The organism is Ruegeria sp. SAZD013 (genome assembly GCF_059612525.1).
Window position 1 is genome coordinate 1 of the sequence record NZ_JBXWQT010000038.1, and the last position, 57,671, is coordinate 57,671.

Here is a 57,671-nt window from a genome sequence, read left to right on the forward strand (position 1 = left end):
CCGTAAAGCCCGCCCTGCGCATAAAAGCTCTCACCGACAAGCCGGCCCATATAGCCCGATCGCCACTTGTTCCAGGCGCGCTTCATCATTGCGTTCTCCAAATCCGTGAAACGGTGCGCACGCCCAGATACCCCATATCCCGCCGCGCCTAAAGGACAGATGCAACCCTGCGGCAGACCAACCCATCCCAACATCCAAACACGCTAAATAAGACCTAACCACCAAACCCGCAACCAATACCAAATACTCAAGCAATCCATAACCGCAATCGAACGGCTTATGTGCTTTGGAACACCATGCCTTTGGTCGAAACCAATACAACTGCCGCAAATGGCCAGTATCCAACACCCAGTTGGTTGCAGAAACAGGCGCTGCAACAATTACAGACGCAAACGTGACTGCTTGGAGCAGGAGTTTCGTTTCATTTCACTGCTAAATATGGCAATTCTGCCCTTGCGGGTCCGATCCGCGATTGAGAAACACAAGCAGGTCGCGATCATTCGATGAGAGCTGAGATGACTTCTGAACAAGCCGTCCGCGATGCGGTTCAGACGCATTCGAAGCGTGTCTGGCGGTTTGCGCTGGCATTATCGGGTGCCTCGGATGTAGCGGACGATTTGTTGCAGGCCACATGTTTGCGCGCGCTTGAACGACATCATCAGGTGACGTCGCATAACCGTCTGGACAGCTGGTTGATGACAATCTGCCGGTCGATCTGGCTGAATGAGCTGCGTTCGCGGTCGGTTCGGAACGCGCAGGCGCTGTCGGTGACCCCCGAAGCGGATCTGGTTGCAACGGGACCAGACACAGAAACGAATATTTTCGCGGCTGAAGTGTTTAATCAAGTGATGCAGTTGCCTGAGGCACAGCGCGAAGCGGTAATGCTCGTCTTCGTTGAGGGGTACAGTTATCGCGAAGCAGCTGCCTTGTTGGAGGTTCCAATTGGCACGATCATGAGCCGGCTTTCGAATGCCCGGCAGAAACTTAAAACCGTGATGCAGATTGATGCAGCGGACACCGCGCGACGGAGTGGCAAATGACGTTTTCCGACGAGACGCTTCTAGCGTATCTGGAAGGCAGCCTGGACGAGGCTCAGACCCGCGCTATTGAGGCTGCGGTTGAAGATGACGCTACGTTGGAACATCGTCTGATGGCGCTGGATCCGTTTGCGCTAGTTGTTCGGGGCGTTTTTGAGAACCTGCCCGCTGAAGCGCCGAAGGTGGACCTGCCGGAAAAAACGACGCGGCCCGGCATTAACGGGTTTCTGCGTCTTGTTGCGGTGGCTGCCAGCGCGGCGTTTGCAGCCGTCGCCGTAACATTCTGGGCCACCCGGCCAGCAGGTTTAAGCTGGGCCCAGCAGGCCGCGATCTATCAATCACTTTACGTGCCGGAAACGATTGCATCGCTGGACAGTTCGGACGCGTCGCTGGCCAAGCAATTTGCAATGGCCGAAGCTGAGTTAGGACGATCGCTGAATCAGGACATACTGGAAGCACTGCCAGGGTTGGAGCTGAAGCGTGCGCAGGTTCTTTCATTCAAAGGCAAGCCCTTGATCCAAGTGGTTTTTGCTGATGATCAGGGTCGACCACTTGCCTTCTGTGTTATTCGCCAAGGACCGAATGCCCCAAGTACCGACGTCCAACTATCGGTCTTGAGCGGTTTGGCAACTGCAAAGTGGGAGCAAGGCGGTTATGGATATATGCTGTTGGGCAGTTCCCCGCATACGGATTTAAGCGCTGAACTGGAAGTGTTGACCCGTACATTCTCGGGCTGATGGAAAACCCTTGTGAACAGTTGCAAATGCCCGAAGAATGCCGGGTATGACGTCGAAGAAAACCATGCTCCTTCCAGAAGACGAGGTCGATGATCTTGGCCCAGCCAGTATCTATGACGGCGATCCGGCAGAAGAGGACGACCCTTGGTTTTTGCCCCCGGACCAGGACGTGGAGGAAGATTTCTTTCTGCCTGGTCCCCGATCAGATCAGCGCCCGTTGTTCGATCCGCGCGATTGGCATTCGGCACAATCAGAATTGTCGGCAGAGCTTGCTGATCTTGCCCTGACCTTTGGCGCTCTGGATGAGCGGCTGCGTTCGGGGCCTGAGGGGTGGACGCACCGTTTGGCACTTATGGAAACGTCCGATCTGGGGTGGTGGACAGGGGATCGGGTCAGCGTAGACCGCCTGGCTTTGTGGACGGGTCTGAGGATCGGCGCGACCCACGATGACGTGCAGGCGCTGTTTCGGGCAGGTTGGGCCGTGCGCCGTCTGAGCTCAGGCGCAGGCCCGGCTACAGGCGGGTGGGAAAGCGGGTTGACAGCGTTTCTCGACCGTCTGGCTCAGGGCTCTGGTGCGACGCCCGAAGCGATCGTTGATCTGGCCGAAGTCATGCAGAATGCTGAAAGGTTGCACCCAGTAACACAATCGGCGATCGCGTTTCATGCTTGGCGAGCTATATCGCAGGGCGTCGGACACGACACCGAGGCGGCAATCATCGCAGCGCGGCACGCGGCTTCGATGGGGCGCGGCGGCGCAACGTTCATGCCACTGGCGCTGTCTGGTCCGGGTGCGTTGCGCGGAACGGGTGGGCCGACGGAAAAGTTAGGGTCTTGGATACAGGGCGCCGGGCAAGCCGTTCTTGCGGCCTTGCTGCACCTCGACCGGATCAGTGCCTGGGAGGGCAAGGCGCGCGATGCAACGCATGATTTGAGCGGTCGCACCCCCCCGCGTCTGATTGATGCTCTGGCGGCGTGGCCCATGGTCTCGGCCCCGCTTGCGGAAGAACTTACCATTTCTTCGCGCGCGGCGGTTCAGCGGAATTTTGACCTGTTCACCCGGAGAGGTCTGGTGCGTGAAGTCACCGGCCAAGGCCGTTACCGGGTCTGGACTGCCGCACTATGATCCGTCAACCACTTGAAGATGCGTGCGGCGGGAAGCACGCTTTCAGCGCCCAACGCCGACATAGGTGTCAAATCCTGACTTCAGCGCCGTAGTTTTCGAGTAGATGTTGCGCAGGTCAACCATCCTGGCTGATTTCATTGACGCCGCAATTTCGGAAAGGTTCAGCGCGCGGAATTCATTCCATTCTGTCAGCAGCACAACAACATCCGCGCCCCGCGCGGCGATATACGGATCGTCGCACCATTCGACGCCCGGCAAGAGCGCCTCCCCTTCAGATTTTCCCTGTGGGTCAACAACACGCACCTTTGCGCCTCCGCCTATTAGGGCGGGGACGATGGACAGTGATGGTGCGTCGCGCATATCGTCTGTGTTGGGTTTGAACGTAACACCCAGAACTGCCACGGTCTTGCCGTTGAAATGATCGTCACATGCATCACGAATTTTCTCGATCATCCGCTTCTTGATTTCGTCATTAACGCGGATGACGGTCTCGGTGATCTGCATTGGATGCGCGTGGTCCTGCCCGATCCGCGCCAACGCGGCCGTGTCTTTTGGAAAACATGAACCACCGTAGCCGGGTCCTGCATGCAGAAATTTGTTGCCGATCCGCCCGTCAAGGCCGATGCCGCGCGCAACTTCTTTAACATCCGCGCCAACTTTTTCGCACAGTCCTGCGATTTCATTGATGAAGGTGATCTTGGTCGCCAAAAACGCGTTGGCGGCGTATTTAATCATCTCGGCACTTTCCAGATCGGTGGTCAGGATCGGGAAGTCGCGCAGATACAGAGGGCGATATATTTCTGCCATCACTTCGGCAGCGCGGTCGTTTTCCACGCCGACCACGACGCGGTCCGGGCGCATGAAATCGTCGATTGCCGCGCCTTCGCGAAGAAATTCAGGGTTCGAAGCCACGTCAAATTCGGCCTGGGGGTTGGCGGCCTTGACTGTTTCCTGCACTTTTCTGTTTGTTCCGACGGGCACAGTCGATTTTGTGACGATAACGGTATACCCGGTGACAGCCTGAGCGATTTCTTCCGCCGCTGCCATCACATAGGTCAGATCCGCATGGCCGTCTCCACGCCGGGTCGGCGTTCCAACTGCAATAAAGATAGCATCCGCGCCGTCCACTGCGGCTGCAAGATCGGTTGTAAAGCTCAGACGGCCAGCCACGACGTTTCGTGCCATCAGCACGTCCAGACCCGGTTCATAAATAGGCACCTGTCCGGCTTTGAGCATATCGATCTTCTGCTCAGCCTTATCAACGCAAATCACATCATGTCCGAAGTCCGAGAAACACACACCGGACACAAGGCCCACATAACCTGTGCCGATCATTGCAATGCGCATCTGCCAAATCCTTTTTTACCAATTACTATCAACGGCGCGGGCACAATCGAAGAATCCAGGGCCGGTTTCAATGATTTACAGGTATGGCTGTTGAGTTCCCACGTTTTCTTGTTGTTTTTGAGGCAATAAGTGCTGGAAAGGAGTTTCTAAAGTCCGTCGTGCAGCGCAGAAACTGTTGAATCACGGCCATTGTCAGCTGAGAAGATACAATTCTGGGCATGGATCAATAATAAACAGCCACCAGGCGTGTGGTGTTGCGTCGCTCGCTTTTCGCCCGGAGCAAGGCGTCTGTGGCGGGTCCAATGAAATCGGTGATTGCTAAAGAAATGGGTCGACTACACAAAAAAACCGCCTGAACCACAGTTCAGGCGGCAGCTGTACTCAGAACCAGCGCCCTATGGCGATGACACTTGGTGAAAAAGCGACTGCATCCGAAGTTGAGGAGAGGGCTTTGCAGGTAACTTGAGTGTTTCCGGGCACATCAAACCCGATGAAGCGATTATTAGCTCCAGCGCTGCCACTAACGCTTGGCGCAGAGGAAAATGGCGCTGGGTAGTCCCACGTCATTGCAGCGCTTGCGAATAATGCGCCTTCAGCGGTCGTACATGCGACAGGAAGCAACACGGCGGTGCAAATCATGGTTCCATCAGCAAAACGCGTGAAATCGCCACTGGCATTACTTCCGCGCTCTATGACCGCACCGGTTGGTGTGCCGCCAACTTCTGATACCGCCCCCAGAAGGTTGCCCGGCCCATAGCCGTAGTCGGCACGCATCAGGCGACCCGGAGTGGTATCCGTCATATTACCCTGAATAGCTGCACCAGCCGCTGTTCCGGTCGTAGGGTCAAAAGTCAGAGCTTCCGTCCAGGTACCTCCGTCAGGGGACACTTTAATTGAGAACCCCGTACTTCCGGATAACCCCATTTCAGCGTGGCCGGTCCAGTTCGACTGAAACACCAGCGATGCCGTATCGCTGGCACCCGCCTTGTTGATCTTCAGCTGATGCCCGCCGCCCTCGTGGCTCAGAAGCGTGGCCGGGCTTCGGACAGACAAGCGATTCGTAACGTCCGAACTTGTCGCCACCCCGATACCATCCAGGTTCTGAGTATTGACGGGCAAGGGCAGCCAGTCAGACCCATTCCAGAACTTCAGTTCACCAGTGGCTTCGTCCCAGGCACGCCAGCCCGCATACGGGGTCAAGAAATGCCAGGCGTTGTCCAGCCATGCGGCAAGCTCTCTTGCATGTCCGGCCCAGTCCCCGGTGGGGGTGGCGCCCAGAGCATAGATATCGCCCTGCTCGGGGACTACGGGCGGGGTGCTGGCATTGGTCGTCTGTACTGAAAGTTGAACGACCAGATCAAGCTGTCGCAGTGCTTCATTGTGGATGACGTGTTTTTGGGCCTGCGAAGGTTGCAGAAAAGGCAGGTGCAGTCTGGGTGAGATCTGTGACACGGGGGGGCCTCCTGTGGCTGTCGGTCCGAAAATCGGTTGCGCGCCACCCTGCCGTAAGGCGCGTCAATCTCGTCTGACCTGGCCGACCGCACAGGAAATGATCTGTTAACCTGAGTATCTCCGGGGATAAGCCGACCCGAGTATGGCCTGTGGAGAACTATGTCGCCGCTTAATCCCGGGCATAAATGTCTTCATATCGAATGATGTCATCTTCGCCTAAATAGGTGCCGGTCTGCACTTCGATCAATACCATGGGCACCTTGCCAGGGTTCTCCATCCGGTGCACAGCACCCAGCGGGATATAGACTGACTGGTTTTCACTGACCAACCGTTCCTGATCATCGATTGTGACCTTGGCGGTGCCCTCTACCACAATCCAATGCTCGGACCGGTGGTGATGGGACTGCAGGCTGAGCGCTGCGCCCGGATGCACATGGATTCGCTTGACCTGAAATCTGTCACCGATCACGAGGCTCTCAAACCAGCCCCAGGGGCGGTGATCGACCGGAAGCGTATCTGCCTGTTTGGCCCCTTTTGCCTTTAAGGCAGCAACAGCCTGCTTGACGTCCTGGGCTTTATCCATGCTGGCAACCAGCACAGCATCTGGCATCGCAACTGCGATAACGTTCTCAAGCCCCATTGCCACCACTTCCTGCGCTGGCGATTCTGATCGTATCAGAACGTTGCGGCAGTCGATTGTGGTTACTTCCCCATGTGTCGCTATGTCATTTTCATCAGGATCTGACAATTCTTGAACAGCCGTCCAACTGCCAACATCAGACCAACCTGCGGAATAGGGAACCACGCTGAGGTTGGGAGCTTTTTCCATGACCGCATAGTCGATCGATATGTCATCGACGTCAGCCCAAGCTGAAGGATCCAATCTCAGGAACCCCAAATCTGTCTTTGCGCTGTCGACGGCCTTTTGGACAGGTGCAACAAGGGTGCTAGCGTACTTTTCATATGCGGCAACGATGTCACGTGCCGCAAACAGGAAGATGCCGGAGTTCCACAGGTAACTGCCATCTTTCACCATCGCCTGCGCCGCTTCCAGATCCGGTTTCTCCACGAACCGATCCAGGCGAACTGCACCCTCGGACGCGTCTGGGGCGTCGTTCAGCTTTAAGTAGCCATACCCGGTTTCGGGCCGAGTGGGCGTGATGCCAAATGTCACCAGATCGCCTCGTTCGGCAATTGCGCGCACGCCTATGTCGACTGCCTGATGAAAAGCCGCCTTGTTTGGAAGCACATGATCTGAAGGTGCAACCAGCATGATGGCATCCGGATCACGTAAGGCAAGGTACAACGCAGCCGCCAGTACGGCAGGGGCCGTGTTGCGCCCTTCAGGCTCAATCAGGATCGGGCCGGGGGCGATCCCCACAGCTGTCAACTGTTCAGGGACAATAAACCGAAAGGCATCGTTGGTTAGAACCAGTGGTTTGGCATAGGGCGCATGCGAGGGCCCAAGCATCCGGTCGGCACAATCTTGTAAAAGACTGGTTTTGCCGACAAGTGGGACGAATTGCTTGGGATAGCTTTTGCGCGACAGGGGCCACAAACGCGTTCCTGAACCACCACACAGGATGACTGGATAGACCGTTCTGTTCATACGCGTGCCCCTGAATTGCTGATGACCAACGATATTTTTCAGTTCTTTTTGTGGAATGAGTGATCCCTTGGCTACTGGGCCGCTTTTCCAGTTGCAACGATGTCATTCAGATACTGGCTCAGGTCATCACGCAGGTCGTCACGGGCAAGGGCAAAGGAAACGGTTGCTTGCAGAAAACCGGATTTTGAGCCGCAGTCGAAACGCTGCCCGTCGAACTTGTAGCCAAAAACGGGCACGCCGGATGCGATATCTTCGGCGATTGCATCAGTCAGTTGGATTTCACCGCCGCTTCCGGTTTTCATTGCGTTCAGGTTGTTCAACACGGAAGGTCGAAGAATATAGCGCCCGATAACGGCCAAATTGGATGGCGCTTTCGATGGTTCAGGCTTTTCAACCATGCTCTTGGCCGGAATGACCGGGCCGATACTGTCGACAACATCCAGCACGCCATACGAACTTGTCTTTTCTGGCGGAACCTCCATCGTTGCCACCATGTTGCCGCCCGTTTCCTCATAGGCTTCGACCATTTGTTGCAGACATGGTTTGTCTGCAGCAATCACATCGTCAGGCAACATAACGGCAAAAGGTTCATCGCCTATCAAGCGGCGCGCGCACCAAACGGCGTGGCCCAGACCCAAGGCTTTGTGTTGGCGGATATAGGCGATCGCGCCGCTTTCCATATTGGTCTTGTTCAGGATATCGAGAAGCTTGTTTTTCCCTTTGGCCATTAGTTCCTGTTCGAGGACGAGGTTATGGTCAAAGTAATCTTCAAGCGCGGATTTCCCGCGAGACGTCACAAAGATGAACTCTTTGATCCCAGCGGCGCGGGCTTCATCGATTGCATATTGCACCAGGGGGCGGTCCACCAACGTCATTATCTCTTTCGGAACGGACTTGGTTGCCGGCAAAAACCGGGTTCCCATTCCCGCCACTGGAAAAACTGCTTTGGTGACTTTGCGTGTCATGGTGCCTCTCAAATCAAAACTTGGCCGGTAAAACAGAAAACATCCGGAATGTCCTCTTAGTCTTAAAAACCGTGTCAATCAATCATGCCCAGTGTGCCGGCTGTTATTGACCAAATCGTGCCACCTTGGTCCAGACGAGTCAAAAGCCGACTCCGTTGTTTCCTGTATACAAGGCCCGAACGACAGTTCCCAGCGACCCTTCCCTTACAACTCTGTGCCAAAAATCTGGCGACGATTTGTCGATCACGGAAAGTTGATATTTTGGAGCAGCATTACTTGCCTTGAAAAGCCCCCGAACGGAGTTCCGCGTGCCTTTCTTTGGATGGGCATATCGCCTTGTTATGACAAGTAGTTTTGGACTGCGCGGTCAAAAAGAACTCAGATGGAAGGGATTACTTAACTGGAATTAACACGGCTCACTTAGTCGCAAGTTGCGTCAAGTAACGTGTCTTAAGGGCACAAGTAACCCGTCGGCAAACATCCGAGCTTCTTGGAAATACATGATCTGACGCATCAAGTCCGTTTTTGAAAGAGCAACAATATGGTCGAAATCATTAAGATTGATGATAAATGCGGTCTGTTGCGACCGGCGATAAGATGCTTCAGCAAGTCGAGAGCGACCGTTCAACGCATGCTTGGTGCCTTATCGGGCCAGTTTCGTTGTCATCGAGGCTTCAGGAAAGCAGGTAGGTGCAACACCCATCGTTTCCTGCCATCTGCCTATTGATCGGCGGGTTTTGAAACCTGGCAAGCCGTCAACGCCTCCGACATCGTACCCCAAGCTTTCCAGCGCGCCCTGCATCTTTGCGATGTCAGAACGGTACAAACCGCCGACCTTGCCCCACCGCCCTGCAAAATCGTCGCTTCCAAATTGGATTCTGTCACCGACATGGCCGACGAACAAAGCATACAGATCACTTTTGTTGTATTCCTTAAGAACGTAAAAATTCGGAGTGACAAGAAAAGCAGGACCAAATCGTCCTGCTGGCATCATCAGGTAACCTACCCCCTTCATCTCGTGGGCTGGAAAAGGTTTGCCAGAGACCCGGTTTATGCCCATCGCTTCCCACTGCTGAATTGACTGCCCCTGGTCGGGTCCTTCCAATGTACATGAAACGGTTGCCGGCACAGACACTTCGAAACCCCAGTCACGCCCGGCGATCCAGCCGTGCTTTTTCAGGTAGTTGCCAATCGAAGTGATTGTATCATCGGATGACCCCCAGATATCGACCTGTCCATCGCCGTTGCCATCTGCGGCGTAATCCAAATAGCTTGATGGCATGAACTGGGGTTGCCCTAACGCGCCTGCCCAACTGCTTTTCATTTGCCGGGCTGGCAGGGGCCCCGCTTCTGCGATTTGCAGAGCTGCGATAAGCTCGGCCGTGAAGTATTCCGCGCGTGTGCTCATGAATGCCTTGGTCGACAGAACCCTGAACGCATCATGGCGGATTGGCACCTGCCCATAGCCGCTTTCTCTGCCCCAGATTGCCAGAATGATACGAGCAGGAACGCCAGTATTGCTTTCGACTTTGGCAAGAATCGCAGAGTGTTGCTTTGCCATCCTGCGCCCGACAGACGTTGCACCCTGAATTGACCCCGTATTGAAATACCGGCTGGGCGAGCCAAATTCGGCTTGTTTTTGCGCCTTGGGCGTTTTGCGTTTATGTCCGGGCGGAACCAGATCCGGCAGGTCCCAGTTCAGAGTAACACCGGAAAACGCCTGTTGCAGTGTGTTGCGTGAAACACCTTTGGCCTGCGCCTTGGGCCAGATCGTCTCCAACAGCCACGACTGAAACTGGCGTTCAATTGCTGCACGATCCTGTGCCAGTGCGGTCTGGGACAGAAGGATCAATCCTAGAGTGACAAGCAAAGTACGCATTGACGATTTTTCTGTCCCGACTGGCCTTGCAAGTCAACGGGAAGATGCCGCGCGACCCGTCGCTGTTTATACCCAAAGTTGAAAGAAAGCTGAGGATGGCAATTTGTGGTTCGGAAAACTCTTGAGAAATTTCACCCACTTGCCGATAGTTGGATGGGATCGAGATGAGGAGAGGACAGTCAGCTGTGGCACAAGTCGTTTCGTCCAATCCATCCTTGCTCAGACTTGCCGCTGTGTTCCTGTTGATCGCTTCGGCGCAACCAGCTTTGGCCAGCGACAGCTTTATGGACCCGCAAGGCCCAATAGCGGCAGTTCAGAAGACGCATTTGCTTCGCGCGACCGTATTGATCCTGCTGGCCGTTATCCCGGTATTGGTGCTGGTCCCGATAATAGCGTTTCGGTATCGCCGCCGAAGCAACCGCATTGCGCCTTACGCACCGGATTGGGATTTCTCGGCCAAGCTGGAATTTGTCATGTGGGGCTTACCTGTAATAATCGTGGCCCTGCTGTCCTTTTATCTTTGGAAGGCGACGCATCGGCTTGACCCGTATTCGGCACCGTTTGGTGAGGATCCGGCGCTGCGGGTTCAGGTTGTCGGTCTGGATTGGAAATGGCTGTTTCTGTACCCAGATCTCGGGATCGCCACAGTGGGAGAGTTTGGAATTCCGACAAAGCGGCAAATTGCATTGACGCTGACGACCGATACCGTAATGCAGTCTTTTATGATACCCGCGCTGGCTGGGCAAATTTATGCGATGCCGGGCATGACCACCCAGTTGCATCTTGTCGCGGATGCGCCGGAAGTGATGCAAGGTGAAAACACTCAGTACAACGGACGGGGCTTTACCAAGCAGAAGTTCCGCACCATCGCAATGAGTGGTGAGGATTTCGCCACTTGGGTCGAAGAAGTGCGTAACAACAGCATTCAACTAGACAAGGAAACGTATCGGAAACTGGCCATGCGGACTGACAGGGATGAAGTACAGGCCGCTTTGGGAACATCTCGGATGCCGGATGATGCGCTCTACTTCTCAATAGAAGACGACCTGTTCCGGAGTATCCTGAGCCGCTACCACAGCGGTCAGCCTTTACCGATCGAGCTACAGCCTGGAACTGCATCATTTGGGCAGGAGGCGCAAAAATGACGCCGACCGAGACAGGTTTCTTCGGGCGTCTGAGTTGGGACGCTTTTCCGATTGCCGGGTTGATCCAGAACCCAAATACTAATGAGATCGTGGCCAATACAGCCGCAGCTGTTGTGATTATTGGCGTTGTTGTTGTCGTAGGATTGCTGAGCTGGTTTCGTCTGTGGACACCCCTGTGGCGCGATTGGCTGACCAGCGTCGATCACAAGAAGATCGGTGTCATGTATATCGTCTTTGCCATCGTGATGCTGGCACGCGGTGTGCTTGAAGGCGTTGTCATGCGCGCGCAGCAGGCTTCCGGGCCCGGCGACGGTTTCCTCGAAGCCGAACATTTTGCCGAGCTTTTCAGCACTCACGGCACAATCATGGTCTTCTTTGTTGCCGTTCCCTTTGTCTTTGGTGTTGCGAATTACATTGTCCCGCTGATGATCGGCGCGCGCGATGTGGCATTCCCGCGACTAAACCAGATTAGTCTGGGCCTTACGGTTTCGTCAGGCATGATGCTGATGGTGTCGCTGGTGATTGGAGAGTTTTCGACCGGCGGCTGGACAGCCTATCCACCGTATACCGGCGCGGCGTTCAATCCCGGTGTTGGACCGGATTACTGGATCTGGGCAATCGTTGTTTCGGGCATTGGCACCTCACTGACCGGTATCAATTTTGCTGTAACGATCTACAAGTTGCGCGCGCCGGGCATGACGTTCATGCGGCTGCCGATGTATTGCTGGACAATCATTTGCAGTTCGATCTTGATCGTCTTTGCTATGCCGCCTTTGAGTGTCGCCGCGCTGATGCTTGCCGCTGATCGCTATCTTGATTTCCACTTTTTCACAAACGACCTCGGTGGCAACATGATGAACTATGCCAATCTGTTTTGGCTGTTCGGCCACCCCGAGGTTTACCTGCTGGTTTTGCCTGCTTATGGCATCTATTCCGAGGTGTTTGCGACCTTCTCGGCCAAACGGCTTTATGGCTACAACTCGCTTGTCATCGCGACCATGTCGATCGCCGTGTTGTCGTTCACAGTCTGGCTGCACCACTTTTTCACCATGGGTCAAAGCGCGCTGATCAACGCGGTGTTTGGTATCGCGACCATGCTGATTGCCATCCCAACCGGCGTGAAAGTCTATGACTGGATGGCGACGTTGTGGCGGGGACGCATTCGGTTCTCGGTGCCGATGCTTTATGGGTTGTCATTTTTGATGCTGTTTGCCATCGGCGGGCTGAGCGGCGTGATCCTGGCAAATCCAACCGTAGACTACCAGGTTCACAATACGCTGTTTTTGGTAGCTCATTTCCACAACGCGTTATTGCCTGGCGTGTTGTTCGGATTGTTGGCGGCATACAATTACTGGTTCCCCAAGGCCTTTGGATTCCGACTGAACGAATTCTGGGGCCGGGTTTCTGTTTATTGCTGGACCGGGGGGTTTTTGCTGACATTCGTGCCTCTCTACTTCGTCGGGCTGTTGGGCATGCCGCGCCGATCTTTCAGCTATAGCGATCCGTCTTTCCACCCTTTCATGATCGTGGCCATCATCGGAGCGATTGTTATTACTTGTGGATTGTTCTCGATCCTGATCCAGCTATGGGTCAGCATTCGTGACCGCGACCAAACCCGTGTTCCGGTTGGGGATCCCTGGGATGGTCGCACATTGGAATGGTCTATCCCTTCACCGCCTCCCGCTTATAACTTTGCGATCATCCCCAAGGTTTCGGATCGGGATGAGTTCACGGCACAGAAGGCAAAAGGAACGGCCTATCCAACACCAGACGCTTATGAAGATATCGAACTGCCCCGAAACACGGGAATTGGCTTTGTTCTGTGCGTTCTCAGTGGCATATGGATGTTTGCGCTGGTCTGGTGGATCTGGTGGCTTGCGGCGTTAATGACGGTTTTGATGATCCTTGTGGTGATCATCTGGACATTCGATGACAGTACAGAACTCACCATCCCAGCGGAAGAGGTGCGAAGGGACCACGAAGCCTGGCTGGCATTGGTCCACAGCGAAGCGGCGGTTGATCGCGATTATGAAACTTCTCCGGAAAACCGCGGCCTTGCCCGCCCGGATCTGGAGGTGGCGACATGAAGCGCGCGCCCACTCACAGCTATCCCGGTATCAATCTAGGGGAACATCACGCCAGTGCCCACAAGGCAACCGAGGTTGTCACCTTTGGGTTCTGGGTCTTCTTGATGAGCGATCTGGTCTATTTTGGCCTGATGTTTGCGATTTACATAACGATGATCGATGCGCAGGCAGGTGGCCCCGGCCCGCACGAGTTGTTTGATCTGAAAAGTGTCTTTGCGCAGACCATGATACTGCTGACCAGCAGCCTGACAGTGGGTCTTGCCATGCTGGCGTTGAAGTACAATCTGCCGCGCGGTCGCATTGTCTTATGGTTTGGCGTCAGTCTTGCGCTTGGGCTTGGTTTTCTGGTGCTTGAAGTGCGTGACTTCATGGCTATGGCGGATAAAGGCGGCATTCCGCAGCGCAGCGGTTTTCTGTCGGCTTTTTTCGGGTTGGTCCCACTGCATGGTCTGCACGTTGCGACTGGATGCCTTTGGTTGATCGTTTTGGGTATCCAGCTGCGCGTCAAGGGTATGACGGATGTGGTTATCTCGCGCGTGGTGCGACTGGCGTTGTTCTGGCATTTTCTCGATCTGATCTGGATTGGGATCATTACCATCGTGTATTTCGGAGGTCTGACCTATGGATAAGCGCTCTGAAATGCATCATCGCGAGCGTCGGCGCTATGTGATCGGGTATGGTGGCTCGCTGTTGCTGACCTTGGCGATGTTTGGCGTGGCGCAGGTTTATGGGATTGAAACGGTTGGTGTTTACCTGACCATCGGGTTGCTTGGATTGGCACAGCTTGTGTTGCAGCTTGTCTACTTCCTACATATCGACCGTCGGCGCAGCAGCCGCGAAGATCTGCACCTGGTGCTGTTTTCGACATTGGTTCTGATGATCATGATCCTTGGCACCATCTGGGTTCTGGGCAGTCTGGCCACCCGAATGCACATGCACTTGATGTAGTGCGTACTTGAAACAAGCGGGGGTAGCGGATCGAGATTTTGGCATTCGGCGGGATCACCAATAACGAATACGGCCTCAGTACGTAGTCCGCATTTGATAACCCTGATGAAAGGTCATGCGCACAAAGGTGACCGGGGTTTTTCGAAACCACGTTGTCCGCTCCAACTGGAACAAAGGGGTGCCGGGCGGAACGGAAAGAAAATCCTGAAGCGGACCGGTTGCCGGAACAGCTGAGAATGCAATTTCCGCGTTCGAAAAAGGAACCTCGGCCAGCAACCATTCGTTAGGACCGGTGGTCAGAAAGTCTTCATCCATGACGTGCGGTACTGCGGCGGTATTGATCCATCGTTCCTCGTACTGGAAGGGGCGGTTGTCGGCATGGTGCATACAGCGCAAATGCAGAATTTGCGTACCCTCGGGCAGTCCGAGTTTGGCTTGCAGCCATGCCGGACAATCTATCAGCGTACGGTTGACCAACGCATATCGGTATTCGGCATTCATATCTTCAATGGTTTGCCGGACTACCGCAATAGGCAGTCGGGCTTGTTTGACCGGTGTTGTGACCACACGCGTGCCGCCTTTGCGTTTCCGTGTGACAATACCCTGATCAGCAAGTTCACGCAGAGCGCGATTGACAGTTGCACGAGCACAACCGAACTCGGCGGCAAGCTCCAGTTCGGTAGGCAGCAAGCTGCCTTGCGGCCAGATTCTGGTCTGGATGCGATTCAAAACTTCATCGCGGACATCCTGGAAGCCGACGTTTTTCTGCTCGTTCACATTGTGCTCACTATATTTTTTGAACTTATTAGTATTATGTCTAGGTTAACGGTGAGATGCAAAGAATTTGACCCAGAACCTTATCAGATTGCAGGATTGCGCGGTTACGCCATGGGCCAATGGTGGCGGTGTAACTACCGAACTTGCCGCGAAGCGGGTCGGCGAGCACGTCGCCTGGCGTATTAGTGTGGCCCGGATCGATCGGGATGGGCCATTTTCCCGATTTCCAGGGATGTCGCGCGTACACACGATCATCGAAGGGGCAGGGCTTGATTTGCTCGGCGATAGCGGCGTTTTAACGGCACGCCCTTTGCTGCCGCTTTCGTTCGACGGGGCGCTCGCGCTGAATGCGCGGCTGTTGGACGGGCCGTGTCGTGCGTTCAATGTGATCTACGATCCAAAGGACGTCGTTGTGGTAGTGAACGTTTTTGCAAATGATCAGGAATTCGAGGGGGCGGCGGGCGAGTTTATCTTTGTCGCCTCGGGAATGGCCCATATGTCAGACAAAACGCCTCTGGTGGCCGGAGACGCAATGACGCTGAACGCCGCCGTTACGGTCAGGCCCGCTGCTGGTGCCAAGATCCTTCGCGTGAGTTTCAATAAGGCCCCCAGCTAAAGCTCAGCCAGAAGCTCACCTATTGCCCGTTTGTAGTTACGCGCGACCTTGTCCCGCAGGAAGTGACGCCCGTTTTGAACCTGATGTCGGCCTGCGGACCAAAGATCAGTAACGACATTATCTTTGGCGGCAAAGACAAGACCATCCAGCAACTGCTGGGGCTGTAATGCGCAAAGGGCAGGGGCTTGGCTGTCAATGGCGACAAGATCAGCCAGCATTCCTTCGGCAATTTGCCCCGCATTGCGGCCTAGCGCCTGCGCGCCGCCAATAGCTGCGCCGCGGTAAAGGGTTTGTCCGACAGAACCTTCACCAACCACCAGCACGTTACGTGACAGGTCGCGCAGTCGTTGCGAATATTCGAGTGTGCGGAGCTCTTCGGTCATGGAAATCAACACGTTGGAGTCTGATCCCACGCCAAAAGCGCCGCCTGCATTCAAATAGACAGGGCCATTGAAAGGCCCATCGCCCAGGTTGGCTTCTGTCACCGGGCACAGACCGGCAACGGCATTGCTGTGGGCCATGGCGCGAGTCTCTTCGTCGGTCATATGGGTTGCGTGGATCAGGCACCAGTTGGAATCAACCGGGGCATTATCCAGCAGCCATTCGACCGGACGCGCGCCAAGGCCAGCCTGCACTTCCTCAACCTCTCTGGGTTGTTCAGCAATGTGGATATGGATCGGACCGGAATTTTGTGATGCCACCACCTGCGCCATATCGCGCGGACACGTGGCGCGCAGTGAATGTGGCGCGATGCCGACGCGACAATCGTCGGGAAGATTGCCGAGCGCTTCCCGCGCCTGAGCGACAAGTTCGCAAAAACGGCCCACATCATTGCCAAAGCGTCGCTGCCCGGCCTCCAGCGGTTTTTCTCCAACTCCTGCATAGCTGTAGAGCACGGGCAGATGGGTCAGGCCAATTCCGGTCTCGGCGGCGGCGGCCATGATCCGGTCGCTGAGTTCGCAAAGCCTGTCATAGGGTTGCCCGTCCGGTTGGTGGTGCAGATAATGGAATTCCCCGACCGACGCGTACCCGGCCTCCTGCATCTCGACATAGACTTGCGCGGCGATGGCCTGAATTTGGTCAGGGCTCAGGTGGGCTGTGAAACGATACATCAGATCGCGCCAAGTCCAGAAACTGTCACGGCCAGCCAGCCGATATTCGGTCATTCCCGCCATGGCGCGCTGAAAGGCATGGCTGTGAAGGTTGCCCAAAGCGGGCAGGAGAGTGTCAACGCAGGTGTCGCCGTTTTGCGCGACCGCGTCGGTTGTCAGATGCGCGATACGACCATTCTTGATCTCGACTCGCAGGTTTTCTGCCCAGCCGGCTGCCAGAAAGGCCCGTTTTGCGAATATGACCGTCATTCCTGCCTCCGGTTTTATGAATAGACATATGCCATAAAGACCTGTACCAGAAAAGAGAGAATTGCACCGAAGAGGGATTCGAATGCAAACCCACGATCATCTGTTCACAGATCTGCACGCCGCTACCATGGTTGGTTCGGATGCATACGGATTGGTCGAAGACGCGGCGATTGTCGTGCGTGGCGACCGGATTGCATGGGTCGGTCCGAAGACGCAGTTACCGGACGAATACGCGACGTTCTCTCCAACCTCGCTGGACGGGCGGCTGGTGACGCCGGCTCTGATCGATTGCCATACCCATGTGGTGCATGGCGGCGACCGCGCGGCTGAGTTCGAGATGCGCCTTAACGGTGCCAGCTATGAAGAGGTGGCCCGCGCAGGCGGAGGGATCATTTCGACCGTGAAAGCCACACGTGCGGCCAGTAAAGAGGATTTGATCGCGCAGGCTCTGCCGCGCGTGGACGCGATGATCGCCGAAGGGGTCTCGGTGATCGAAGTCAAATCGGGCTATGGGCTGGATCAAGAAACTGAGTTGACCATGCTGCGCGCCGCGCGGGCCCTGCAGGAAAGCCGCCCGGTGCGCATAGCGACCAGCTTTCTGGGCGCTCATGCTGTACCCGCCGAGTATAAAGACCGGCCCGAGGCGTACATTGCTGAGATTTGCATTCCGACGCTTCGCGCGGCTCATGCCGAGGGTTTGGTAGACGCAGTTGACGCATTTTGCGAAGGGATTGCCTTCCTGCCCGACCAACTGGTGCCACTGTTTGACGTTGCCAAGGAACTAGGACTGCCGGTCAAATTGCATGCCGAACAACTGTCCAACCTGGGTGGCGCGAAACTTGCTGCAAGCTATGGTGCGCTTTCTGCCGACCATATCGAGTATTTGGACGAAAGCGGTGTCAAAGCCATAGAAGCGGCAGGCACGGTGGCCGTGATCCTGCCTGGGGCTTTCTACACCCTGCGCGAGACGCAACAACCGCCTGTTGACCTGTTGCGCAAGTACGAGGTGCCAATGGCCCTTGCGACCGACTGCAACCCGGGTTCGGCTCCGATGACATCGCTTTTGCTTGCAATGAACATGGGGTGCACTTTGTTTCGAATGACACCTGAGGAAGCTTTGAAAGGTGTCACCGTGAATGCCGCGCGTGCACTGGGCCTGAGAGACTGCGGCAGGATCGTTCAGGGCCTGCGGGCGGATCTGGCCGTCTGGAATGTCACCCACCCGGCCGAGCTTGCCTACCGCATCGGTTTTAATCCCCTTCACGCCCGCATATTCGGAGGCGCATTTTGACCACTCTGACGTTAACTCCCGGTGCTGTATCTCTGGCGCAGCTGGAACAGGTATTCCGCCAGGAATGCGCCGTTCGGCTGGACCCGGTTTGCAGGCCTGCCATAGCCTCGGCGCACGCTCGCATTATTGAGGCGGCGACTGGTCAAGCCGCCGTTTACGGGGTTAATACGGGTTTTGGAAAACTGGCAAGCGTTAAGATCGCGGCCGAGGATACCGCGACGCTGCAACGCAACCTGATCTTGTCCCATTGCTGTGGCGTTGGACCAGCGATCCCGCGTGCTGTTGCGCGGCTCATGATGGCGCTCAAACTGCTCAGCCTCGGACGTGGCGCGTCGGGTGTGCGGTTGGAGCTGATTGACCTGCTGGAAGCGATGCTTGTCGCAGGCGTGACACCGGTGATCCCGGCACAGGGGTCTGTTGGTGCTTCGGGCGATCTGGCACCACTGTCGCACATGGCAGCCGTCATGATGGGCGAGGGTGAAGCTGAGTTTGGCGGTACAGCCATGCCTGGCGGCGACGCACTGGCAGCGGCAGGTTTGACCCCGGTCGAACTTGGTCCCAAAGAAGGGCTGGCACTGATCAACGGCACACAATTCTCGACGGCGTTTGCGCTGGCGGGGCTATTCGGCGCGTGGCGGGCGGCGCGAAGCGCTTTGGTCACTTCTGCCCTGACAACGGATGCGATCATGGGGTCTACCGCGCCGTTGCAACCCGAAATACACGCCTTGCGTGGTCACCGGGGCCAGATCGAAGCGGGCGCAACCATGCGCGCGCTACTGACTGGGTCGGTCATTCGCGAAAGCCACCGGGACGGTGATACGCGGGTTCAGGACCCGTACTGCATCCGCTGCCAACCGCAGGTTGTTGGCGCCGCGATGGATGTGCTGCGTCAGGCTTCAGTAACCCTGGAAACCGAGGCCAACGCCGCCACCGATAACCCTCTGGTTCTGGCCGAGGCCGGGTTGATCGTATCAGGTGGAAACTTTCATGCAGAACCGGTCGGGTTTGCCGCCGACATGATTGCTCTGGCAGTGGCCGAGATCGGGGCGATTGCGCAGCGGCGTATCGCGCTGATCGTCGATCCAGTACTCAGCTTTGATTTGCCTCCCTTTTTGACACCCAACCCCGGTTTGAACTCTGGCCTGATGATTGCCGAAGTCACGACAGCCGCGCTGATGAGCGAAAACAAGCATCTGGCCAATCCTTGCGTCACAGATTCAACACCAACTTCGGCCAATCAGGAGGATCACGTGTCAATGGCCGCACATGGTGCGCGGCGGCTGGGGCAAATGGTGACCAATCTGGAGCGTATCCTTGGGGTCGAGTTGCTGTGTGCAACGCAAGGGGTTGAATATCGCGCGCCGCTGCCAACCAGTGAAAGCCTTCAAGGTGTCATGGCGCGCCTGCGTTCGGTTGTACCGGCGTTAGAAGATGACAGATACATGGCAAATGACATCGAAGCAGCCTCGGCCCTTATTGCAAGCGGTGAGATTGCCGAAAGCACCGGTGTGGCCATGCCAGAGCTTGGCGCATGACTGCTCCGGTCGAGGTTGTTCAGGGTGGTAGTCCAATTGTTTTGGGCCTGCCTCACACGGGCACTTATGTGCCTGCGGCGATTGATGCCAAACTGAATGCTCGGGGTCGGGCGCTGACAGATACGGATTGGCACATCCACATGCTCTACGACGGGCTTTTGCCCGGTGCTACCACGGTGCGGGCCGCCTTTCATCGCTATGTGATCGATGCCAATCGTGACCCAGGCGGTACTTCTCTTTACCCTGGCCAAAACACGACGACCTTGGTGCCGCTTACGGATTTCGACGGGCAGGATATCTGGGACATCCTTCCAACTGAAAAAGATACCATTGAACGACGTGACGCATTTCATGCGCCATATCATGCCGCTTTGCTGGCCGAACTGGAAAGGGTGAAGGCGATCCATGGCATCGCTGTGCTGTATGATTGCCACTCAATCCGCAGTCACATTCCTTTTCTGTTCGACGGCGTTTTGCCCGACATGAACATTGGAACAAATAACGGGATGACCTGTGCACCGGAAATCGAAACAATTGCACATGAATTCGCCTCTTCATCCCCTTTCAGCACCGTTTTGAACGGGCGCTTCAAAGGCGGGTGGACGACACGGCACTACGGACGCCCGGATAACGGTATTCACGCGATCCAGATGGAGCTGGCGCAGTCGACCTACCTGACATCAGAAACGCCACCCTGGACTTTTGACGCCGCCAAAGCCACCCGTCTCCGGCGTTGGTTGAAAGACATTCTAGACGTCCTCAATGACACAGCATTGGAGCTTGCCCGATGACCGATCCTCGCAAAAACACCCGTGACATCTTTCCACCCACCGGACCTGAACTGAACGCCAAAAGCTGGATGACCGAAGCGCCGTTGCGGATGATGATGAATAACCTGCATCCTGACGTGGCCGAAAACCCGCATGAGCTGGTGGTCTATGGCGGGATTGGCCGCGCGGCACGGACGTGGAAGGATTTTGACACCATCGTTGCCAGCCTGAAAGATCTGGAAGAGGATGAAACTCTGGTCGTCCAGTCCGGCAAGCCGGTTGCCATTGTTCGCACCCATAGCGATGCACCCCGCGTATTGATTGCAAACTCGAACCTTGTGCCGCACTGGGCCAATTGGGACCACTTCAACGAGCTCGATAAGAAAGGTCTGATGATGTACGGCCAGATGACCGCTGGCTCGTGGATCTATATTGGTACACAGGGCATCGTGCAGGGCACTTATGAAACCTTTGCCGAGGCCGGGCGTCAGCATTATGGCGGTGACCTGACAGGTAAGTGGATCCTGACCGGGGGGCTGGGTGGAATGGGCGGCGCGCAGCCTCTGGCCGCTGTCTTTGCAGGGGCTTGTTGTCTGGCCGTGGAATGCAACCCGGACAGCATCGACTTTCGCTTGCGCACTAAATATCTGGACGAGAAAGCCGAGACGCTGGATGAAGCGCTGGCATTGATTGATCGCTGGACTAAGGCGGGCGAAGCGAAATCTGTTGGTCTGTTGGGAAATGCCGCTGAAATCTTCCCGGAAATTTACGCTCGGATGCAAGCTGGCGGGATGCGCCCCGATATTGTCACGGATCAGACCAGTGCCCACGATCCGGTAAATGGCTACCTGCCGCTTGGTTGGACCATGGCGCAATGGAAAGACAAGCGCGAAAGTGACCCGAAGGCGGTCCAAAAGGCTGCACGTGCTTCGATGAAGCAGCACGTCGCTGCAATGGTGGACTTCTGGAACGCGGGCGTGCCGACGTTGGATTACGGTAACAACATCCGACAGGTTGCGCAGGATGAAGGGTTGGAGAACGCCTTTGCCTTCCCCGGCTTCGTGCCCGCCTATATTCGCCCGCTGTTTTGTCGGGGTATCGGACCCTTCCGCTGGTGTGCGTTGTCCGGTGCCCCTGAAGATATCTACAAGACCGACGCCAAGATGAAGGAACTGTTCCCCGACAATACCCATCTGCACAACTGGTTGGACATGGCGCAGGAGCGTATTGCGTTTCAGGGCTTGCCAGCGCGGATCTGCTGGATCGGGCTGGGAGATCGCCACAAGGCTGGGCTGGCGTTCAACGAGATGGTTAGAAACGGCGAATTGAAAGCTCCGGTCGTCATCGGCCGAGACCATCTCGACAGTGGCTCTGTTGCCTCACCCAACCGCGAGACCGAGGCGATGAAGGACGGTTCGGATGCTGTTTCGGACTGGCCGCTGCTGAACGCGCTTGTCAATACGGCGTCGGGTGCGACCTGGGTTTCGCTGCATCATGGTGGCGGGGTTGGTATGGGCTTCAGCCAGCATGCGGGCGTCGTCATCTGTGCAGACGGAACAGATGCCGCGGCCAAGCGATTGGAACGGGTGCTCTGGAATGATCCCGCGTCAGGTGTCTGGCGTCACGCGGACGCAGGGTACGAGGACGCGAAAGCCTGCGCGCGTGAACATGGGCTGCGATTGCCGGGCATTTTGGGCTGACTACCACGCCAACCTTTGTTTTGTCGGTTTGCCTTAGCGCTAACGTCACATTTTCCGGTTTCGAACCGGTACTGTTTCGGCTAGGGCTAAGCCGTTCAGCAGCCCCGAGGGGTTGAAGGCAACTGACAAAGGTGGCTACCCGTTGCTCGATATTGCACATGTCCGCTCGGTGATTTCGGACGTTTATGACCTTGCCCCATCGGCCTCTCTGGCCAATGAGATGAAAGACACGTTTGCCCGCATGGATCGCGTGGTCAGCCCACCAGATTGGGCGATCTACGCGCCTTACGTGCGGGCCATCAATACGCTCAAGAAAGAACGTAACGCCGTGATCCTTGGGCACAATTACATGACGCCCGAGATTTTTCACGGTGTGTCCGATTTCGTTGGGGACAGTTTGCAGCTTGCGATCAAGGCCAGTGAGGTCGAAGAAGATGTGATCGTTCAGGCCGGTGTTCATTTCATGGCCGAGACATCAAAGATCCTCAGCCCTCAGAAGACTGTTCTGATGCCCGACATGGATGCCGGTTGTTCGTTGGCAGAATCGATCACCGCTGAGGGAATCGATGAAATGCGCGCCAAGTACCCCGGCGCGCCGGTTGTGTCCTATGTAAACACCACTGCCGAGGTCAAAGCAGCTTCGGATATCTGCTGCACCTCTTCGAACGCGCTTCAGATCGTGAACGCCATGGAAAGTGATACGGTCATCATGACACCGGATCAGTATCTGGCGCAAAATGTTGCCAATCAAAGCCACAAGAACGTGGTGTATTGGCCTGGCTCTTGCATCGTGCACGAACAATACACGGCACAGGACCTGCGCGACTTCCGCGAATGGAACCCGGGAACACGGCTGATTGCGCATCCTGAATGCCCGCCGGATGTGGTGGCCGAGGCAGACTATTCCGGTTCGACCAGCGGCATCATCAAATACGTGCATGATGAAAAGCCGAAAAAGGCGATGCTGATCACCGAGTGTTCGATGGCATCCAACATTGCCGATGAATTGCCCGAGGTCGAATTTGTAGGGCCATGCAACATGTGCCCGTATATGAAGAAAATCACGCTTGAAAAGATTCTCTTCGCCCTGCACACGATGGAAGGGCAGGTCGAGGTCGCCGAAGATGTGGCTGAAAAGGCGCGCAAATCCGTTCAGGCGATGATTGATCTGTCCCGCAAGCTCGGCATTTGATCTGAAATGACCAAAGTCACCACGGATCGCGTCATTATTGTGGGGGCTGGCATCGGTGCGCTTTATGCAGCATTGAAGCTCGCGCCGCGACCAGTGGTTGTAATCTCACCGGATGCTTTGGGTGAAGGTGCAAGTTCCTCATGGGCGCAAGGCGGTGTGGCCGCAGCAATGGATTTGTCGGACAGCCCGGAAAGCCACAGCCTGGACACCGTAATGGCTGGCGCTGGCATAGTCGTTCCGGCTGTTGCCGATCTGGTCACGCGCGAGGCGCGTCAATATATCCTCGACCTGACGACATTGGGCACGCCATTCGATCGCACCAAGGATGGCAGTTATGTGTTGTCACGCGAAGCGGCGCATAGCTTCGCGCGTGTCGTACGGGTGAAAGGGGATCAGGCAGGTAGTGAAATCATGGCTGCCCTGATCGAACGGGTGCATGAAACGTCCTCGGTTCAGGTGTTGGAAGGTGTCCTTGCCACGGCGCTGGACGTATCCAACGGTCGGGTGACTGGTGTCACGGTTCAGGACGCATCAGAAACGGGGTCCGAGCCCGTTACGCTCTGCGGGCCTGCTGTGTTGCTTGCCGGGGGTGGCTCTGGCGGGTTGTATGCCTTGACGACCAACCCGGCGCGCATTCGCGGGCAGGTCATCGGGATGGCCGCGCGTGCTGGTGCACTTATTGCTGACGCCGAATTCGTTCAGTTTCATCCGACGGCAATGGATGTTGGCGAAGATCCGGCACCGCTGGCAACCGAAGCGTTGCGCGGCGAAGGGGCAACCCTGATCAACAATAAGGGTGAGCGGTTCATGTTATCCGTTCATCCGGACGCAGAACTCGCCCCGCGAGACGTCGTCGCGCGTGCAATTTTTGCCGAAGTGCAGGCAGGTAACCGACCCAAGCTGGACACCCGCACCGCATTGGGCTCGAAGATAACGGACCTGTTCCCGGCAGTTGCTGAATACTGCGCGCGCAATGGCGTCGACCCGGTCAACGAACCGATTCCGGTCGCACCGGCAGCGCATTATCACATGGGCGGTATTGCCACCGACACTGACGGTCGCGCGACACTTGACGGGCTTTGGGTCTGCGGCGAGGCATCTTCGACAGGCCTTCACGGTGCCAACCGGTTGGCCTCGAACGGGTTGCTTGAGGCGCTTGTCTTTGCACGCATCTGCGCCGAAAGTATCGGGGCATCCGTTCCGGTGGTGTCAAATGCCGACCCCGTTGCATTGCAGTTTGTTCAGGTAATGTCCCCGGACACAACAAAATCTATCCAGGAGTTGCGCGAAACCATGACGCGCGACGTGGGCGTTGTCCGGGACCGGGCGGGCCTAATCCGTGCTCTGCAAACTATAGCGCAGTTGGAGGCGCAGCACGATGCCTGCCCGTCATTTCGCAACATGTGTGCAACCGCGACCTTGATCGCTGCCGCAGCCTTGCAGCGCGAAGAAAGCCGCGGTGCGCACAAGCGATCCGACTTTCCAAAAGCCAATGATGGGCCCGGAGAGCGGTCCCGGATGTATTTGTCCGAAGCAATGAGCATTCGGGCCAAAGCCTGCGAGGAACTGTCATGACATATGCAATCCTGCCGGATCTGATTCTGGAACCCGTGGTCCGCGCTGCGCTGATGGAGGATCTGGGAAGCTACGGTGATGTGACAACCCGCGCCGTGATCTCACAGGAAACAACCTATACAGCCAGCCTGAACGCACGCGAAAACGCTGTCGTGTCGGGGATGCAAGTTGCTGCAATCGCGTTCCGGCTTGTGGATCCGTCGCTTGAGGTTGACGTGCGGCTCAAGGATGGTTCGCGTTGCGCACGCGGTGATACGCTGATGACCATCAAGGGCTCTGCCGCATCGATCCTGTCCGGCGAACGTGTCGCTCTGAACTTTGCCGGTCGCCTGACGGGTATTGCCACAATGACAGCCGCATTTGTGGAGCAGACCAACGGCACAACAGCCCGTATGACCTGTACACGCAAGACAACGCCAGGTCTGCGCATCGTGGAAAAACAGGCCGTGCTGCACGGTGGCGGTTTCAACCACCGCTATTCCTTGTCAGATGCGATCCTGATCAAGGACAACCACATTGCTGCGGCAGGCGGCATCCGTAAGGTTCTTGAAGCCGCTAAGGCAAAGGTCAGTCACATGATGGCGGTCGAGATTGAGGTTGATCGACTGGACCAGCTTGCCGAAGTGCTGGACGTTGGCGGAGCTTCGGTTGTTTTACTGGACAACATGGACAATGACATGCTGCGCGAAGCGGTTGCCATGGTGGGTGGGCGGTTGAAGACCGAAGCCAGCGGCAACGTGACCTTGGAACGGGTCGCATCGATCGCGGCGACAGGGGTGGATTACATCTCGTCCGGTGCCTTGACGCATTCTGCCCGCACCGTCGATCTGGGGCTCGATTTCTGAAGGCGCGGCATTTCCGCTTGATTTAAGATCGTTTGCGCCAACACAGTTGCGTATTCAAGTTTTATCGATAATAAATCCACAGCAACGCAAGCTGCAAAGAGTTTTATAGATAAAATGATCATCCCACACTCCGGCTGGACCCGTAAAACTGCGCAAGCTATTCACGATCTTCCGCTGATGGATCTTTTGTTTCGTGCGCAGACCGTGCATCGCGAAAACTTTGATCCGAACCAGATCCAGACCTCGAAGCTATTGTCGATCAAGACTGGTGGCTGCGCCGAGGATTGCGCCTATTGCTCGCAATCAGCCCGCAATGGATCAACCTTGCCCGCATCGAAGCTGATCGAGGTTCAGCGCGTTCTGACCGAGGCCAAGAAAGCCCGCGATGGTGGCGCGACCCGGTTCTGCATGGGGGCGGCGTGGCGCGAGCCAAAGGCGCGTGACATGGATGCGCTGGTCGCGATGGTCGAGGGCGTCAAGGAACTGGGCATGGAAACCTGCATGACGCTGGGTATGCTCGACGACACCCAGGTGGTTCAGCTGCGCGACGCCGGTTTGGACTATTACAATCACAACATTGACACCTCGGAACGCTATTACTCCGAAGTCATCACCACCCGTACTTTTGCGGATCGGATTGACACGATGAACCGGGTACAGGAAGCCGGGATCAAGGTTTGCTCGGGTGGCATTCTGGGGATGGGTGAACATACTGGCGACCGTATCGACATGTTGCTGACATTGGCCAACATGACGCCTCCACCTGACTCGGTGCCGATCAATATGTTGATGCCGCAGGCTGATACCCCGCTTGCGGACGCCGAGCCGATTGACCCGATCGACTTTGTGCGGATCATTGCAACGGCCCGCATTCTGATGCCCAAGTCCTATGTGCGGCTTTCTGCCGGGCGCAGCGACATGAGTGACGAGATGCAGGCGATGTGCTTTTTCGCCGGTGCCAACTCGATCTTTGTTGGCGAAACGCTTTTGACAGCAGAAAACCCCGAAGAAGACACCGACGCGGTCCTGTTTGCGAAACTTGGTCTTCAGGCCGAAAAAGCCGAAACGCGAAACTGCACGGAAGCTGCCGAATGAAAGCAGTCAACCGACTGGAATCGATGCTTGATGCGCTTCAAGCCCGGCACCGCCGCCGGGCCTTGATCCCGACGCAAGGGCTGGATTTCGCGTCGAATGACTATCTGGGTCTTGCCGGTTCTCAAGTGTTACAACGTGCGGCGCATGATGCGTTGTCGCGGGGTGTGCCTGTAGGTTCGGGAGGTTCGCGTCTGTTGCGGGGCAACCACCCTGAACATGAAGCGCTGGAGCGGGAAGCGGCCGCATTCTTTGGAGCTGAGGCCGCGCTGTTCATGGGAGGCGGGTTTCAGGCCAATCAGGCGATCTTCTCCACGTTGCCAGCGGCTGAGGATTTGGTCCTATATGACGCCCTGGTTCACGCGAGCGCCCATGAAGGCATGCGGTCCAGCCGTGCAGACCTGCGTGCCTTCCGCCACAATGACGTTGCGGATGCACGCAACGTATTGCGCGACTGGCAATCTACAGGCGGTTCGGGTCAGGTCTGGATTGCCGTCGAAAGCGTGTATTCCATGGAAGGTGACCTGGCGCCGCTGGAAGACCTGTCCGTACTTGCGCGCGAAGCTGATGCGGTTTTGGTTGTTGATGAGGCCCACGCAACCGGCGTTTTCGGAGAGCGAGGCAGGGGTCTCGCGCATGACCTGAACGCTGATCTGCTGACATTGCATACCTGCGGTAAAGGGCTTGGTGTCTCAGGCGGGCTGATCTGCGGTCCGCGCGTGATGATTGATACCCTGATCAACCGCGCTCGTCCCTTCATCTTTGCGACCGCTCCGTCGCCTTTGAACGCTTCTCTGGTTCGTGCTGCGCTACGGGAACTGGCCGAGGATGTCAGCCTGATTGAAGGCGCGCATGAACGTATGCGCCATGCCCATGACGCCGCACGGCAACTGGGGTTGCCCGCAGCCGCGTTGAACAGCCAGATCATCCCGGTTGTACTGGGAGATGACGAGCGCACAATGGCGATGGCGGCCACTTTGCAGCAGCAGGGTTTTGACGTTCGGGGCATCCGCCCGCCCACTGTCCCAAAAGGCACATCCCGTTTGCGCGTCTCGATTACCGGAAATGTCACCCTTCAGGATATCTCGACCCTGTTTTCAACCATCGCAATCTGTCAGTCGGAGGCCGCATGAGCGCGCTGATCGTTACCGGAACCGACACAGGTGTTGGAAAAACCGTGTTTTCGGCTGGTCTGGCGGCAGCTTTGCAGGCCCGGTACTGGAAGCCTGTTCAGTCTGGTCTTGAGGATGCTACGGACACTGAAACCGTCAGCGCGCTGAGCGGTGCCGAGGTCCTGCCCGAAGCGTACCGGCTGAACATGCCCGCTTCACCGCATCTGTCTGCCGAAGACATGGGTATTGAGATTGACCTCTCGCGTCTTGAAATTCCGAAAGTGGACGGGCCTCTTGTTGTCGAAGGCGCAGGGGGCCTTATGGTGCCGCTGAACCGCCAGTCGTTCTTTCTGGACCTGATTGCCGGATGGCAGGCTCCGGTTGTTCTTGTTGCGCGCACCGCCTTGGGAACGATCAACCACACCACATTGTCTCTGATGGCGCTTCGGGCTGTTGGCTGCGAGGTAGTCGGCGTCGCATTCGTGGGTGACCCCGTGCCGGACGTGGAGCAAACCATCGTCGAGATGTGTAAAGTGCATCATCTGGGACGCCTGCCATTTCTGAGCGACCTGACACCGCAGAGCCTGAACAGTGCATTTTCGGCAATTGATGTGGCGACCATTCGGAGGTTCCTGTGACCCCGTTGGAATTTGATGCGCGCCATCTGTGGCACCCTTATACACATGTGCTTGAACCTGGCCCGATGCACCTGATTACCGGGGCAGAAGGTGTCTGGCTGACGCGTGCTGATGGCGTCAGAATGATCGACGCAATGTCGTCCTGGTGGTGTACGGTGCATGGGCACAGGCACCCGGCCATCATCGATGCGATGCAAAAGCAGCTGAATACACTGCCGCATGTGATGTTTGGCGGTCTGACCCACGAACCCGCCGTGGAACTTGGCCGCAGGTTGGTCGACCTTCTGCCAGATGGCCTGGATCGCATTTTCTACAGCGACAGCGGCTCGGTCGCGATCGAAGTCGCGTTGAAGATGGCAGTCCAGTACCAGATTGCCAAAGACCGGGGCGAACGGTCTGAATTTGCCACGATCCGTGGTGGCTATCATGGCGACACATGGAAGGCGATGAGCGTTTGTGATCCCGTCAACGGGATGCATGGCCTGTTTCGCGGTGCGTTGTCGATCCAGCACTTTCTGCCACGCCCTCACATTCAATTTGGCGATGTGTGGCTCGACGATCCTTCCGAGAACGGGTTGGAGGCGCTGGAGGCGCTGCTGCACGACAAAGGGAACAGAATAGCCGCACTGATCCTTGAACCGGTGGTGCAGGGCGCAGGTGGGATGTATTTCTATCACCCCGCCTGGTTACGTGGGGCGCGTGGCTTGTGTGATGCGCATGACGTTTTGCTGATCTTCGATGAGATCGCGACCGGATTCGGACGCAGTGGCGAGATGTTTGCAATGGATCACTCCGGGGTGGTTCCGGATATCCTGTGTCTTGGCAAGGCGCTGACCGGTGGGCATATCACCTTGGCCGCCACTATCGCGACTGAGGCCGTCGCTCGCGGGATCGGTGAAAGTGAGGCCGGAGTTTTGATGCACGGTCCCACCTACATGGCCAACCCTCTGGCTTGTTCGGCAGGGGTGGCGAGCCTCGACCAGTTGCAACAGCGAAACTGGAAGCAGGAAGTTGCATCAATCTCGCAGCAGATGAAGGCCGAACTCGCGCCCGCACGCAATTTGCCCGGTGTTACAGATGTGCGCGTGCTCGGCGCAATTGGCGTCATCGAGATGGATGAGCGGGTCGACCCCTCCATCGCACATGGGTTGGCTACGGAAACCGGTGTGTGGTTGCGCCCGTTTGCTCGCAATATTTATTGCATGCCTCCCTATGTTATTTCACCTGACGAACTGAGCAGGGTAACGTCCGCGATGCTTGCTCTGGCTGGGGGGCAGAAATGAAAAGCCGTTGGCTGGCGCAATCAGATGACAGTACTCTGACCCTTGTGTTTGGTGGATGGGCACTGGGCGATGCTCCGTTCCGGGGTCTTACGGGGCGCGGAAATACTCTGTTGGTGGAAGGCTACATCAGTCTCGATGATCCCCTGCCTGATCTCGCCCGTTTCGATCACATTGATATGCTGGCCTTTTCCTTCGGTGTCTCGTCGGCTGCGCATTGGCTGGCGTGCTCGGGCTTTCGTCCCGACCGATTGATCGCCATCAGCGGCACTTTGCACCCTGCGTGCCCGGAACGTGGTATTGCGCCCGACATGATCAAGGCAACAGCGGCTCAGCTTTCCGAGCGCAGCTTCGCCAAGTTCTGCCGCCGTGCAGGTTTGCCAAGTGAGCCCCCGGAACTCGATATAGTCGCGGCGAAGCAAGAGCTTTTTGCCGTGATCCAGCGCGGGCCTGCCCCTGATCCGGGTTTTGACAGGGTGTGGATACCCACAAACGACCGGATCATTCCGACATTGGCGCAAGAAGCCGCATGGGCCTCAACCTCGGCCCGCGTCGAGCGTGTGGCGGCGCCGCACGTACCATTCCTACCGGGGCAAAGTTGGGCGAGTTGGGTATCATGACAGCGCAACTGGCAGACAGGGTGCAGCGGAGCTTTAGCAGAAGCTTTCAAACCTACCACGACACAGCAAGTCAACAAGCCTGGGTCGCAGGCAAGCTGGTGTCTGAACTGCGTCGTGCCGGAGCTCCGGACCGCTTTGAAACTGTCTTCGAGCTGGGATGTGGCACAGGGCATCTGACCCGTCTGATGCGACAAAGCTTTCACCTGCCAAATTTCATATTGAACGACATCGCATCACAGGCTCAGGCAACAGCGGATGCGGAACAGGCCACGTTCATTGCCGGTGATGCGCTTGAAGTTCACTGGCCCTCCCGGATTGATCTGATCGCCTCGGCTTCGATGATCCAATGGATGGAAAGCCCGTTGCAATTGCTTTACAGAGCGATGGACGCGCTAGAGCCCGGCGGATGGTTAGCGGTTTCGGGTTTTGGCCCTCAGCAATATCAAGAGCTTAGCGCGATCGGATCAACAGCGCGTGCACCGGGTCTTACTACTCCGGCTGCTCTTGCCGCTGCCGTCGACGGCCCAATGCAGGTATTGGCCGTTGGTGAAAGCCTGAGGCGAACCTACTTCGATACGCCTCGCGAGGTTCTTAGGTATTTGCGAAGAACAGGTGTAAACGGCAGGGCGCAAGGAACATGGACCAAGTCCACGCTGGCTCGGTTCGAAAACGTATACGCTAAGGAGTTCGGCACGGATCGCGGGGTCTCGCTGACATATCATCCCGTGTGGATCATTGCCCGGAAGCGATAGATACTTTTTCTGCCGTGGCCTAACGTAGTTTATGAGACTGCCAGGCGGTCGCAAACTCCGCAGCCACGGCCCTCGGACTTGATGCGATTGTCACCAGTTCGTTTTTTCGGGTCTTTGCCGACAATCAAATTTCGTGTGCCCAGGGCGGTTCTGCGCCGGCGCGTGATACTGTTACTGCGGCAACAGTTGCGCCCAACGTCATGGCCGCCCGCAAGCTTTCGGAGGTCAGATTGCGCAGCCCCTGCTTTGTCAAATTCCCTGCGCGGCTGAGTTCAGTCAAAACCCCAGCGTTAAACGTGTCGCCCGCGCCGATTGTGTCGACAACCTGAACAGGTTTCACCGGAACCGAAACCTTGGAACCATCGGCCAGGTACCCATTCGCTCCGTCGCCACCCCTGGTCACGATGAGGGCTGACGGGCCGGTTTGCAACAAAAGAGACGCTTTGGCACCCTCGGGTTCGGCTCCCGGGATGATCCAGTCAAGATCCTCGTCTGAAACCTTCACAATATCGGACTGTGCGATCATGCGGTTCAGGCGGGTCCGATACCGGGTCTGGTCCATGATGAATCCCGGTCGGATATTCGGGTCCAACATCACTGCGCGATCCGCTCCGTGGCGATTCAGAAGTGAGGCATAGGCATCCGCGCAGGGTTCACATGCCAGGCTGATACCCCCAAGATACAGGGCGGACACGGCTGTTAGCTGGTCCGGCATGTCCTCGGGTTGCAGCATTCGTCCGGCGGTGTTTTCATCGACAAAGCTGTAAGTGGCGTGACCGTCTTTTAGCTGTACGAAGGCAAGAGTCGTGGGGCGGTCAGAGATAATCACATGTGACGTGTCAACATGGCTTGAATTCAGCGTCTTTGTAATTTGTTGGCCAAACATGTCAGACGACACGCCGGTCAGCATTCCGACGGAAACACCCAGACGACCGACTGCGACCGCCGTGTTCAATATCGCCCCACCTGTGTGCGGTACAAATCCTTGTTCGCCCGACACTGTCGGCTCGGAAATCATGTCGATCAGGGCTTCACCACAGCACAGGATCATTTCGTAGTCCTTTTCAGAGTATTTTGTCAGGGAGACTTGTTATCGCATCAAAGCGTTCTTGCAGAAATTGTTCGCCCCGATAATGCCGAACTCTGCTTGCTCGGAGACATACAGGTTCAACGAGCGGCGCAGCTCGCTGAAACGGCCACCGCCGTTGAACGCTTCCCGGAACTCTTCGCCGAATAACCAGCGATTCTTTTCCGCGACGCCGCCAACAAGAAACACTCCGCCCGAAGGCATCAGTGTGACAGCCATGTCGCCCATCAAAGCCCCCAGATGGGTGTTGAACATCCGAGCGGCTTGTACCGCGATGGGGTCAGAACGGTCGCGGGCATCGAGCAGAATGTCTTTCGCCGAGCGCGTTGGTGTCTGTATATGGCCTGCCGCCAGCCCGATCGCCTGATATAGGATAGGCAAGCCCGTACCGCTCAGGAACATCTCAGCTTCCAGTGCGAGGCTGTCACCAAAAAAACACTCAGGCGCAATGCTGCGGGCTGCTTCAAAGATGTCAACTTCGTCGCGGTGACGCGGATACAGACCCACATGCCCACCTTCTCCGGAGACTGTGTGATAGTGGCCCTCGGAAAACAGCAACGCTCCCACGCCAAGCCCGGTGCCAGGACCCACCACCAATCGCGTGCCTGCGGGCGGTGTCGCGTGACCTTGCAAGACGGCAACATCTTTCTGGGTTACTTCTGCCACCGACCACGCGGCAGCGGTGAAATCATTGATTACAAACGTATGGCTGGCACCGGTGGCTTTTGCCAATTCGGCCTCGGACAGGTCCAGATTGGCATTTGTCAGCCGAATCGTGCCGTTCCGGACAGGGCCTGCGCCCGCCGCCACGACCGCCTGTGGATTTGTTCCGATTTCATCCCGAAGCGCGTGAAACGCTTCCAGCAGATCTTCCAGTGTCCCCGTTGGGCGCTTGCGCAGGTCTGTCAGCTCTCCGTTCGTAACCACGCCCAGCCGCGTGTTGGTGCCCCCTATGTCAGCAACCAGATTCCAATGCTCATGCACCGCACCGAATGGTTGCGCTAACGGCTGAGAGACGTTCTGACCCCCGGAATGGGCAGACTTTAGCGCCATGAAAGACGCTTTGGGTGTTCTCTCAAGCGTTTCAAAATTCACGTCCACCAGTCCAAACCTTTTTCCACATTCGAAGGCCCATTCGCATTTGTCGCAGTAGTGACCAAACAAAACAGCCCTTTACCAGAACATCTTGTGCCAAAACGTCCCTTACGGCAGCCAGGTGTCGGTCGAGACAATCCATGCGATTATCATTCTGAAGACCCTCTGCGCGTGCCATACCGTTTTTGGTGATACAGATTGGTGGCTCGCTCGTATAGCCCTTCATTGTTCGGATCAGAAATCGGTTGCGGGAAATGGCTCGATTTCCCACCCCATCTGGGTTTTAGGCAAAGGCTCGGAGCCTTATTCAAAGCTGGCGTACGGATCGAATCAATACGGCGCTTGACAAGGATACAGCTCGTAATTCACCATATTTGAAACGTTTCAAAGGTGAGGGATGCGAGTTTCTGCCCAACTCTACACAGTGCGGCAATGCGGTGATCTTGCAGATCAGCTGCAATTGGTTGCGGCCTGCGGTTTTTCAGATGTCGAAACCACTGGCTTGCACGGCCTGACCCCAGCTCAGATGGCGGGCACTATTTACGGGTCAGGCCTTAATGTTCGGTCTGCACATTTTGATTGGGAAGAGTTCGAAGGGCGATTTTCGGATATCGTCGAAGTATTAAACCTAATGGAATGCCGGGTGGCTGTCATGCCTTGGCTGGCGCCCCAGGTGCGGCCCGACACTGCCGAGGGATGGAGGGTGGTGTCGGGCCAGTTGTCCAAATGGGCAAATCAGCTGACAGATCATGATATCAGCCTGGCGTATCACAATCACGATTTTGATCTTATCGGTGAGGCTGGTGACACACCTCTTGACCTGATCCTTGCCGGCGGAGATGTCTTTTGGCAACCAGATATCGGTTGGCTGGTTGCGGCTGGTCTGGATCCGGCGGACGCGATCCGCCGCCACGCCAATCGAATCCTGTCCGTGCATGCAAAGGATATCGACCCAGCAGGCGGAACAGGTGACGCGCGCTGGCGCGATTTGGGCGAAGGCGTAGTTGACTGGAACGCAACCCTGCGTGCGCTTGCCTCGACCAACTGCACGGACCTGTTTGTCGAACATGACGAAACCGATGATCACGTGCGCACCCTGCAAACGGGTCGGTCATTTTTGACGGAACAATTGGCAGGGTTTGGGTGATGGCGCGGGCGACGATAAAATCGATTGCCAGAAGTACTGGGTATTCCGTTGGCACAGTCTCGAATGCTTTGCGGGATTCCGTATCGGTGAAACGGGAAACCCGGGAAGAGATTCAGAAAGTTGCGTCGGATCTGGGATACCGGGTGAATCTGGATGGCCTGAAGCTGCGCACCAATAAATCCTATAGAATCGGGGTCATGGTCAGTGTTTCGAACGATGCTGCGGAAGAGTGGGAAGGTGTAGAGTTTACGCGTATTCTGGCCGGAATATCCAATGCGCTAATAGGAACGCGCTATCAGTTGAGCGTATTCAGCACATGTGATGGCGAGGCTGCGGTGCAGACGTTGAAGTCCATCGTGCAGGAAGGGCAGGCTGATGGCGTGATCTTTTCCGGCACGCGTGTTCATGATGAACGCGTCGCGTATCTGCAGGGGCAGGGCTTTCCTTTTGTCACATACGGCATGAGCGACAGCCCCCAACCGCATCCTTATGTGGATCTCGACAGTCAGGCAGCGGCTTATGATGCCACCGCCAGGCTGCTTGGGCTGGGGCATCGCCGCATCGCTTTGATAAACCCGCCGGATGACCTGATCTATGCGCAGCAACGCCGCAGGGGTTATGCTGATGCGCTGTCAGAATGCGGTGTGGAGTTCGACCCGACACTGGTTTCCACCGGCCCGACCACCGCGGAATCCGGTCAGCAGAAATTTGCTACGCTTATGGAGTTGCCGAAACCGCCGAGCGCCATCATCTGCGCTAATGAGGCCATAACCCTTGGGGCGCTGTCAGCTGCCGATAAAGCCGGAGTGCAGGTTGGAAGGGACGTTGTGGTCATCTCGAACGACGACTTGAAGCTCAGCCAGTATTTTGTACCGCCACCCAGCACTTATTACTTGCCGATTGCTGAAACAAGCCGTCTGCTGGGTGAGTTCATGTTGAAAGCTTTGGACGGGGTCGATCCGTCCGAGATTCAGAAAAAGATCAGGGCCTCATTGATCGAGCGGCAACCTGACACCCCGGCGCCGGATGCGGCGCAAACCACCTGATCCAACAAAGGAGTACCTGAAAATGTTTAAAAACCTACTTGCCGCTGCAACACTCACAACACTGATGGCTCCAGCGGCCTTTGCTGCCGACCTGGAAGGTCGTGTTCTGAAAATCGGAACCGATGCGACATACCCACCGATGGAAACCGTGGATGAAACAACCGGTGAGATCGTGGGCTTTGACGTCGATGTGATGAATGCAATCTGCGCGAAGGTCAATTGCGTCCCCAATTTCGTAAACACCGCCTGGGATGGTATCTTTGCGGCCCTTCAGCAGGGTGAGTTCGATCTGGTTATCTCGGGCGTGTCGATCACACCGGAACGCGAAGAAACCATGGACTTTTCCGAGCCTTACATCGTTGTCAGCCAGGCCATTCTGTTGCAGGTCGATAATGCTGACATGACACTTGAGGATTTCAAAGCCGGTGGCCAGAAACTGGCCGCGCAAACTGCGACGACCAACGCCCAATTGGCGGAAGAGCTTGTTGGGCGCGAGAATGTCAGCCTTTACGACAACTTCTCGGCCGCCATTCTGGCGCTTCAGAACGCGGACGTGCAGGGCGTGATCATCGATGGCACATCGGCAGCGGCCTATGAACAGGAATTTGCGGGCGAGTTGACTGTTGGCATCACAGGCTTGCAATCCGATCCATTGGGTATCGTGTTTCAAGAAGGCGATCCGACGGTGGATGCGATTAACGCCGGTCTGAAAGCCATTCAGGAGGATGGAACGCTGGACGAACTGACAGCCAAATACTGGGGCACCAATTGATCCATTAGCGCCCTTCCGGTCCGGCGGCCAGCGCTGCCGGGCCTTGTCTTAGCGGAGAAGTTCCATGTTGCGCCTCAGCACGATCCGCCCGAGTAACCTGGTGTTGCTCGCAGCAGCGCCCTTTATTATCTACCTGTTCGCCACATCCTCAAAATACTTGCGGTCTCTGGTCGCAATTCTGGGGATCGGCACCGACGCGGGGCCCATCTTTGTTGGATTTCTACTGATTGCGACCGTTGCGATCCTTGGATATCTTTGCGCACGCTACGTGCGGTTTTCACAAAACTCCCCCGGCTGGTTGCGATTCTGCGCGCTTGCCGCGTTCCCAGCTTCTGCGGCGCTTTTGGTCATCAGCTTTGTTTCTCCGCTGCTTCTGATGCCATTTGCCGAGTCGGTCTTCTTCCATGCGCTCAGCGAAAACACATCACCCCTTATCGATCGATCCAGTCAGACCTGGGTACTGTTTCCGGGCGTGATCGCCAAGGTTCAGACGGGATTACAAGTTTTCCTGGCGGTTTACGCGGCTGTCGTCGCACTATGCCTAATTTCGGCACGTTTGCAGCCGCCCTGGCGCGGGCGCGTCTTGTTGGGGTTGGAGTGTCTCACAGGCGCGGTTCTGTTTTATCTCATGTTCATGGCTCATTGGCAGTTCGCGACCGGGGTGGCCATTACATTCCGCGCGGCCATATTTGCCTATATCTTCGCGGCCATTCTTGGTTTGGTCTGGGTCGGGTTGCAATCGTTTAAACCAAAGGCGCGTACGACGGTCGTCTATGGTTCGATCAGTTTGGCATTGCTTGCAGCCTCAGCCTTTTTCTTCATGCAGCCGCAGGTCAGCTTTGTTCTGGTGGGCAGCACCGAAGGGCGTATCGCGGTTGTGCGCGGCACGCCGCAGGCGCAGGCTGACGTTATCCGGTTTGGTGAGTTCGAAGGGGCCGACGGTCAGCAATATCGCATCCGCAGCGCAACCGATGCCACTGCCGCGCTTGAACAGATCGAAACGGTCGACAGTGTCTCGGGCGCTTTTGTCCCGGCCGATGCCCATACACAAGGTTATCCGGTCCTGTGGCAAACAAGATTTCTACCCGACAAATACCGCAATCCGGCCCTGGCATTTGCCGTGTTCGGGTTTTTGTTGCTGACACTGACCATTGGCGGGGCTCAGCATAAGCTGCATCCTCTGGCGGTCGGGGCCGAGTTTTTCGTGGATACGATACGCGGCATTCCGATGCTGGTGATCATTCTTTATATCGGACTGCCACTGGCGGGCGCAGTCAAAGACGCCACCGGCGGCGGTATCGACATGACCAATATGACCCGCGGGATCATCGCGATCTCAGTTGGTTATTCCGCCTATATGGCCGAAATTTTCCGATCCGGGATCGAGGCGATACCGAAAGGCCAATTGGAGGCGGGCAGCTCTCTGGGTTTGTCGCGCTGGCATACGGCGCGGCTTATCGTTCTGCCGCAGGCCCTGCGGATTGTCACTCCACCGCTTGGCAATGAGTTTATCGCGATGATCAAGGACACGTCATTGCTGTCTATCCTGTCCGTCCGCGACATGACCCAGAGGATGCGAGAATTTCAGGCGGCTAGCTTTCTGCCCTTTGCACCCTTCAATACGGCGGCAATCCTGTATGTCGTTCTCACACTCGGCTGTGCCAGTTTCCTGAAGTGGATCGAACGACGCACAGCAAAGGACACACGATGAGCGCGCTGGAACTTGGGGTTTGTTACTACCCCGAACAGTGGGACCCTTCGCAATGGCGAGACGATGCCGCCCAAATGGCAGACATGGGGTTGGATTGGGTGCGGATTGCTGAATTCACCTGGGGTCTGATCGAACCCGCGCGCGGTCAGTTCCACTGGGACTGGCTGGATGAAGTGATCGAGATACTGGGTCAGGCTGGTCTGCGGGTCATGATGTCCACCCCAACAGCCGCCCCCCCCAAATGGTTGATCGATGAGTATCCCGAAATCCTGCCCGTTGGGCCGGATGGTCGGGTCAGAGGGTACGGTTCGCGCAGGCATTATTGTTTTTCCAGTGAGGTTTATCTGGCCGAGGCGCAAAGGATCGCAACTGAATATGCCCGCAGATATGGTCAGAATTCGTATGTCCAAGCGTGGCAGATCGACAATGAGTACAACGACCACGATACAGTTCTCAGCTATTCCGATGCCGCGCGAACAGGTTTTCAGAACTGGTTGGAGGAACGATACGGGGCAATCGATGCGTTGAATGACGCGTGGGGAACCGTTTTCTGGGGGTCGCTCTACTCTCAGTTTGGTCAGATCGAACTGCCCAACGGGCTGGTCGCCACGCCCAATCCAGCCCATGCTCTGGAATTCGCGCGCTATTCTTCCGATCGAGTTCGTCTGTTCAACAAAACGCAGGTGGATGTTCTGCGCAAATATGCGCCGGGCCGGGATATTACCCATAACTTCATGGCAGGTAGTTTCGAATTCGATCACCACGCCGTAGCGGCTGATCTGGATATTGTCGGGTTCGACAGCTACCCGCTAGGGAACTTATTGGGCTCTACCCTTTCAGATGAGGAAAAGCGCCGCTATCTGCGCACCGGCGCACCGGATTATCAGGGCTTTCATTGTGATTTGTATCGCAGTCAGGGGCGCGGTCGGATGTGGGTGCTGGAACAGCAGCCGGGCCCGGTGGATTGGGCTGACAAGAATCCGTCGCCGGCAGAGGGGATGGTTCGGCTTTGGACCTGGGCGGCCTATGCACATGGCGCGCAAGCCGTGATGTTTTTTCGCTGGCGACAGGCAAAATCTGCGCAAGAGCAATACCATACTGCGATTTTGCGGTCAGATGGCAGCCCGGATCAGGCCGCTGTTGAATTGGCTGAGATCGTGAAGGATCGCGCCATTTTGCCGCCCGAGAGACGGGCAAAATCACGGGTTGCAATGCTACTGGATTATACCTCTATCTGGGCGGCGGACATCCTGCCACATGACAACGATTTCCCCAATGCCCAGATTTTTCGCGAGTGGTACACTGCAATTCGTGGTTTTGGGGTCGATCTTGATTTTGTTGGCCCTGAAGATGAACTGAGCGGCTACGCCCTCATCATATTACCTCAAAGCATGATCGTGACCGCTGACCTTGCAGACAAGCTTGACGCTTCGGGGGCCAAGATTCTGATAGGTGCTCGTTCCGGCAGCAAGACATCCGGGATGAACACCCCGTCCAATCTGGCTCCAGGCGAACTGGCAAAGTTAACAGGTATCCGTGTCACGCGCGTCGAATCACTTCCTTCACTTGCGCATGAGGCTGTGGTTCTTCCCGATGGGCAGCAATTTGAATTCACGGGTTGGCGTGAAATTGTCGAGACCAAAGAGCGCGTTTTAGCCCGCTTCAAGAGCGCTTATTGCGATGCCAGTCCGGCGGTCATCCGTTCTGACCGCACGACCTATCTGGCAATGGTTCCGCGAAATGAGCTTTTGCAGGCGATTGTCGGGGAGGTACTGAACTGGGCTGGGATAAATGCAACGCCTTGCGACCCCGATATGCGCATAACCCAACGCGGCTCGACCTACTACGCGTTCAACTTCAGTGACGTTTCAAAGCCTTTGCCTGCTGGTCGTGCACGTCAAATTCTGCTTGGTTCAGATCCGGTCAAACCAAGGGACATCACCGTTTGGCAGGAGAATGCAGCGCCTCATAAATCAGCTTAGACGTGTCAAATCGCGAAACTGGACATAAGATTTTCGCAAACTGTCACTTTTGGACTGACGGATGGGCGCAGAAAGTCCTATGAATAGAAAACAAAAAACGAGTCCAACAACGGGAGAACACTATGGTTACCAAGTCATCACTTTCCAGACGCACTGTTTTGAAAGGAGCGGGTGCCGCAGCACTTGCCGCGCCTCTTTACAGCAAGAGCGCACTGGCTTCGTCGGGTGAAATCAACATACTGATGTGGTCGGATTATCTGCCGCCCAGCTTTATCGAAGAGTTTGAGACCCTTACTGGCATCAAGGTGAACTACACCGGGATCGGCTCAAACGAAGAAATCATCAACAAGATGAAGGCGACCAAAGGTCAGGGCTTTGACATCGTCTCGCCAACCAACAACCGCTCGTTGCAGTGGGAGCCGCTGGAGTTGTTGCAGCCCTTTGACATGAACAAGGTTCCGGTCGACCTGGTGAACCCTGCCATGGCCAAAATCGGTACGGATGCTTGGAACTTTGGCGGCGCCGGGGTTCACTGGTTGCCGCATATCTGGGGCACCGAAGGCATTGCATACCGCACCGACTTGTGGCTGCCGGCTGGGGACGCCCCATCCTATGGCGATGTTTGGTCGGAAGAAAACGCAGGCAAAACCATGGGCCGCGCGCATTCGATGATGCTTGGCGCTGGTCTTTACATGGAGCGTTCCGGCGAGATGGAGCCGGGTTCGGTCTGGGCCGCTTATGGTGACGAAGAAACCATGCGCAAGGTCTGGGGTCAGATCACTGACTGGTGCATTGCACGTAAGAATCGCATCAAGCTGATCTGGAACGATGCCGATACACAGAAGAACGGTCTTCTGAATGAAGGTGTTGTTGTCGGTCAGACCTGGGACGGCCCGCCACTGGCACTGAAATCGGCTGGTGAACCAGTGCACTATCAAGCGCCCATCGAAGGGGCGATGGCATGGGTTGACGGAATGTCGATTCCGTCTGGCGCGGCGAATATCGACCAGATCTATGCCTTCATCGACTTCGCCTATCAGGCCAAACCTGCCGGTGTTGCCATCGACAGCCATGGGTACAACTCTCCTGTTCTGGGGGCGGATCAGTATTCAGGCGACACCTACAAGAAGAACTTTGCCGAGGCCTATCCGGGCGACTCGCTGGCCAACCTCAATCCGTGGCCGGCCGAAGCCCCATGGTATGCTGAAACGCGGACCGAGTTCGTCAACAAGTTCAAGAGCGCATAAGCGATCTGAAACCATGCCCCTCGCGTTCTGCGAGGGGCCACAATCTGTGCGCCGCTCCGGCGTAACGGAAAGCTATGTGGTGTGGTGACAGTGCACACCTCAGGGAGATACCAAAAATGAGTGCAGGGGTCGGAGTCGATCTGGAAAACCTGTGGATCCGTTTCGGTGACTTCGTCGCCGTGCGCGATGCAAACGTCACAATTAACGGGGGAGATTTCTTTTCATTCCTCGGACCCTCGGGTTGCGGCAAAACAACGATCTTAAGGGCTGTTTCCGGCTTTCTCGAGCCCAGCGAAGGCAATGTTCTGATCGGCGGCAAAAACATGCGCGGGATTGGGCCCAACAAACGCCCCACAGCTCTGATCTTTCAGAACCTAGCGTTGTTTCCCTTGATGAAGGTTTGGGAAAACATCACGTTCTCGATGGAAATCAAAGGCGCCAGTGCTGCCGAGCGCCGCAAGCGCGCTGACGAGCTTTTGGACATGATCGCGCTCCCGGAGCAAGGCGACAAACTTCCCAGCGAATTGTCTGGTGGCCAACGTCAGCGAGTGGCCATCGCTCGTGCCCTTTGCGCCGAGCCGGATGTATTGCTTCTTGATGAGCCTCTGTCAGCACTTGACCTCAAACTGCGCCAGCACATGCGAACGGAACTGCGAGAGATACAACAGCGTGTGGGCATTACTTTTATCTACATTACCCATGACCAGGGCGAGGCGCTGACCATGTCAGATAATATCGCCGTCATGCGTGCAGGTGTGATTGACCAGATTGCCGATGGGAAAACCATCTACAATGATCCTAACACGGCTTTCGCGGCCTCATTTGTCGGCGAAAACAATGTATTCCGTGGCAAGATCAAACAGGTCATGGGCAACGAGGCGCTGATCTCGACCAACCGCTCGGGCGATCTGGTTGCACGGATATCGACCGCCAATCAAGGCAAAATGAAAGAAGGCGATAGTGCAATGTTGTTCATTCGCCCCGAAGCCTTCGCCATTGCGCCCGAGGGGGCTTCGGGTGACCATTTTGTTACCGCGCGGGTCAACCACGAAGAATTTGAAGGCAACGTCTTCAACATCTTTACCGAAGGTGAAGGTGGAAAAGAGATCAAAGTGTCGATCCCGAACCATGGACAATCCTTCGAGGACCACACCGGACAGAACATCACGTTGGAATACAAGACGCATAACGCCGTCATCGTTCCTGCGGGTGAACTGGCTGCAGAATAAGGGGATTAACTCATGCCCCAGTTTCTGAAAGACTTCTTCAATCGCAACGGCACCGGCATGGGAGTGGCGATCCTGGGTCTGGTTCTGTTCTGGACCATCGGCCTGATCATCCTTCCGCAGCTGTCGATGTTGGACTTCTCGTTCCGTCCGAATCTGCCACCGCCAGAGATTGGCGGACCCAAAGACATATATACGCTCGAGAACTACAAATATCTGGTCTACGGCCCCGAAGGCGGCAGTCAGGACTACAACACTGTTGATCTGAGGGTGTTTTTCCGAACTCTTGTGGCCGCGGTTTTTGTGACGGTTTTCAACCTGATCATCTGCTATCCGATTGCCTATTACCTGGGTCAGGCCGAGGGCAGCCATATTCGTATCTTCGCGATCATGCTAATCATCCCTTACTGGATCAACGAGATCCTGCGCGCCTTTGCGCTGCGCATCATCTTTGGGGAAACAGGTGTGTTGAACACGTTGTTCACGGGTCTGGGCATCTGGGATACACCGTTCGACTTCATTCGCAATGACATCGCGCTCTATGCGGGTCTGGGATACGCCTATATCCTGCTGATGATTTTCCCGATGTATAACGTGATTGAAAGTCTGGACAAAAACCAGATCGAAGCAGCACGCGACCTTGGGGCGCCTTGGTGGCGGATACATTGGCGAGTGGTCATTCCTTATGCCAAGCCGGGGATCAGTTCGGGCTGTACTATGGTCTTCATGTTGTCCGCCGGTGCGTTGGCTGCGCCGCAAATTCTGGGCGGGCCGTCCAGTCTGTGGTTCACCCAACTGATCTATCAGCAGTTCAATGACAACAACGACTGGCCACAGGGCGCCGCCTACGCAATCGTTCTGCTGGTCACTTGTATTCTGTTCGTGCTGGCCATGATGCGCCTGTTCAAAGTGAACATGGGGGATATAGGGAAATGAACAATTCCTTCCTCCGCATAAGCATCTGGGTCTATCTGGCGATCTTCTTCCTGTATCTGCTGGGCCCGCTGGTGATCATGTCCGTCACCGCGTTCAACTCGTCCGGGTTCCCCCGAATGAGCCCATGGGAATGTCTGACATTCCAATGGTTTGGCGAGCTGTTTCAGGATCAGCGTATCCTGAACGGGATCAAGAACTCGCTGATCATCGGAATCGGCACGGTCATCCTGTCCGTGGCGATGGGTTTGGCAGGCGCGCTGATGCTGACCCAGATCTGGCCGAAGCTTCGCGCGACCTACTATACGGTCATTATCGCACCGATCCTGATCCCCGGTGTGGTTCTTGGTATCTCGACGCTGGTCTTCTGGGACCGGATCAACCGGATGCTGGGGCTGGGGGCCGACAGTTTCCTGTCAAACGGCATCTTCCTGACAGTGATCGGCCAGTCCACCTTTATTGCCAGTTACTGTATGCTGGTGCTGGTGGCGCGGTTGCAGCGTTATGATGTCGCCCTGACTGAGGCGGCACTGGACCTTGGGGCCAGCCACGCTCAGGCTTTCCGCAAAATCCTGCTGCCGTTCATGCGCCCGGCGATTGCCTCGGCGGCGGTTTTGGCATTCCTCGCTTCTTTCGAGAACTACAACACCACCACTTTCACTTTTGGCGAATACCCGACGCTGACGATTGAGCTGGCTCAGAAGGTTCGCTACGGCATCACGCCCGCGATCTCGGCGCTGGCGTTTATCATCGTTGCGCTGACGGTTTTCTTCGCTCTGCTGAACGAAGCCAAGCTGAAACGTCAGGAACTGGTAGCCGCGGCGCGTAAAAACGCAACGGTCGAGGAACTGGCTGGCAAGATCAAGCTGCCGAGTTTCTTTGCCGGTAATATGGCCGCCGTGTTGCTGGTCGCATTTGCGGTTGTAACGATCAGCGTTATAGGCACAGCGGCGACCTACAGTCCGGCGCAGTGCATTGCCGACGTTCGCGAGCAAAAGCAGTTGGAAGCGGAACAACGCATTCAGGAACTGCGTCAGCAGCGTGAGGAGCGCCGCAAACAGCAAGAAGCGGAAAAAGCCGGGCAGGGTGATGCCCAAACCGCGCCAAAGCCGTCAAATAACAGCGGTTTTGGTAATGTCTTCGCTCCGAACTCGCTGGATGGCAGCGAGAATGAAAGCAACGAAGGTGCTTCTCAAACCGAGGGTGAGCCATCCAACAACGGCGGTTTCGGAGGGGTGTTTGACCCCAACAGCCTAAAAAGCGACTAATCGCTGTGCCAAGCGGCAACCAACGCATCTGCCCGGATAGGATTCAAGTCTGTCCGGGCAGATTGCGCTTCAGGATCTTCACGTCACAGCCGCCGATGGTCGATCCGTTCCAGACCACCGGTTCAGCGTTATAGTTGATCAGGAACATGTGGTCGGCTGTCTCACGCAGTCGAAGTCCTGGCGGCATCGGTTTCAGGCCCAAACCGCTTTCTTCCGCAGCCAAGCCGATGACGCGATCCCATAATGCTTCGTTTGGGAAGCCGGCAAGATACCAGAACCCGTCCCTTGCCATTAGCGCAGGCGCTCCATCTTCAAAACTCAGAATTTCTTCAGCAGATCCTGAAAGGCGATCGATCCAATGCTGTGCCGCGCCGCCGCCACGGACAGCCCGGTTGACAGCAGGGGGCAGTGTTTCGACCAAATCGACGTTGCAGTCCAACCCTTTCAGGCCAGGTCGACCGGCGGCGGCGATCTGGAAATCACGGGTAATTGCGCCGCTGCGTGGGCCGAGGATTGCAAGATCCGAGTTGTCCGCTAACCTACGCTCCAAATCCGGGTCAATCGTTGCCAGTCCGGGGGCAAGGATCAGCGCATAGTGCGTGGACAGGTCATTGGGCGAAACAAAATCAATCGACAGCCCCACGCGGCGCAATGCACGATAAGCTGAGAAGACCAACCGGAAATAGTCAAAGCCTGCTCCTTGCGGTAGCGATGTCCAGGCCCAGTCCGAGGGGTAATCAAACAGTATCGCAACCTTGGATTGCACCTGATGCACCTCGCCCAATGTGGATAGCTCTTCCGCTGTCTGACGGGCCTCGTGTAATGCAGGGGCGGGGCGATTGTCCGGTGTCAGCAAACCTGCGTGCATCTGTTCCTGCGCAAAGGGGGCTTGCCGCCATCGAAAATAGCTCACAACCTCAGCACCGTGGGCGACAGCCTCAAGCGACCACAACCGCACCATTCCGGGCATGGGTGCCGGGTTATAGGGTGCCCAATTCACCGGACCGGGTTGTTGTTCCATCACCCACCATCGGCCACGGCCCACTGCCCGGTAAAGATCATGGTGAAACGCCTGCATGTCCGGATCGCCTTGCTGAAGAAAGGCGGTCTTGTGGGCTTCGTCATCTTCCAATCGGTCCGATAGAAATCCGATCGGATAACTGTCCCAAGTCGCAATATCCAGATCTGCGCCAACCTCGAAATGGTCGAAATCCAGAATACGACCCATGTAGTTATGCAACAGCGGCGCATCGGTCAAAGCTCGCAATACATCGACCTGAGCTTTGTTGAATGCCACAACCTGATCTGAGCTGAACCGACGGAATGCCAGTACATGAGCGGGGTTTGGCTCGGTCACAGTTTGATTGGGTAGTTCAATCTCATCGAAGTTGCGGTACTCCATCGACCAGAACACGTTTCCCCAGGCCTTGTTCAGTTGTTCAATTGAGCCGTATCGAACAGCCAGCCAGCGCCTGAATGCATTCAGTGCCGGGGTGCTGTAGCTGACTGTTGTGTCGTGACACCCATACTCATTGTCGATCTGCCAAGCCGCCACATACGGGTTATGACCATAGCGCTCTCCCAAGACCCGTGCGATGCGGCCACATTCATCGACATAGCCCTGGTGGCTAAAGCAGTAATGCCGCCGTGATCCGAATTTGCGCGTGTTTCCATACGTATCCACAGCCAGCATGTCCGGATGTTTGTCCAGCATCCAACGCGGTGGCGTTGCTGTCGGTGTGCCAAGCACGACTTTCACTCCCGCCTCGCCAAGTGTTTTAACCGCGCGATCCAGCCATTCAAATTGCAGGGTTCCGGGGTAAGGCTCCAGCCGGTTCCACGCGAACTCTCCAATGCGTACCCACGAGATGCCGGTGTCCACCATGCGCGCGGCGTCTTCCGCCCACATCGCTTCGGGCCAGTGTTCAGGGTAGTAACACACACCAAGTTCCGGCTTCATAAAATGATCCTGTGTTCTGCCTGCCCTCGTCCCGCGTTTGGCATTGCAAACGTCATGCCATTGGTGGGTTGGGATTCAATATCCGCGTTGCTCAACCCCTGCCTTGCTGAGGTGCAGAACAGCGTGCCTAAGCTGTCGCCACCAAAGGCTGGGCAGGACGTATGTGACGCTTCGAAAGAAGTGGCCTTCAGGAAATGACCTTCGGGCGTGTAGGCCGCAACACGTCCAATCCCCCATTGCGCGATCCAGATGTTCCCGTCAGCATCAACCACCGCACCATCCGGGTTCAGGCCTTCTTTACGAAAGTCCAGAAATACGGTGCTTTCCCCTTCGGGCCATCCGCTTACTGCATTCAAGCTCCAGCGCTTGACCTGCCTCGTTTTCGTGTCACAGAAATAGGCCACGGATCGATCCGGGGCAAAACAGATTGCATTGGAAATCGTCACTTCCGGCACGAGACATCTGAGTGTACCTTTCCAGAACCGATAGATTGATCCGGCCCCGGCTTCAGCCTGTTTGCCCATCGTACCGATCCAGAAACCACCCCAAGGATCAGCGCGACCGTCATTCGAGCGGGTGATTGGGTTGTCTGCCTCGAGCGGCGTAACCAGCGCTCGATGCCCGGACGTCAATTCAAACTGCCAAAGACCCGTTTCCGAAGCCAAAAGCAGTGTGTCGCGATCCACCCAGCCTGCGGCGGAGACATGTTCATCGAATTCCCAGCTTATCTGATTTTCACTTTCGCGCGTCATCAGTCGTTTGTTGAGAATGTCGAACCAGAATAGCTGTTGCCGAGCAGGGTGCCAAAGCGGACCTTCGCCCAACGCGCAGGGGCGGTCGTCAAAAATCGTGCTCATCTTGCCGCCTTGTCAAAGGCTGTTACGATCTGCTTCGCGCGTGCTGCGATTTCGACTGCGTCCATGCCGGGTTTGTACAGCGCTGATCCAATCCCGAATCCATCCGCACCGGCTTTGATCCATTGCTCGAAGTTTTCAGGCCCGGCACCACCGACAGCGAAGATACGTGTTTCCTTGGGTAAAACGGGTCGAAGTGCTGCGAGCCCAACAGGGCCTGCCATGACGCCAGGAAACAGCTTTAATCCTGTGGCCCCGGCTTCGAGAGCGGCAAAGGCTTCGGTCGGCGTGTAAACGCCCGGCCAGCTTTGCATCCCCAACGCTACAGACCGTTTGATCACGTCAGCATCATAGTTGGGTGACACAATCAGCCTGCCGCCGGCATTCCGAACTGCGTCCACCTGATCAACCGTCAATACAGTACCAGCGCCTATCAGGGCGTGATCTTTGAAAGCTTCGGCCAGAATGGAAATGCTGTCGAGCGGGTCAGGCGAATTGAGTGGAACTTCGATCCGGTCGATCCCTGCATCGATGATAACTCTGCCAACGGCCTCGGCTTCCTGTGGTTGCAGACCGCGCAGAATGGCGATGATGGGGCGGCTCATGCGATTTGCCTTGTCATATTGCGCGCCAGCGCCAGCCCGGCCAGCGTTGCTTCGGTGGCGTTTGCAGTCTCAAAGAAAGCGCCCTGTTGTCTTAGCGCTGCCGCATAGACCCGCGATACGGCATCTGCACCAATGATAGCCAGTTGTTGACCCAGCCAATATGGACGGGTGGCGGCCAATTCAGCACCGATAAGCAGTCCCGACAGCCGCGCGCGCGCGATGTCTTTGTCCTGATTGTGCAGCAGGTCCGCAGCCCGCAAGCCGAACAGGCGTGCAGCCAATTGTTCGGGCTTGGACAATGTATCCGCCACAGCCTCGGCAAAGGCATCTTCATCCCATCCTTCACCTATAGAATGCCGCAGAACAGATTGCGCACTTAACAAATCAAAAAGCTCTCCGGTCATGAGCGTCCGAAAGCTCACGATTTCACCTGCGCTGACCTGAACCCATTTCGTATGGGTTCCTGGAAGACAGAGGACACCATCCCAGTTCTGGCGAGCACCCAAAAACCCTGCGATCTGTGTTTCTTCGCCCCGCATCACATCTGGTGGGCTCAGTTGCTTTAATCCGGGTATGACGAAGGCCCGGATGCGCGAGTCTGTGCTGGGAACACGGACCGGTACTTGCGGCAAGGGTTGCGACGGAACGGTAGAATAAGGTGCTTCGACCCAGCCTTGGCGTGCACCGACCATACCGCAGGCGATCACATCTATGGGGCCATCCTTCAGCCAGTTTTCAACAAGTTCCAACAGGGCGGTCTGGAACCCGTCGGCTCCGATACGTGCCATACCTTTGTCGGACTGCGCGCAGTCCAGCACCGTTGCCCCCTGCATGGCCCAGACCCGCAGGTGAGATGTGCCCCAATCAACGGCGATCCAGTCGGTATTCATTGCTTCACCCTGAAACTACGACGCCGCCATCAACCGCCATACACTGACCGGTCATCGCCCGGCTGGCGTTGGATGCCAGGAACAATGTCGGTGCAACCATGTCTTCGGGCGTCAAATGTTCTTTCAGGCATTGTCGATCCAAATGCGCGGCCAAATCTTCGGGCGTGGCCCACTTATCCAGCTGTTTTTGCGTCAAAACCCAACCGGGAGCCAGCGCATTCACACGTATGTTCTTTGGCCCCAGTTCGCGGGCCAAAGACCGCGTCATCCCTGTAATGCCCGCATTTGACGTCGTATAGATCGGATAGCCTGCATTGCCCATCATGTAGCTGATCGAGCTGAAGTTAATGATAACGCCGCCTTCCTTCATTTGCCGGGCCGCTTCCTGACAGGCGAAATAGTAGGCTTTCAGGTTTACGTCGATCATCCAGTCCCAGAACTCGGTCGTGGTTTCCTCAAGTGTATGGCGCTGGTCATTGGCCGCGTTGTTAACCAAAACGTCTAGGGGGCCGTGGGCTTCGGCGGCTTTGGCCATTGTCGTGTGAAGAAGCTGAGTGTCGGTCATATCGCCCTGCATGAACAGAGGTGCGCGGCCGTGTTTGTCGCGCATCTCTTCGACAAAACCGCTGGCGTCCGATCTGCCGATAAAAGCCACATTGGCCCCCTGAGCCAAAAACCCATCCGTTAATGCTGCGCCCACGCCCGAGCCTCCGCCGGTAATATAGACGGATGACCCGTTCAGGTCATGAAATGTCGCTGGTTGGGTCATCAGTGGCTCTCTCTGGTCACAAGGCGGGTGTCTTTGCCGACGAGGAAATCCAGGTCGGCCCCCTGATCGGCCTGCAACACGTGATCGACATAAAGTTTGGCATACCCGCGGGAATAATGTGGCTTATCTGGTTTCCATTGGGCTCGGCGCGCGTCCAGTTCTTTTTCGTCCACCAACAGCTCAAGCTTTCCAGCGCTGGCCGAGACGCGGATGCGGTCGCCGGTTTTCACCAGCGCCAGTGTGCCGCCCGCCTGTGCCTCGGGGCTGACATGCAGGATGACGGTGCCATAGGCTGTACCGGACATGCGGGCATCCGAGATACGGATCATGTCGCGAACGCCTTCCTTCACCAATCTCGCCGGAATCGGCATGTTTCCCACCTCGGGCATCCCGGGATAACCCTTGGGTCCACATCCCTTGAGCACCAGAATGCTCTTGGATGTGACGGGCAGATCAACCCGGTCGATATTGGCTTTCAGGTCTTCGATATTTTCGAAAACAAACGCCTCACCCTCGGTTTCAAGAAGGGCATCTGTTGCGGCAGAAGGTTTGACGATGGCCCCGTTGGGCGCAAGATTGCCGCGTAAAACACGAAGGCCAGCAGCGGGCTTCACCGGATCGTTGAAAGGGCGAATGACGTCGCGGTTGAAACATTCAGCACCTTCGTAGTGGGCCGAGATGTCCTTGTTCAGAACCGTTCTGGCCGGGCGCAGGAAAGGTTTGAGTTCGCTCAGCACAGCCGGCACACCGCCCGCGTAACAGAAATCTTCCATCAGGTATTTGCCTGAGGGCATGCAGTTCACCAGAAGGGGAATCTCTGATCCGATTTCAAAGTCCTTGAGCGTCAGGTCAACGCCCACGCGACCTGCGAGCGCCAGTAGATGAACAACGGCATTGGTCGATCCCCCAACGGCCGCATTGGCGAGGATTGCATTCTCGAAGGCTTCTCTGGTCAGAATGTCGGATGGTTTCAGGTCTTCGTCGACCATTTCGACAATCCGCTTGCCTGTCAAATGGGCGAGGGCCATGCGGCGGGCGTCAACGGCGGGCAGGGCGGCATTGGTGGGCAGGCTCATGCCCATCGCTTCGACCAGAGACGCCATGGTGCTGGCCGTCCCCATGGTCATGCAAACCCCGGCACTGCGGGACATCCCGGATTCCGCGTTCATAAAATCCTGAAGGGTCATCTCTCCGGCACGCACGGCCTCGGAGAACTTCCACACATCGGTTCCTGAGCCAATATCCTGACCGCGATATTTTCCATTCAGCATAGGGCCGGAGCTGACAACGATCGACGGCAGGTCGACCGAGGCCGCGCCCATGAGTTGGCCCGGCGTGGTCTTGTCGCACCCGCCCAGCAGAACCACACCGTCAATGCCATATGCGCGGATCGACTCTTCGACATCCATGGCCAGAAGGTTGCGAAACAGCATGGCTGTGGGTTTCATCTGGGTCTCGCCCAGCGACATGACCGGGAATTCGACGGGAAAGCCCCCGGCCTCCCACACACCGCGCTTTACCCCTTCGGCCAGATCGCGGAGGCCGGAATTGCAAGGGGTTAGCTCCGACCACGTGTTGCAAATTCCAATAATTGGCCGCCCATCGAAGGCGTGATCAGGAAAACCCTGATTTTTCATCCAGGATCGATGGATGAACCCATCCTTGTCGAGTTTCCCGTACCAGTGCTGTGAGCGGCGTTTTGACATTGTTCTGTGATGCTTTTTTAGGTCTGGGTGGATTTGAGTATTTGTAAAAAGGTGAAATTCAAGCAGCGCGAGATGGGCGGCACCAATCTGGCAGCCAGTCGGCATGGGCAGACAGAAGGTCGTTCACCAGATTTCGAATTTGGCGCAGGTCCAGCTCGGCGGCGGTGTGCGGGTCCATCATGGCTGCATGAAAGATATGCTCGGGGTTCTGGTCGACCAATGCCCTGACTGTGAGTTCCTGAACGTTGATCTGGCTACGCATCAGGGCGATCAGCTGCGGTGGGATGTCTGCGATGACAGAAGGTTGAATGCCATTTGCATCAACCAGACACGGTGTTTCGACAGCAGCCCCCATCGGCAGCTGAGGTATCTGGCCGGTGTTTGGCAGATTGCCATATGCCACGTAGGGGGTGTCAGAGATGATTGCGTTCATTATGTCTGCCGCAAACTCATGGCTGCGAGTGACGGCAATGTCGCGCCCGTCGGTCAGGGTTTTGGCCTGCTCTTTCCAGTTGCTCATCTGTTCCACACAGCGGGTCGGGTATTCATCGAGTGGGATTGAGAACTTCTCGATCAGGTCCGCCCGCCCGTCTTTGATGAACCATGGCACGTATTCTGCCAAATGCTCAGAACTTTCGGTGCAGAAATAGCCAAGGTGGTCCATCACTTCGTAGCGCACCTTGTTGGGGCAACGCGGCATCAGCAGCGGGGCCTTGGGCATTCTGCCGCTGACATAACCTTGCCGAAGGGCGGGGTAAAGATCATGGCCCTGATGCTCAAGCCGCAGGAAGAAGGCGACGTGATTGACGCCCGCGACCTTGTAGCGAATGTCGTCTTTTGACAGGTCCAAATCATGTGCCAGTTCCGCCACCGTGTTCTGAACCGAGTGGCACAGGCCGACCTGCTTCAATGATGGATATTTCTCGGCCAGTGCCCAGGTGTTGATGGCCATCGGATTGACGTATTGTAGCAATGTCGCATCAGGGCATAGCTGCATCATGTCATGCGCCACGTCCCACAAGACCGGCACAGTGCGTAACCCCCGCATGATGCCGCCGACGCCCAGCGTATCCGCGATGGTCTGGCGCAGCCCGTATTGCTTGGGGATTTCAAAATCTGTGACGGTACAGGGCTGGTACCCGCCAATCTGAAAGGCGGTAATAACGAAATCGGCACCATCGAGTGCGGCGCGTCGGTCTGTATGTGTGGATATTGTCGCGTTTGACCGGACCGAACGGATCATGGCGCGGGCTACAGCTTCGCTTTCTGTCAGGCGTACGGGGTCGATATCCATCAGCGCAAAGTGACTGTCCGCCAAAGCGGGGGTCAGCAGAGCATCCCCCACAATGTTCTTCATGAAAATTGTCGAACCTGCTCCGATGAAAGTTATCTTTGTCATTTTACAGCTCCGAGGGTCAGGCCCGCGATAAAGTGCTTTTGCATCAGGAAGAACATGGCAACCGGCGGCAGCGCTGCTACGATCGAGCCCGCGCTCATCAGTTGGTAGGCGGCGCGGAACTGGGCGTTGAAACTGGTTATGCCTGCTGTGACAGGCTGGCTTTCCGCGCCCTGAGTCAGGACGACCGCCCAGAAATAGTCGTTCCAGATGAAAGTGAAGATCAGCACGCTGAGTGCGGCAATTGCGGGTTTCATCAACGGCAAGACCACATACCAGAAGATGCGCCATTCGCTGATACCCTCGACCCGCGCGGCCTCGATTAATTCAAAGGGCAGGGCCCGGATAAAGTTGCGCATGAACAATGTGCAAAAGCCGGTCTGGAAGGCGATGTGGAACAAGACGAGGCCGGTTTTTGTGTTGTAGAGGCCCATATCAAGTGTCAGGTCGCGCACAGGCACCATCAGGATCTGGAATGGCACGAAGTTGCCGGCAACGAACATGAAGAAGATCCACAGGTTCGATTTGAATTTGTAGATGCCCAAAGCAAAGCCGGTCATGGAACTGAGGGCAACGGCACCGATCACCGTAGGAATGGTGATCATGAAAGAGTTCAGCAAGTATCGCGGCATGTCAGAGTTGAAGAATACCAGCCCGTAGTTGACCGCGCCCTCGAAACTGGATGGCAGGCCCCAATAGTTGGCGTTGGTGAAATCCGCCGCTGGTTTGACCGAAAACAGAGCCACCGCGAGTAGGGGGCCCAGCCACAGCAACAAGGCAAGTGGCAGCATCGCCTGATAGGTGATCTGCGCGGCGCGAGATTGTTTTTCGATGGGTTTGGGAAACATCTCAGTGCCCCCGTTCTTCGCGATACATCGACCAGAGGAAATAGGCGATGAAGCCGAGCATGATCAGGAACAGCACCACAGCGATAGCCGCGCCATACCCCATGCGGAAACCGTACTCAGATAGTGCGACCTCGAACATGTAATAGGCCAGCACTCGGGAAGATCCGAATGGCCCGCCCTGTGTCATGATCGAAATCAGGTCGAAACTGCGCAGCGCCCCGATGATTGTCACGACGAATGCAATGAAAGTGGCCGGGCGCAACTGTGGCAGAATGATGTGCCACAGCATTCTCAAGCCTTTGGCACCGTCCAGGCGTCCGGCTTCGATCTGTTCGGGGTCGACGGCATTCAGACCGGTGAGGTAGAGGATCATGCAATAGGCGGTTTGTGGCCAAAGGCCTGCGACGATGATGCCGTAGGTGACCAAACGCTCGTCGCCCAGCACGTTCAATGGACCCATTCCGAAAAAGCCGAGAAACTCATTCAGAAGACCAAATGTCGGGTCATAAAACCACGTGAATACAAGGCCAACAACAACCTGAGAGATGACAAATGGAAAGAAAAACAGCGATTTGTAAAGGCGGATACCCCAGACCGTCTGGTTCAGAAACAAAGCAATGAAAAGGCCCGCCGGAATGGCCAGAAGATACAGGATCAGCCAGATCAGGTTGTTCTTGAGCGAGATATAGAATGCGTCCCGGTCAACCCATTCCCAATACAAATCTTCATAATTGCGCATGCCGACATATTCGGCGGCACCCAACCCATCCCACTCGTACAGTGAAAGGTTGAAGGACTGGAAGACCGGAATGATCACATAGACCATGAAGAACAGCAGGCCCGGAGCAAGGAATAGCCACGGGGCGATGCGTTGTTGGTTTCTGTGGAACCAGTTCTCCTGATCAGGGGCGTCGGCGGCAGTGGTCATGGGTGTCCTGGGTTTGTTTGGGTAAGGCGGGTTGAAACCACCTTACATTCTGTGGCGAGGTAGGCCGGGCTCGAGCCCGGCCCAAGCCTGATTAGTTGTCGTAGATACGCTCTCGCGCGCGTTCCAGCTTGGCCAGAATACGGTCAGCATTGTCTGGTTTAACCATGAATTCCTGGAAACCTTCCATTGACACTTTGGCCATTTCAGCCGGTGCGTCGCGGTCCCAGAACTGAGCCACTCCGCCGGGGCTGTTGGTCGAGAGCATCGAAAAGCCCTGCTGCAGGAATTTGTCATCGTCTACTGAGGATTGCGCGTTCACCGGCAACTGACCGAGGTTCGATCCGTTGTTGATCTCGGTCTGTTCATCCGACGAGACAACAAAGCGCAGGAACTCTCGTGCGGCTTCTTTGTTCGATGCATTCGCCGGGATGTGGAACGTATCGGTCGGCGCGTCTTCAGCCAATTCGACATCAGGGTTGATTGAAACGAATTGGTAGAAATCCAGCTGATCATCGGTAAGCCCTGCTTCACGCAAAGGCGCGACTGCAAAATTTCCCATCAGATACGCAGCGGCTTCTCCGTTAACCATGAACGGCAAAGCCTCCTGCCAGCTATAGGTCTGATGGTTGTCAATGAAAGCCCCCATGTCGATCAACTGCTTCCAGTTTGCAAAGGTCTGCTTGACCCGGTCATCTTCCCAGCTGATTTCGCCGTTGGCCAGTTGATTGTGGAAGTCAAACCCGTTGGTGCGCATGTTCAGGTAGTCAAACCAACCGCCAGCGGTCCACAGGAACTTGGTCCCGATGGTATAGCAAGCACGGCCTGAATCGACGATCTTCTGGCAATTTGCCAGCTCTTCTTCCCAGGTAGTCGGTTCGCTGAGGCCCAATTCGTCAAAGATATCTTTACGATAGTAAACGCCCCACTGGTAGTAAGTGTAGGGGACGCCCCATTGTTTGCCATCGATGGTCATCGCGCCTTTGGTTGATGCCAGGTTTTCAGCAATTTCAGGTTCCGCCCAAAGATCCGAGACGTCTTCGAACAGACCGGCCTCGACATATGGTTTCATACGGTTGGCGGCGTACCAAGTGGCCACGTCAGGTGTGTCAGCCGTCAGAAAGTTGCGGATCTGGGTCTTATACGCTTCGCGGTCGATAACCGTGGTTTCGATCTCTAGGCCGGGGTGCTGCGCTGCAAACCGCTCGATCATCGCTTCCATCGTTGCGCGCGGGGCCGGGTTTGACGTGTCCAGGAATATCCGAAGCTCTCCAGTTAGGTCAGCAGCCACCGGTGCCGCCATAGCAACGCCAAGTGCCAGCGCAGCGGTTGTGCGCTTGAAAGTGGAATACATGGTTTCCTCCCTGTTGTTTCCACAAAAGTTCCAAATAATGAAACTATGTTTTATATATTGAAAACTACACATCGACTCGGTTAGTCTTGTCAAGACCCTCGTGCGAACTGCGATGGGCAAGCGGAGGAGAACGGACGCCCGTGTCAGGTGACGGAACTATTGGCAAAGCATGTGACGTGCTGGATCAGGTCGCCGCATTTCAGCGCCCTGTGCGATTTTCGGAGTTGCTGGACGGCAGCGATTTTCCGAAAGCAACATTGTATCGGTTTTTGCAATCATTAACCAATCAGGGAATGCTATGTTACGACCCCGAGCGCCAAACCTACGCGCCGGGTATGCGTTTGGTACGGCTTGCGCATGCAGCCTGGACCCAAAGCTCACTGGCCCCTATCGCACGTCCGTTCCTCGATATTCTAAGCCAGGAAACTGGAGAGACTGTGCATTTGGCGCAGCTCGATGCTGGTCAGGTTCTATACGTAGACAAACGCAACGCAGCGCAACCGATCGAGATGTATTCTCAGGCGGGTAAGGTGGGCCCGGCCTATTGCACGGGTGTCGGCAAGGCGATGCTTGCCTTTCTGAATGAAAGTGACCTTGACCGGGCAATTTCGCAGCAGAGTTTTCATCGCTTTACCGACAAGACCCTGACGTCCGACAATGACCTGCGCACGGATCTTGATCGAATTCGCAGCAAGGGTTTTGCCGTTGATGACGAAGAGCATGAACCCGGAATTATTTGCGTCGCCTGCCCTGTTCTTACAACAAACGGCCGTGTCCTGGGCGCGATCTCAGTAACCGGCTCGACCCAGCGAATGGATTTTGAACAACTCGAGGCATGGGTGCCTCGTGTGCGGCGGGTGGCTGAACAAATCAGCACCGAGGCGCAGGCATGGCGTTTCCCTGAAACGCGACCAGACCTCGGCAATGACAGGATGCAAGCGACATGACAGGTGTAACCCTGAACCAAGCAATAAAGCGGTACGGCCAGACGCAAGTCATTCACGGCATCGACTTGCAGATCGAAGATGGTGAGTTCTGTGTTTTCGTTGGCCCTTCGGGATGTGGCAAATCCACATTGCTACGGATGATCGCAGGTTTGGAAGAAACGTCGGAAGGCAAGATCCACATAGGAGCGCGGGACGTAACCCATATGGACCCGGCCAAACGCGGTGTGGCGATGGTCTTCCAGACCTATGCGCTTTATCCGCATATGACCGTGGCGGAAAATATGGGCTTTGGGCTGCGCATGAACGGTGTCCCAAAGGCCGAGATCACCAGAAAAGTGCAGGAAGCCTCGAACATTCTGAAACTTGACCAGTATCTCAAACGCAAACCCAAGGCTCTGTCTGGTGGGCAACGGCAGCG

At 56.2% G+C, this 57,671-nt stretch carries 53 protein-coding genes (1 of these 53 running past the window's edge); 32 read left to right on the forward strand and 21 right to left on the reverse strand.

Annotated elements, in window-relative coordinates:
* The coding region (locus AC2FLU_RS18600) for a hypothetical protein (protein ID WP_496812076.1) at nt 1–194 on the reverse strand (194 nt) is incomplete at its 3' end.
* 321 nt (nt 195–515) lie between these two features.
* Between AC2FLU_RS18600 and AC2FLU_RS18605 the strand changes: the two genes are divergently transcribed.
* The 3 genes from AC2FLU_RS18605 to AC2FLU_RS18615 all read left to right on the forward strand — a co-directional run bounded on the left by AC2FLU_RS18605 (nt 516) and on the right by AC2FLU_RS18615 (nt 2,897).
* Complete coding sequence (locus AC2FLU_RS18605) at nt 516–1,040, forward strand: RNA polymerase sigma factor (protein ID WP_480554851.1); 525 nt, start codon at nt 516–518, stop codon at nt 1,038–1,040.
* On the forward strand, nt 1,037–1,774 hold the full coding sequence (locus tag AC2FLU_RS18610) for an anti-sigma factor (RefSeq protein WP_496809389.1): 738 nt from the start codon (nt 1,037–1,039) through the stop codon (nt 1,772–1,774). The genes AC2FLU_RS18605 and AC2FLU_RS18610 overlap by 4 nt, the downstream gene beginning before the upstream one ends.
* Before the next feature lie 64 nt (nt 1,775–1,838).
* Nucleotides 1,839–2,897 (forward strand): helix-turn-helix domain-containing protein, encoded by a 1,059-nt coding sequence (locus AC2FLU_RS18615; RefSeq protein ID WP_496809390.1) that lies wholly within the window; start codon nt 1,839–1,841, stop codon nt 2,895–2,897.
* Between the two features lie 42 nt (nt 2,898–2,939).
* On the opposite strand, the gene AC2FLU_RS18620 is transcribed toward AC2FLU_RS18615, so the two are convergent.
* From AC2FLU_RS18620 to AC2FLU_RS18640, 5 genes are all read right to left on the reverse strand, one after another.
* Nucleotides 2,940–4,244, reverse strand: coding sequence for a UDP-glucose dehydrogenase family protein (locus tag AC2FLU_RS18620; RefSeq protein ID WP_480554855.1), 1,305 nt, complete (start codon nt 4,242–4,244; stop codon nt 2,940–2,942).
* 381 nt (nt 4,245–4,625) lie between these two features.
* Nucleotides 4,626–5,696, reverse strand: a complete 1,071-nt coding sequence (locus AC2FLU_RS18625) for a DUF2793 domain-containing protein (protein WP_480554856.1) — start codon at nt 5,694–5,696, stop codon at nt 4,626–4,628.
* Nucleotides 5,697–5,865: 169 nt separating this feature from the next.
* Complete coding sequence (locus tag AC2FLU_RS18630) at nt 5,866–7,305, reverse strand: mannose-1-phosphate guanylyltransferase/mannose-6-phosphate isomerase (protein WP_496809391.1); 1,440 nt, start codon at nt 7,303–7,305, stop codon at nt 5,866–5,868.
* A 71-nt stretch (nt 7,306–7,376) separates the two neighbouring features.
* A complete protein-coding gene (gene galU, locus AC2FLU_RS18635) occupies nt 7,377–8,270 on the reverse strand; it encodes a UTP--glucose-1-phosphate uridylyltransferase GalU (RefSeq protein WP_480519762.1) in 894 nt (297 codons plus the stop codon).
* Between the two features lie 643 nt (nt 8,271–8,913).
* Nucleotides 8,914–10,149 (reverse strand): lytic murein transglycosylase, encoded by a 1,236-nt coding sequence (locus AC2FLU_RS18640; protein ID WP_480477029.1) that lies wholly within the window; start codon nt 10,147–10,149, stop codon nt 8,914–8,916.
* Between the two features lie 185 nt (nt 10,150–10,334).
* On the opposite strand from AC2FLU_RS18640, the gene AC2FLU_RS18645 reads away from it, so the two are divergent.
* Genes AC2FLU_RS18645 through AC2FLU_RS18660 form a run of 4 tightly spaced genes read left to right on the forward strand, consistent with a single transcriptional unit; the run spans nt 10,335 to nt 14,329 of the window.
* The gene (locus AC2FLU_RS18645; protein ID WP_480554860.1) at nt 10,335–11,294 is read left to right on the forward strand and encodes a cytochrome ubiquinol oxidase subunit II family protein; all 960 of its coding nucleotides are present in this window, start codon (nt 10,335–10,337) and stop codon (nt 11,292–11,294) included.
* On the forward strand, nt 11,291–13,381 hold the full coding sequence (locus AC2FLU_RS18650) for a cbb3-type cytochrome c oxidase subunit I (RefSeq protein ID WP_496809392.1): 2,091 nt from the start codon (nt 11,291–11,293) through the stop codon (nt 13,379–13,381). Before AC2FLU_RS18645 ends, AC2FLU_RS18650 begins: the two co-directional genes overlap by 4 nt.
* Nucleotides 13,378–14,010: a cytochrome c oxidase subunit 3 gene (locus tag AC2FLU_RS18655; RefSeq protein WP_496809393.1), complete on the forward strand. Its 633-nt coding sequence runs from the start codon at nt 13,378–13,380 to the stop codon at nt 14,008–14,010. The genes AC2FLU_RS18650 and AC2FLU_RS18655 overlap by 4 nt, the downstream gene beginning before the upstream one ends.
* Nucleotides 14,003–14,329 carry a cytochrome o ubiquinol oxidase subunit IV gene (locus tag AC2FLU_RS18660; RefSeq protein ID WP_496809394.1) on the forward strand — a complete coding sequence of 109 codons (327 nt, stop codon included), beginning with the start codon at nt 14,003–14,005 and terminating at the stop codon, nt 14,327–14,329. Before AC2FLU_RS18655 ends, AC2FLU_RS18660 begins: the two co-directional genes overlap by 8 nt.
* Before the next feature lie 75 nt (nt 14,330–14,404).
* Here the strand turns inward: AC2FLU_RS18660 and hutC are convergent, their stop codons facing one another.
* Nucleotides 14,405–15,106 carry a histidine utilization transcriptional repressor HutC gene (hutC, locus tag AC2FLU_RS18665; RefSeq protein ID WP_480519774.1) on the reverse strand — a complete coding sequence of 234 codons (702 nt, stop codon included), beginning with the start codon at nt 15,104–15,106 and terminating at the stop codon, nt 14,405–14,407.
* Between the two features lie 67 nt (nt 15,107–15,173).
* Here hutC and AC2FLU_RS18670 point away from each other — a divergent pair, with 67 nt between their 5' ends.
* Nucleotides 15,174–15,722 (forward strand): HutD/Ves family protein, encoded by a 549-nt coding sequence (locus AC2FLU_RS18670; protein ID WP_480625128.1) that lies wholly within the window; start codon nt 15,174–15,176, stop codon nt 15,720–15,722.
* Here AC2FLU_RS18670 and AC2FLU_RS18675 read toward each other — a convergent pair.
* Nucleotides 15,719–17,083: a formimidoylglutamate deiminase gene (locus tag AC2FLU_RS18675; RefSeq protein ID WP_496716368.1), complete on the reverse strand. Its 1,365-nt coding sequence runs from the start codon at nt 17,081–17,083 to the stop codon at nt 15,719–15,721. The two genes, AC2FLU_RS18670 and AC2FLU_RS18675, sit on opposite strands and share 4 nt — an antisense overlap.
* An 82-nt stretch (nt 17,084–17,165) precedes the next feature.
* Between AC2FLU_RS18675 and hutI the strand changes: the two genes are divergently transcribed.
* The 13 genes from hutI to AC2FLU_RS18740 all read left to right on the forward strand — a co-directional run bounded on the left by hutI (nt 17,166) and on the right by AC2FLU_RS18740 (nt 31,485).
* Nucleotides 17,166–18,374: an imidazolonepropionase gene (hutI, locus tag AC2FLU_RS18680; RefSeq protein ID WP_496809395.1), complete on the forward strand. Its 1,209-nt coding sequence runs from the start codon at nt 17,166–17,168 to the stop codon at nt 18,372–18,374.
* The gene (gene hutH, locus AC2FLU_RS18685; protein ID WP_496809396.1) at nt 18,371–19,909 is read left to right on the forward strand and encodes a histidine ammonia-lyase; all 1,539 of its coding nucleotides are present in this window, start codon (nt 18,371–18,373) and stop codon (nt 19,907–19,909) included. Before hutI ends, hutH begins: the two co-directional genes overlap by 4 nt.
* Nucleotides 19,906–20,700 (forward strand): N-formylglutamate deformylase, encoded by a 795-nt coding sequence (gene hutG, locus AC2FLU_RS18690; protein WP_480605595.1) that lies wholly within the window; start codon nt 19,906–19,908, stop codon nt 20,698–20,700. Before hutH ends, hutG begins: the two co-directional genes overlap by 4 nt.
* A complete protein-coding gene (gene hutU, locus AC2FLU_RS18695) occupies nt 20,697–22,379 on the forward strand; it encodes a urocanate hydratase (protein WP_496812077.1) in 1,683 nt (560 codons plus the stop codon). Before hutG ends, hutU begins: the two co-directional genes overlap by 4 nt.
* Before the next feature lie 142 nt (nt 22,380–22,521).
* The gene (gene nadA, locus AC2FLU_RS18700; protein ID WP_480554871.1) at nt 22,522–23,571 is read left to right on the forward strand and encodes a quinolinate synthase NadA; all 1,050 of its coding nucleotides are present in this window, start codon (nt 22,522–22,524) and stop codon (nt 23,569–23,571) included.
* 6 nt (nt 23,572–23,577) lie between these two features.
* The gene (locus tag AC2FLU_RS18705; protein ID WP_480554873.1) at nt 23,578–25,146 is read left to right on the forward strand and encodes an L-aspartate oxidase; all 1,569 of its coding nucleotides are present in this window, start codon (nt 23,578–23,580) and stop codon (nt 25,144–25,146) included.
* Nucleotides 25,143–25,991, forward strand: coding sequence for a carboxylating nicotinate-nucleotide diphosphorylase (gene nadC, locus AC2FLU_RS18710; RefSeq protein WP_480554874.1), 849 nt, complete (start codon nt 25,143–25,145; stop codon nt 25,989–25,991). The genes AC2FLU_RS18705 and nadC overlap by 4 nt, the downstream gene beginning before the upstream one ends.
* A gap of 114 nt (nt 25,992–26,105) precedes the next feature.
* Nucleotides 26,106–27,086 carry a biotin synthase BioB gene (gene bioB, locus AC2FLU_RS18715; RefSeq protein WP_209507670.1) on the forward strand — a complete coding sequence of 327 codons (981 nt, stop codon included), beginning with the start codon at nt 26,106–26,108 and terminating at the stop codon, nt 27,084–27,086.
* The gene (locus tag AC2FLU_RS18720) at nt 27,083–28,216 is read left to right on the forward strand and encodes an 8-amino-7-oxononanoate synthase (RefSeq protein WP_480519792.1); all 1,134 of its coding nucleotides are present in this window, start codon (nt 27,083–27,085) and stop codon (nt 28,214–28,216) included. Before bioB ends, AC2FLU_RS18720 begins: the two co-directional genes overlap by 4 nt.
* Complete coding sequence (bioD, locus tag AC2FLU_RS18725; RefSeq protein WP_480519794.1) at nt 28,213–28,833, forward strand: dethiobiotin synthase; 621 nt, start codon at nt 28,213–28,215, stop codon at nt 28,831–28,833. Before AC2FLU_RS18720 ends, bioD begins: the two co-directional genes overlap by 4 nt.
* Nucleotides 28,830–30,116 (forward strand): adenosylmethionine--8-amino-7-oxononanoate transaminase, encoded by a 1,287-nt coding sequence (bioA, locus tag AC2FLU_RS18730; protein WP_480554876.1) that lies wholly within the window; start codon nt 28,830–28,832, stop codon nt 30,114–30,116. Before bioD ends, bioA begins: the two co-directional genes overlap by 4 nt.
* Nucleotides 30,113–30,733 (forward strand): pimeloyl-ACP methyl esterase BioG family protein, encoded by a 621-nt coding sequence (locus AC2FLU_RS18735; protein ID WP_496809397.1) that lies wholly within the window; start codon nt 30,113–30,115, stop codon nt 30,731–30,733. Before bioA ends, AC2FLU_RS18735 begins: the two co-directional genes overlap by 4 nt.
* Nucleotides 30,730–31,485, forward strand: coding sequence for a methyltransferase domain-containing protein (locus AC2FLU_RS18740; protein ID WP_496809398.1), 756 nt, complete (start codon nt 30,730–30,732; stop codon nt 31,483–31,485). Before AC2FLU_RS18735 ends, AC2FLU_RS18740 begins: the two co-directional genes overlap by 4 nt.
* A gap of 124 nt (nt 31,486–31,609) precedes the next feature.
* Here the strand turns inward: AC2FLU_RS18740 and AC2FLU_RS18745 are convergent, their stop codons facing one another.
* Genes AC2FLU_RS18745 through AC2FLU_RS18755 form a run of 3 tightly spaced genes read right to left on the reverse strand, consistent with a single transcriptional unit; the run spans nt 31,610 to nt 33,893 of the window.
* The gene (locus tag AC2FLU_RS18745; RefSeq protein ID WP_496716203.1) at nt 31,610–32,536 is read right to left on the reverse strand and encodes a carbohydrate kinase family protein; all 927 of its coding nucleotides are present in this window, start codon (nt 32,534–32,536) and stop codon (nt 31,610–31,612) included.
* Nucleotides 32,537–32,575: 39 nt separating this feature from the next.
* A complete protein-coding gene (locus tag AC2FLU_RS18750; RefSeq protein WP_480519804.1) occupies nt 32,576–33,673 on the reverse strand; it encodes a glucokinase in 1,098 nt (365 codons plus the stop codon).
* Nucleotides 33,657–33,893, reverse strand: a complete 237-nt coding sequence (locus AC2FLU_RS18755; protein WP_480477073.1) for a family 1 glycosylhydrolase — start codon at nt 33,891–33,893, stop codon at nt 33,657–33,659. Before AC2FLU_RS18755 ends, AC2FLU_RS18750 begins: the two co-directional genes overlap by 17 nt.
* Nucleotides 33,894–34,064: 171 nt before the next feature.
* Between AC2FLU_RS18755 and AC2FLU_RS18760 the strand changes: the two genes are divergently transcribed.
* From AC2FLU_RS18760 to AC2FLU_RS18800, 9 genes are all read left to right on the forward strand, one after another.
* Complete coding sequence (locus AC2FLU_RS18760) at nt 34,065–34,814, forward strand: sugar phosphate isomerase/epimerase family protein (protein ID WP_496716084.1); 750 nt, start codon at nt 34,065–34,067, stop codon at nt 34,812–34,814.
* On the forward strand, nt 34,814–35,860 hold the full coding sequence (locus AC2FLU_RS18765) for a LacI family transcriptional regulator (RefSeq protein WP_480605626.1): 1,047 nt from the start codon (nt 34,814–34,816) through the stop codon (nt 35,858–35,860). Before AC2FLU_RS18760 ends, AC2FLU_RS18765 begins: the two co-directional genes overlap by 1 nt.
* 22 nt (nt 35,861–35,882) lie before the next feature.
* Nucleotides 35,883–36,632, forward strand: coding sequence for a basic amino acid ABC transporter substrate-binding protein (locus tag AC2FLU_RS18770; RefSeq protein ID WP_480483651.1), 750 nt, complete (start codon nt 35,883–35,885; stop codon nt 36,630–36,632).
* 64 nt (nt 36,633–36,696) lie between these two features.
* Nucleotides 36,697–38,343 (forward strand): amino acid ABC transporter permease, encoded by a 1,647-nt coding sequence (locus tag AC2FLU_RS18775; RefSeq protein WP_480494225.1) that lies wholly within the window; start codon nt 36,697–36,699, stop codon nt 38,341–38,343.
* A complete protein-coding gene (locus AC2FLU_RS18780) occupies nt 38,340–40,325 on the forward strand; it encodes a beta-galactosidase (RefSeq protein WP_480477083.1) in 1,986 nt (661 codons plus the stop codon). The genes AC2FLU_RS18775 and AC2FLU_RS18780 overlap by 4 nt, the downstream gene beginning before the upstream one ends.
* Nucleotides 40,326–40,447: 122 nt before the next feature.
* Nucleotides 40,448–41,572 (forward strand): extracellular solute-binding protein, encoded by a 1,125-nt coding sequence (locus AC2FLU_RS18785; protein ID WP_480477085.1) that lies wholly within the window; start codon nt 40,448–40,450, stop codon nt 41,570–41,572.
* A gap of 116 nt (nt 41,573–41,688) precedes the next feature.
* Nucleotides 41,689–42,801 (forward strand): ABC transporter ATP-binding protein, encoded by a 1,113-nt coding sequence (locus AC2FLU_RS18790; protein WP_480477087.1) that lies wholly within the window; start codon nt 41,689–41,691, stop codon nt 42,799–42,801.
* A gap of 12 nt (nt 42,802–42,813) precedes the next feature.
* Nucleotides 42,814–43,734 carry an ABC transporter permease gene (locus tag AC2FLU_RS18795; RefSeq protein ID WP_480554884.1) on the forward strand — a complete coding sequence of 307 codons (921 nt, stop codon included), beginning with the start codon at nt 42,814–42,816 and terminating at the stop codon, nt 43,732–43,734.
* A complete protein-coding gene (locus AC2FLU_RS18800) occupies nt 43,731–44,999 on the forward strand; it encodes an ABC transporter permease (RefSeq protein ID WP_496812078.1) in 1,269 nt (422 codons plus the stop codon). Before AC2FLU_RS18795 ends, AC2FLU_RS18800 begins: the two co-directional genes overlap by 4 nt.
* A gap of 43 nt (nt 45,000–45,042) precedes the next feature.
* Here the strand turns inward: AC2FLU_RS18800 and AC2FLU_RS18805 are convergent, their stop codons facing one another.
* The 10 genes from AC2FLU_RS18805 to AC2FLU_RS18850 form a co-directional block, all read right to left on the reverse strand.
* Nucleotides 45,043–46,959: a beta-galactosidase gene (locus AC2FLU_RS18805; RefSeq protein ID WP_480605640.1), complete on the reverse strand. Its 1,917-nt coding sequence runs from the start codon at nt 46,957–46,959 to the stop codon at nt 45,043–45,045.
* Complete coding sequence (locus AC2FLU_RS18810; protein ID WP_496716412.1) at nt 46,956–47,816, reverse strand: SMP-30/gluconolactonase/LRE family protein; 861 nt, start codon at nt 47,814–47,816, stop codon at nt 46,956–46,958. The genes AC2FLU_RS18805 and AC2FLU_RS18810 overlap by 4 nt, the downstream gene beginning before the upstream one ends.
* The gene (locus tag AC2FLU_RS18815) at nt 47,813–48,418 is read right to left on the reverse strand and encodes a 2-dehydro-3-deoxy-6-phosphogalactonate aldolase (protein WP_480477098.1); all 606 of its coding nucleotides are present in this window, start codon (nt 48,416–48,418) and stop codon (nt 47,813–47,815) included. Before AC2FLU_RS18815 ends, AC2FLU_RS18810 begins: the two co-directional genes overlap by 4 nt.
* Entirely contained in the window at nt 48,415–49,308 is an 894-nt protein-coding gene (locus AC2FLU_RS18820; protein WP_496716413.1) for a 2-dehydro-3-deoxygalactonokinase, read from the reverse strand. Before AC2FLU_RS18820 ends, AC2FLU_RS18815 begins: the two co-directional genes overlap by 4 nt.
* 4 nt (nt 49,309–49,312) lie before the next feature.
* Nucleotides 49,313–50,077: an SDR family NAD(P)-dependent oxidoreductase gene (locus AC2FLU_RS18825; protein ID WP_480519824.1), complete on the reverse strand. Its 765-nt coding sequence runs from the start codon at nt 50,075–50,077 to the stop codon at nt 49,313–49,315.
* Nucleotides 50,077–51,783, reverse strand: coding sequence for an IlvD/Edd family dehydratase (locus AC2FLU_RS18830; protein ID WP_480519826.1), 1,707 nt, complete (start codon nt 51,781–51,783; stop codon nt 50,077–50,079). Before AC2FLU_RS18830 ends, AC2FLU_RS18825 begins: the two co-directional genes overlap by 1 nt.
* 58 nt (nt 51,784–51,841) lie before the next feature.
* The gene (locus AC2FLU_RS18835; RefSeq protein ID WP_480554891.1) at nt 51,842–53,182 is read right to left on the reverse strand and encodes an alpha-glucosidase/alpha-galactosidase; all 1,341 of its coding nucleotides are present in this window, start codon (nt 53,180–53,182) and stop codon (nt 51,842–51,844) included.
* Entirely contained in the window at nt 53,179–54,027 is an 849-nt protein-coding gene (locus AC2FLU_RS18840) for a carbohydrate ABC transporter permease (RefSeq protein ID WP_480477108.1), read from the reverse strand. Before AC2FLU_RS18840 ends, AC2FLU_RS18835 begins: the two co-directional genes overlap by 4 nt.
* A 1-nt stretch (nt 54,028) precedes the next feature.
* On the reverse strand, nt 54,029–54,955 hold the full coding sequence (locus AC2FLU_RS18845; RefSeq protein ID WP_480477110.1) for a carbohydrate ABC transporter permease: 927 nt from the start codon (nt 54,953–54,955) through the stop codon (nt 54,029–54,031).
* Between the two features lie 91 nt (nt 54,956–55,046).
* Entirely contained in the window at nt 55,047–56,306 is a 1,260-nt protein-coding gene (locus tag AC2FLU_RS18850) for an ABC transporter substrate-binding protein (RefSeq protein ID WP_480554892.1), read from the reverse strand.
* A gap of 140 nt (nt 56,307–56,446) precedes the next feature.
* On the opposite strand from AC2FLU_RS18850, the gene AC2FLU_RS18855 reads away from it, so the two are divergent.
* Both AC2FLU_RS18855 and AC2FLU_RS18860 read left to right on the forward strand, forming a co-directional pair.
* Entirely contained in the window at nt 56,447–57,253 is an 807-nt protein-coding gene (locus AC2FLU_RS18855) for an IclR family transcriptional regulator (protein ID WP_496809400.1), read from the forward strand.
* Nucleotides 57,250–57,671 carry the 5' portion of an ABC transporter ATP-binding protein gene (locus AC2FLU_RS18860; RefSeq protein WP_480519838.1) on the forward strand. 637 nt of this gene lie beyond the right edge of the window, so the window shows 422 of its 1,059 coding nt (coding positions 1–422); its start codon is at nt 57,250–57,252; its stop codon lies off the right edge, out of view. The genes AC2FLU_RS18855 and AC2FLU_RS18860 overlap by 4 nt, the downstream gene beginning before the upstream one ends.

Bases quoted from the DNA above. Each gene is read 5' to 3' on its own strand.
- AC2FLU_RS18605 (WP_480554851.1), top strand. From the start codon at position 516: ATGACTTCTGAACAAGCCGTCCGCGATGCGGTTCAGACGCATTCGAAG.
- AC2FLU_RS18610 (WP_496809389.1), top strand. From the start codon at position 1,037: ATGACGTTTTCCGACGAGACGCTTCTAGCGTATCTGGAAGGCAGCCTG.
- AC2FLU_RS18615 (WP_496809390.1), top strand. From the start codon at position 1,839: ATGCTCCTTCCAGAAGACGAGGTCGATGATCTTGGCCCAGCCAGTATC.
- AC2FLU_RS18620 (WP_480554855.1), bottom strand. From the start codon at position 4,244: ATGCGCATTGCAATGATCGGCACAGGTTATGTGGGCCTTGTGTCCGGT.
- AC2FLU_RS18630 (WP_496809391.1), bottom strand. From the start codon at position 7,305: ATGAACAGAACGGTCTATCCAGTCATCCTGTGTGGTGGTTCAGGAACG.
- galU (WP_480519762.1), bottom strand. From the start codon at position 8,270: ATGACACGCAAAGTCACCAAAGCAGTTTTTCCAGTGGCGGGAATGGGA.
- AC2FLU_RS18640 (WP_480477029.1), bottom strand. From the start codon at position 10,149: ATGCGTACTTTGCTTGTCACTCTAGGATTGATCCTTCTGTCCCAGACC.
- AC2FLU_RS18650 (WP_496809392.1), top strand. From the start codon at position 11,291: ATGACGCCGACCGAGACAGGTTTCTTCGGGCGTCTGAGTTGGGACGCT.
- AC2FLU_RS18655 (WP_496809393.1), top strand. From the start codon at position 13,378: ATGAAGCGCGCGCCCACTCACAGCTATCCCGGTATCAATCTAGGGGAA.
- AC2FLU_RS18660 (WP_496809394.1), top strand. From the start codon at position 14,003: ATGGATAAGCGCTCTGAAATGCATCATCGCGAGCGTCGGCGCTATGTG.
- AC2FLU_RS18675 (WP_496716368.1), bottom strand. From the start codon at position 17,083: ATGACGGTCATATTCGCAAAACGGGCCTTTCTGGCAGCCGGCTGGGCA.
- hutI (WP_496809395.1), top strand. From the start codon at position 17,166: ATGCAAACCCACGATCATCTGTTCACAGATCTGCACGCCGCTACCATG.
- hutG (WP_480605595.1), top strand. From the start codon at position 19,906: ATGACTGCTCCGGTCGAGGTTGTTCAGGGTGGTAGTCCAATTGTTTTG.
- hutU (WP_496812077.1), top strand. From the start codon at position 20,697: ATGACCGATCCTCGCAAAAACACCCGTGACATCTTTCCACCCACCGGA.
- AC2FLU_RS18705 (WP_480554873.1), top strand. From the start codon at position 23,578: ATGACCAAAGTCACCACGGATCGCGTCATTATTGTGGGGGCTGGCATC.
- nadC (WP_480554874.1), top strand. From the start codon at position 25,143: ATGACATATGCAATCCTGCCGGATCTGATTCTGGAACCCGTGGTCCGC.
- bioB (WP_209507670.1), top strand. From the start codon at position 26,106: ATGATCATCCCACACTCCGGCTGGACCCGTAAAACTGCGCAAGCTATT.
- AC2FLU_RS18720 (WP_480519792.1), top strand. From the start codon at position 27,083: ATGAAAGCAGTCAACCGACTGGAATCGATGCTTGATGCGCTTCAAGCC.
- bioD (WP_480519794.1), top strand. From the start codon at position 28,213: ATGAGCGCGCTGATCGTTACCGGAACCGACACAGGTGTTGGAAAAACC.
- AC2FLU_RS18735 (WP_496809397.1), top strand. From the start codon at position 30,113: ATGAAAAGCCGTTGGCTGGCGCAATCAGATGACAGTACTCTGACCCTT.
- AC2FLU_RS18740 (WP_496809398.1), top strand. From the start codon at position 30,730: ATGACAGCGCAACTGGCAGACAGGGTGCAGCGGAGCTTTAGCAGAAGC.
- AC2FLU_RS18745 (WP_496716203.1), bottom strand. From the start codon at position 32,536: ATGATCCTGTGCTGTGGTGAAGCCCTGATCGACATGATTTCCGAGCCG.
- AC2FLU_RS18755 (WP_480477073.1), bottom strand. From the start codon at position 33,893: ATGAAGGGCTATACGAGCGAGCCACCAATCTGTATCACCAAAAACGGT.
- AC2FLU_RS18760 (WP_496716084.1), top strand. From the start codon at position 34,065: ATGCGAGTTTCTGCCCAACTCTACACAGTGCGGCAATGCGGTGATCTT.
- AC2FLU_RS18765 (WP_480605626.1), top strand. From the start codon at position 34,814: ATGGCGCGGGCGACGATAAAATCGATTGCCAGAAGTACTGGGTATTCC.
- AC2FLU_RS18770 (WP_480483651.1), top strand. From the start codon at position 35,883: ATGTTTAAAAACCTACTTGCCGCTGCAACACTCACAACACTGATGGCT.
- AC2FLU_RS18775 (WP_480494225.1), top strand. From the start codon at position 36,697: ATGTTGCGCCTCAGCACGATCCGCCCGAGTAACCTGGTGTTGCTCGCA.
- AC2FLU_RS18780 (WP_480477083.1), top strand. From the start codon at position 38,340: ATGAGCGCGCTGGAACTTGGGGTTTGTTACTACCCCGAACAGTGGGAC.
- AC2FLU_RS18785 (WP_480477085.1), top strand. From the start codon at position 40,448: ATGGTTACCAAGTCATCACTTTCCAGACGCACTGTTTTGAAAGGAGCG.
- AC2FLU_RS18790 (WP_480477087.1), top strand. From the start codon at position 41,689: ATGAGTGCAGGGGTCGGAGTCGATCTGGAAAACCTGTGGATCCGTTTC.
- AC2FLU_RS18795 (WP_480554884.1), top strand. From the start codon at position 42,814: ATGCCCCAGTTTCTGAAAGACTTCTTCAATCGCAACGGCACCGGCATG.
- AC2FLU_RS18800 (WP_496812078.1), top strand. From the start codon at position 43,731: ATGAACAATTCCTTCCTCCGCATAAGCATCTGGGTCTATCTGGCGATC.
- AC2FLU_RS18805 (WP_480605640.1), bottom strand. From the start codon at position 46,959: ATGAAGCCGGAACTTGGTGTGTGTTACTACCCTGAACACTGGCCCGAA.
- AC2FLU_RS18810 (WP_496716412.1), bottom strand. From the start codon at position 47,816: ATGAGCACGATTTTTGACGACCGCCCCTGCGCGTTGGGCGAAGGTCCG.
- AC2FLU_RS18815 (WP_480477098.1), bottom strand. From the start codon at position 48,418: ATGAGCCGCCCCATCATCGCCATTCTGCGCGGTCTGCAACCACAGGAA.
- AC2FLU_RS18820 (WP_496716413.1), bottom strand. From the start codon at position 49,308: ATGAATACCGACTGGATCGCCGTTGATTGGGGCACATCTCACCTGCGG.
- AC2FLU_RS18825 (WP_480519824.1), bottom strand. From the start codon at position 50,077: ATGACCCAACCAGCGACATTTCATGACCTGAACGGGTCATCCGTCTAT.
- AC2FLU_RS18830 (WP_480519826.1), bottom strand. From the start codon at position 51,783: ATGTCAAAACGCCGCTCACAGCACTGGTACGGGAAACTCGACAAGGAT.
- AC2FLU_RS18835 (WP_480554891.1), bottom strand. From the start codon at position 53,182: ATGACAAAGATAACTTTCATCGGAGCAGGTTCGACAATTTTCATGAAG.
- AC2FLU_RS18840 (WP_480477108.1), bottom strand. From the start codon at position 54,027: ATGTTTCCCAAACCCATCGAAAAACAATCTCGCGCCGCGCAGATCACC.
- AC2FLU_RS18845 (WP_480477110.1), bottom strand. From the start codon at position 54,955: ATGACCACTGCCGCCGACGCCCCTGATCAGGAGAACTGGTTCCACAGA.
- AC2FLU_RS18850 (WP_480554892.1), bottom strand. From the start codon at position 56,306: ATGTATTCCACTTTCAAGCGCACAACCGCTGCGCTGGCACTTGGCGTT.